This window comes from Rhizobium sp. SG741 (assembly GCF_012275435.1).
GTDB lineage: Bacteria > Pseudomonadota > Alphaproteobacteria > Rhizobiales > Rhizobiaceae > Rhizobium > Rhizobium lusitanum.
The window spans coordinates 393,908-447,192 of sequence record NZ_JAAZQP010000001.1 but is presented as its reverse complement, the minus strand read 5'-3'; the positions used below and the strand labels follow the sequence as shown (position 1 = coordinate 447,192).

The 53,285-nt window shown below is 57.4% G+C and carries 68 protein-coding genes (2 of these 68 running past the window's edge); 29 read left to right on the top strand and 39 right to left on the bottom strand.

Translation table 11 applies throughout. The features are described from left to right. On the top strand, positions 1–385 hold the final stretch of the coding sequence (gene ggt, locus FHT29_RS02340; RefSeq protein ID WP_168599095.1) for a gamma-glutamyltransferase. Its footprint begins 1,361 nt before the window's first position; 385 of the gene's 1,746 nt are visible here — the last part of the coding sequence; the start codon falls outside the window, past its left edge; it ends in the stop codon at positions 383–385. A gap of 368 nt (positions 386–753) precedes the next feature. After that, positions 754–2,208 carry an MFS transporter gene (locus FHT29_RS02335; RefSeq protein ID WP_037196552.1) on the top strand — a complete coding sequence of 485 codons (1,455 nt, stop codon included), beginning with the start codon at positions 754–756 and terminating at the stop codon, positions 2,206–2,208. 207 nt (positions 2,209–2,415) lie between these two features. Here the strand turns inward: FHT29_RS02335 and FHT29_RS02330 are convergent, their stop codons facing one another. After that, positions 2,416–2,625, bottom strand: coding sequence for a cold-shock protein (locus FHT29_RS02330; protein ID WP_034503699.1), 210 nt, complete (start codon positions 2,623–2,625; stop codon positions 2,416–2,418). Positions 2,626–3,136: 511 nt separating this feature from the next. Between FHT29_RS02330 and FHT29_RS02325 the strand changes: the two genes are divergently transcribed. After that, positions 3,137–3,388 carry a hypothetical protein gene (locus FHT29_RS02325; RefSeq protein WP_037196550.1) on the top strand — a complete coding sequence of 84 codons (252 nt, stop codon included), beginning with the start codon at positions 3,137–3,139 and terminating at the stop codon, positions 3,386–3,388. Positions 3,389–3,508: 120 nt separating this feature from the next. Next, a complete protein-coding gene (locus tag FHT29_RS02320; protein ID WP_047555404.1) occupies positions 3,509–5,062 on the top strand; it encodes a VOC family protein in 1,554 nt (517 codons plus the stop codon). Positions 5,063–5,104: 42 nt separating this feature from the next. Here the strand turns inward: FHT29_RS02320 and FHT29_RS02315 are convergent, their stop codons facing one another. Continuing rightward, positions 5,105–6,382, bottom strand: a complete 1,278-nt coding sequence (locus FHT29_RS02315; protein WP_047555403.1) for an L-fuconate dehydratase — start codon at positions 6,380–6,382, stop codon at positions 5,105–5,107. Between the two features lie 41 nt (positions 6,383–6,423). Beyond that, on the bottom strand, positions 6,424–7,584 hold the full coding sequence (locus FHT29_RS02310) for a CaiB/BaiF CoA-transferase family protein (RefSeq protein WP_047555402.1): 1,161 nt from the start codon (positions 7,582–7,584) through the stop codon (positions 6,424–6,426). A gap of 233 nt (positions 7,585–7,817) precedes the next feature. On the opposite strand from FHT29_RS02310, the gene FHT29_RS02305 reads away from it, so the two are divergent. Next, complete coding sequence (locus tag FHT29_RS02305) at positions 7,818–8,231, top strand: carboxymuconolactone decarboxylase family protein (RefSeq protein WP_047555401.1); 414 nt, start codon at positions 7,818–7,820, stop codon at positions 8,229–8,231. Positions 8,232–8,288: 57 nt separating this feature from the next. Here FHT29_RS02305 and FHT29_RS02300 read toward each other — a convergent pair whose 3' ends face one another. Continuing rightward, complete coding sequence (locus FHT29_RS02300; RefSeq protein WP_037196544.1) at positions 8,289–8,678, bottom strand: hypothetical protein; 390 nt, start codon at positions 8,676–8,678, stop codon at positions 8,289–8,291. Positions 8,679–9,017: 339 nt separating this feature from the next. Between FHT29_RS02300 and FHT29_RS02295 the strand changes: the two genes are divergently transcribed. The 4 genes from FHT29_RS02295 to FHT29_RS02280 all read left to right on the top strand — a co-directional run bounded on the left by FHT29_RS02295 (position 9,018) and on the right by FHT29_RS02280 (position 12,444). Continuing rightward, positions 9,018–9,521 (top strand): cupin domain-containing protein, encoded by a 504-nt coding sequence (locus FHT29_RS02295; RefSeq protein ID WP_047555400.1) that lies wholly within the window; start codon positions 9,018–9,020, stop codon positions 9,519–9,521. Between the two features lie 211 nt (positions 9,522–9,732). Then, positions 9,733–10,581: a MetQ/NlpA family lipoprotein gene (locus tag FHT29_RS02290; RefSeq protein WP_047555399.1), complete on the top strand. Its 849-nt coding sequence runs from the start codon at positions 9,733–9,735 to the stop codon at positions 10,579–10,581. A 131-nt stretch (positions 10,582–10,712) separates the two neighbouring features. After that, positions 10,713–11,798: a methionine ABC transporter ATP-binding protein gene (locus tag FHT29_RS02285; RefSeq protein WP_047555398.1), complete on the top strand. Its 1,086-nt coding sequence runs from the start codon at positions 10,713–10,715 to the stop codon at positions 11,796–11,798. Beyond that, on the top strand, positions 11,788–12,444 hold the full coding sequence (locus tag FHT29_RS02280) for a methionine ABC transporter permease (protein WP_047555397.1): 657 nt from the start codon (positions 11,788–11,790) through the stop codon (positions 12,442–12,444). Before FHT29_RS02285 ends, FHT29_RS02280 begins: the two co-directional genes overlap by 11 nt. Before the next feature lie 20 nt (positions 12,445–12,464). Here FHT29_RS02280 and FHT29_RS02275 read toward each other — a convergent pair whose 3' ends face one another. The 3 genes from FHT29_RS02275 to FHT29_RS02265 all read right to left on the bottom strand — a co-directional run bounded on the left by FHT29_RS02275 (position 12,465) and on the right by FHT29_RS02265 (position 15,438). Beyond that, positions 12,465–13,463 carry a prohibitin family protein gene (locus tag FHT29_RS02275; protein WP_037196538.1) on the bottom strand — a complete coding sequence of 333 codons (999 nt, stop codon included), beginning with the start codon at positions 13,461–13,463 and terminating at the stop codon, positions 12,465–12,467. Between the two features lie 191 nt (positions 13,464–13,654). Then, the gene (locus FHT29_RS02270; protein ID WP_047555452.1) at positions 13,655–14,686 is read right to left on the bottom strand and encodes a hydroxyacid dehydrogenase; all 1,032 of its coding nucleotides are present in this window, start codon (positions 14,684–14,686) and stop codon (positions 13,655–13,657) included. Between the two features lie 56 nt (positions 14,687–14,742). Next, positions 14,743–15,438: a DNA-3-methyladenine glycosylase I gene (locus FHT29_RS02265; RefSeq protein ID WP_047555396.1), complete on the bottom strand. Its 696-nt coding sequence runs from the start codon at positions 15,436–15,438 to the stop codon at positions 14,743–14,745. Between the two features lie 258 nt (positions 15,439–15,696). Here FHT29_RS02265 and FHT29_RS02260 point away from each other — a divergent pair, with 258 nt between their 5' ends. From FHT29_RS02260 to FHT29_RS02240, 5 genes are all read left to right on the top strand, one after another. Next, complete coding sequence (locus tag FHT29_RS02260; RefSeq protein WP_047555395.1) at positions 15,697–15,963, top strand: DUF982 domain-containing protein; 267 nt, start codon at positions 15,697–15,699, stop codon at positions 15,961–15,963. Between the two features lie 172 nt (positions 15,964–16,135). Continuing rightward, entirely contained in the window at positions 16,136–16,495 is a 360-nt protein-coding gene (locus tag FHT29_RS02255; RefSeq protein WP_080760475.1) for a DUF4189 domain-containing protein, read from the top strand. 233 nt (positions 16,496–16,728) lie between these two features. After that, on the top strand, positions 16,729–16,986 hold the full coding sequence (locus FHT29_RS02250) for a DUF982 domain-containing protein (protein WP_047555394.1): 258 nt from the start codon (positions 16,729–16,731) through the stop codon (positions 16,984–16,986). 299 nt (positions 16,987–17,285) lie between these two features. Next, complete coding sequence (locus FHT29_RS02245) at positions 17,286–17,540, top strand: DUF982 domain-containing protein (RefSeq protein ID WP_037196530.1); 255 nt, start codon at positions 17,286–17,288, stop codon at positions 17,538–17,540. 122 nt (positions 17,541–17,662) lie between these two features. Continuing rightward, the gene (locus tag FHT29_RS02240) at positions 17,663–17,914 is read left to right on the top strand and encodes a DUF6074 family protein (RefSeq protein ID WP_047555393.1); all 252 of its coding nucleotides are present in this window, start codon (positions 17,663–17,665) and stop codon (positions 17,912–17,914) included. A gap of 5 nt (positions 17,915–17,919) precedes the next feature. Here FHT29_RS02240 and FHT29_RS02235 read toward each other — a convergent pair whose 3' ends face one another. The 3 genes from FHT29_RS02235 to FHT29_RS02225 all read right to left on the bottom strand — a co-directional run bounded on the left by FHT29_RS02235 (position 17,920) and on the right by FHT29_RS02225 (position 19,735). Next, positions 17,920–18,246: a hypothetical protein gene (locus FHT29_RS02235; protein ID WP_047555392.1), complete on the bottom strand. Its 327-nt coding sequence runs from the start codon at positions 18,244–18,246 to the stop codon at positions 17,920–17,922. 592 nt (positions 18,247–18,838) lie between these two features. Further along, complete coding sequence (locus tag FHT29_RS02230) at positions 18,839–19,207, bottom strand: VOC family protein (RefSeq protein WP_047555391.1); 369 nt, start codon at positions 19,205–19,207, stop codon at positions 18,839–18,841. Positions 19,208–19,438: 231 nt separating this feature from the next. Continuing rightward, positions 19,439–19,735, bottom strand: a complete 297-nt coding sequence (locus tag FHT29_RS02225; protein ID WP_052211983.1) for a hypothetical protein — start codon at positions 19,733–19,735, stop codon at positions 19,439–19,441. A 273-nt stretch (positions 19,736–20,008) separates the two neighbouring features. Between FHT29_RS02225 and FHT29_RS02220 the strand changes: the two genes are divergently transcribed. Continuing rightward, positions 20,009–20,320, top strand: a complete 312-nt coding sequence (locus FHT29_RS02220; protein WP_047555390.1) for a hypothetical protein — start codon at positions 20,009–20,011, stop codon at positions 20,318–20,320. 521 nt (positions 20,321–20,841) lie between these two features. Next, the gene (locus tag FHT29_RS02215) at positions 20,842–21,678 is read left to right on the top strand and encodes a hypothetical protein (protein ID WP_131511952.1); all 837 of its coding nucleotides are present in this window, start codon (positions 20,842–20,844) and stop codon (positions 21,676–21,678) included. A gap of 278 nt (positions 21,679–21,956) precedes the next feature. Here FHT29_RS02215 and FHT29_RS02210 read toward each other — a convergent pair whose 3' ends face one another. Beyond that, on the bottom strand, positions 21,957–22,811 hold the full coding sequence (locus FHT29_RS02210) for a hypothetical protein (protein WP_168599094.1): 855 nt from the start codon (positions 22,809–22,811) through the stop codon (positions 21,957–21,959). Between the two features lie 158 nt (positions 22,812–22,969). Here FHT29_RS02210 and FHT29_RS02205 point away from each other — a divergent pair, with 158 nt between their 5' ends. After that, positions 22,970–23,176 (top strand): hypothetical protein, encoded by a 207-nt coding sequence (locus FHT29_RS02205; protein ID WP_168599093.1) that lies wholly within the window; start codon positions 22,970–22,972, stop codon positions 23,174–23,176. A gap of 62 nt (positions 23,177–23,238) precedes the next feature. Here the strand turns inward: FHT29_RS02205 and FHT29_RS02200 are convergent, their stop codons facing one another. Both FHT29_RS02200 and FHT29_RS34340 read right to left on the bottom strand, forming a co-directional pair. Then, positions 23,239–23,538 (bottom strand): hypothetical protein, encoded by a 300-nt coding sequence (locus FHT29_RS02200; protein WP_168599092.1) that lies wholly within the window; start codon positions 23,536–23,538, stop codon positions 23,239–23,241. Positions 23,539–23,689: 151 nt separating this feature from the next. Beyond that, entirely contained in the window at positions 23,690–23,962 is a 273-nt protein-coding gene (locus FHT29_RS34340; protein WP_168599091.1) for a phospholipase D-like domain-containing protein, read from the bottom strand. Between the two features lie 121 nt (positions 23,963–24,083). On the opposite strand from FHT29_RS34340, the gene FHT29_RS02190 reads away from it, so the two are divergent. Continuing rightward, positions 24,084–24,818: a hypothetical protein gene (locus FHT29_RS02190; protein ID WP_168599090.1), complete on the top strand. Its 735-nt coding sequence runs from the start codon at positions 24,084–24,086 to the stop codon at positions 24,816–24,818. A gap of 192 nt (positions 24,819–25,010) precedes the next feature. Here the strand turns inward: FHT29_RS02190 and FHT29_RS02185 are convergent, their stop codons facing one another. Next, positions 25,011–25,328 carry a phospholipase D-like domain-containing protein gene (locus tag FHT29_RS02185; protein ID WP_168599089.1) on the bottom strand — a complete coding sequence of 106 codons (318 nt, stop codon included), beginning with the start codon at positions 25,326–25,328 and terminating at the stop codon, positions 25,011–25,013. 249 nt (positions 25,329–25,577) lie between these two features. On the opposite strand from FHT29_RS02185, the gene FHT29_RS02180 reads away from it, so the two are divergent. The 5 genes from FHT29_RS02180 (at position 25,578) to FHT29_RS02160 (ending at position 28,970) form a co-directional block, all read left to right on the top strand. After that, positions 25,578–26,180 (top strand): hypothetical protein, encoded by a 603-nt coding sequence (locus FHT29_RS02180; RefSeq protein ID WP_168599088.1) that lies wholly within the window; start codon positions 25,578–25,580, stop codon positions 26,178–26,180. A 157-nt stretch (positions 26,181–26,337) separates the two neighbouring features. Continuing rightward, positions 26,338–26,655, top strand: a complete 318-nt coding sequence (locus FHT29_RS02175; protein WP_168599087.1) for a signal recognition particle — start codon at positions 26,338–26,340, stop codon at positions 26,653–26,655. Positions 26,656–26,826: 171 nt separating this feature from the next. Continuing rightward, a complete protein-coding gene (locus FHT29_RS02170) occupies positions 26,827–27,633 on the top strand; it encodes a hypothetical protein (RefSeq protein WP_168599086.1) in 807 nt (268 codons plus the stop codon). Beyond that, positions 27,626–27,805, top strand: a complete 180-nt coding sequence (locus FHT29_RS02165; RefSeq protein WP_168599085.1) for a hypothetical protein — start codon at positions 27,626–27,628, stop codon at positions 27,803–27,805. Before FHT29_RS02170 ends, FHT29_RS02165 begins: the two co-directional genes overlap by 8 nt. A 178-nt stretch (positions 27,806–27,983) precedes the next feature. Next, complete coding sequence (locus FHT29_RS02160) at positions 27,984–28,970, top strand: hypothetical protein (protein ID WP_168599084.1); 987 nt, start codon at positions 27,984–27,986, stop codon at positions 28,968–28,970. Between the two features lie 128 nt (positions 28,971–29,098). Here the strand turns inward: FHT29_RS02160 and FHT29_RS02155 are convergent, their stop codons facing one another. From FHT29_RS02155 to FHT29_RS02110, 10 genes are all read right to left on the bottom strand, one after another. Then, on the bottom strand, positions 29,099–29,470 hold the full coding sequence (locus tag FHT29_RS02155) for a DUF1515 family protein (RefSeq protein WP_168599083.1): 372 nt from the start codon (positions 29,468–29,470) through the stop codon (positions 29,099–29,101). Positions 29,471–29,559: 89 nt separating this feature from the next. Next, on the bottom strand, positions 29,560–29,817 hold the full coding sequence (locus FHT29_RS02150; protein WP_168599082.1) for a hypothetical protein: 258 nt from the start codon (positions 29,815–29,817) through the stop codon (positions 29,560–29,562). A 10-nt stretch (positions 29,818–29,827) separates the two neighbouring features. After that, complete coding sequence (locus tag FHT29_RS02145) at positions 29,828–30,163, bottom strand: cell wall anchor protein (RefSeq protein WP_168599081.1); 336 nt, start codon at positions 30,161–30,163, stop codon at positions 29,828–29,830. Between the two features lie 29 nt (positions 30,164–30,192). After that, entirely contained in the window at positions 30,193–30,684 is a 492-nt protein-coding gene (locus FHT29_RS02140; protein WP_210255352.1) for a TIGR02594 family protein, read from the bottom strand. A gap of 268 nt (positions 30,685–30,952) precedes the next feature. After that, positions 30,953–31,195 (bottom strand): hypothetical protein, encoded by a 243-nt coding sequence (locus FHT29_RS02135; protein ID WP_168599080.1) that lies wholly within the window; start codon positions 31,193–31,195, stop codon positions 30,953–30,955. 11 nt (positions 31,196–31,206) lie between these two features. Beyond that, positions 31,207–32,394, bottom strand: a complete 1,188-nt coding sequence (locus tag FHT29_RS02130; RefSeq protein WP_168599079.1) for a hypothetical protein — start codon at positions 32,392–32,394, stop codon at positions 31,207–31,209. Between the two features lie 16 nt (positions 32,395–32,410). After that, the gene (locus FHT29_RS02125; RefSeq protein ID WP_168599078.1) at positions 32,411–32,890 is read right to left on the bottom strand and encodes a hypothetical protein; all 480 of its coding nucleotides are present in this window, start codon (positions 32,888–32,890) and stop codon (positions 32,411–32,413) included. Then, a complete protein-coding gene (locus tag FHT29_RS02120) occupies positions 32,887–33,234 on the bottom strand; it encodes a hypothetical protein (protein WP_168599077.1) in 348 nt (115 codons plus the stop codon). The genes FHT29_RS02125 and FHT29_RS02120 overlap by 4 nt, the downstream gene beginning before the upstream one ends. 2 nt (positions 33,235–33,236) lie before the next feature. Further along, complete coding sequence (locus FHT29_RS02115) at positions 33,237–34,175, bottom strand: hypothetical protein (RefSeq protein ID WP_168599076.1); 939 nt, start codon at positions 34,173–34,175, stop codon at positions 33,237–33,239. A 70-nt stretch (positions 34,176–34,245) separates the two neighbouring features. After that, positions 34,246–34,833 (bottom strand): phage antirepressor N-terminal domain-containing protein, encoded by a 588-nt coding sequence (locus FHT29_RS02110; RefSeq protein ID WP_168599075.1) that lies wholly within the window; start codon positions 34,831–34,833, stop codon positions 34,246–34,248. 649 nt (positions 34,834–35,482) lie between these two features. Here FHT29_RS02110 and FHT29_RS02105 point away from each other — a divergent pair. After that, positions 35,483–35,719, top strand: coding sequence for a hypothetical protein (locus FHT29_RS02105; RefSeq protein WP_168599074.1), 237 nt, complete (start codon positions 35,483–35,485; stop codon positions 35,717–35,719). Here FHT29_RS02105 and FHT29_RS02100 read toward each other — a convergent pair. From FHT29_RS02100 to FHT29_RS34275, 13 genes are all read right to left on the bottom strand, one after another. Beyond that, positions 35,716–37,884 carry a hypothetical protein gene (locus FHT29_RS02100; protein ID WP_246702972.1) on the bottom strand — a complete coding sequence of 723 codons (2,169 nt, stop codon included), beginning with the start codon at positions 37,882–37,884 and terminating at the stop codon, positions 35,716–35,718. The genes FHT29_RS02105 and FHT29_RS02100 overlap by 4 nt on opposite strands. Then, positions 37,881–40,034, bottom strand: a complete 2,154-nt coding sequence (locus FHT29_RS02095; RefSeq protein ID WP_168599073.1) for a phage tail tip lysozyme — start codon at positions 40,032–40,034, stop codon at positions 37,881–37,883. The genes FHT29_RS02100 and FHT29_RS02095 overlap by 4 nt, the downstream gene beginning before the upstream one ends. Further along, positions 40,034–40,723 carry a hypothetical protein gene (locus FHT29_RS02090; protein ID WP_168599072.1) on the bottom strand — a complete coding sequence of 230 codons (690 nt, stop codon included), beginning with the start codon at positions 40,721–40,723 and terminating at the stop codon, positions 40,034–40,036. Before FHT29_RS02090 ends, FHT29_RS02095 begins: the two co-directional genes overlap by 1 nt. Continuing rightward, positions 40,723–40,884 (bottom strand): hypothetical protein, encoded by a 162-nt coding sequence (locus FHT29_RS02085; protein ID WP_168599071.1) that lies wholly within the window; start codon positions 40,882–40,884, stop codon positions 40,723–40,725. Before FHT29_RS02085 ends, FHT29_RS02090 begins: the two co-directional genes overlap by 1 nt. Next, entirely contained in the window at positions 40,884–42,308 is a 1,425-nt protein-coding gene (locus FHT29_RS02080; protein ID WP_168599070.1) for a hypothetical protein, read from the bottom strand. Before FHT29_RS02080 ends, FHT29_RS02085 begins: the two co-directional genes overlap by 1 nt. Then, a complete protein-coding gene (locus FHT29_RS02075; protein ID WP_168599069.1) occupies positions 42,308–42,649 on the bottom strand; it encodes a hypothetical protein in 342 nt (113 codons plus the stop codon). The genes FHT29_RS02080 and FHT29_RS02075 overlap by 1 nt, the downstream gene beginning before the upstream one ends. A gap of 21 nt (positions 42,650–42,670) precedes the next feature. Beyond that, a complete protein-coding gene (locus FHT29_RS02070) occupies positions 42,671–43,018 on the bottom strand; it encodes a hypothetical protein (RefSeq protein ID WP_168599068.1) in 348 nt (115 codons plus the stop codon). Between the two features lie 11 nt (positions 43,019–43,029). Next, on the bottom strand, positions 43,030–43,419 hold the full coding sequence (locus tag FHT29_RS02065; protein WP_168599067.1) for a hypothetical protein: 390 nt from the start codon (positions 43,417–43,419) through the stop codon (positions 43,030–43,032). 62 nt (positions 43,420–43,481) lie between these two features. After that, positions 43,482–44,642, bottom strand: a complete 1,161-nt coding sequence (locus FHT29_RS02060) for a DUF4043 family protein (protein ID WP_168599066.1) — start codon at positions 44,640–44,642, stop codon at positions 43,482–43,484. 41 nt (positions 44,643–44,683) lie between these two features. Next, entirely contained in the window at positions 44,684–45,559 is an 876-nt protein-coding gene (locus FHT29_RS02055) for a hypothetical protein (RefSeq protein WP_168599065.1), read from the bottom strand. 130 nt (positions 45,560–45,689) lie between these two features. After that, positions 45,690–47,642 carry a hypothetical protein gene (locus tag FHT29_RS02050; RefSeq protein WP_168599064.1) on the bottom strand — a complete coding sequence of 651 codons (1,953 nt, stop codon included), beginning with the start codon at positions 47,640–47,642 and terminating at the stop codon, positions 45,690–45,692. Further along, positions 47,642–49,135, bottom strand: coding sequence for a terminase family protein (locus FHT29_RS02045; RefSeq protein WP_168599063.1), 1,494 nt, complete (start codon positions 49,133–49,135; stop codon positions 47,642–47,644). Before FHT29_RS02045 ends, FHT29_RS02050 begins: the two co-directional genes overlap by 1 nt. Continuing rightward, positions 49,113–49,589 (bottom strand): terminase small subunit protein, encoded by a 477-nt coding sequence (locus FHT29_RS34275; protein ID WP_348644850.1) that lies wholly within the window; start codon positions 49,587–49,589, stop codon positions 49,113–49,115. The genes FHT29_RS02045 and FHT29_RS34275 overlap by 23 nt, the downstream gene beginning before the upstream one ends. 134 nt (positions 49,590–49,723) lie before the next feature. Between FHT29_RS34275 and FHT29_RS02035 the strand changes: the two genes are divergently transcribed. The 3 genes from FHT29_RS02035 to FHT29_RS02025 all read left to right on the top strand — a co-directional run bounded on the left by FHT29_RS02035 (position 49,724) and on the right by FHT29_RS02025 (position 50,905). Next, the gene (locus FHT29_RS02035) at positions 49,724–49,912 is read left to right on the top strand and encodes a DUF2158 domain-containing protein (RefSeq protein ID WP_168599062.1); all 189 of its coding nucleotides are present in this window, start codon (positions 49,724–49,726) and stop codon (positions 49,910–49,912) included. A 56-nt stretch (positions 49,913–49,968) separates the two neighbouring features. After that, positions 49,969–50,157, top strand: coding sequence for a hypothetical protein (locus FHT29_RS02030; RefSeq protein WP_168599061.1), 189 nt, complete (start codon positions 49,969–49,971; stop codon positions 50,155–50,157). Between the two features lie 295 nt (positions 50,158–50,452). Further along, entirely contained in the window at positions 50,453–50,905 is a 453-nt protein-coding gene (locus FHT29_RS02025) for a hypothetical protein (protein ID WP_168599060.1), read from the top strand. Between the two features lie 304 nt (positions 50,906–51,209). On the opposite strand, the gene FHT29_RS02020 is transcribed toward FHT29_RS02025, so the two are convergent. After that, positions 51,210–51,815 carry a hypothetical protein gene (locus FHT29_RS02020; RefSeq protein WP_168599059.1) on the bottom strand — a complete coding sequence of 202 codons (606 nt, stop codon included), beginning with the start codon at positions 51,813–51,815 and terminating at the stop codon, positions 51,210–51,212. 166 nt (positions 51,816–51,981) lie between these two features. Here FHT29_RS02020 and FHT29_RS02015 point away from each other — a divergent pair, with 166 nt between their 5' ends. Then, positions 51,982–52,230, top strand: a complete 249-nt coding sequence (locus FHT29_RS02015; RefSeq protein WP_168599058.1) for a DUF982 domain-containing protein — start codon at positions 51,982–51,984, stop codon at positions 52,228–52,230. Between the two features lie 84 nt (positions 52,231–52,314). After that, positions 52,315–52,566: a DUF982 domain-containing protein gene (locus FHT29_RS02010; protein WP_168599057.1), complete on the top strand. Its 252-nt coding sequence runs from the start codon at positions 52,315–52,317 to the stop codon at positions 52,564–52,566. Positions 52,567–52,622: 56 nt separating this feature from the next. Here FHT29_RS02010 and FHT29_RS02005 read toward each other — a convergent pair whose 3' ends face one another. After that, positions 52,623–53,285 carry the 3' portion of a hypothetical protein gene (locus FHT29_RS02005; RefSeq protein WP_168599056.1) on the bottom strand. The gene runs 231 nt beyond the window's last position, so the window shows 663 of its 894 coding nt (coding positions 232–894); its start codon lies off the right edge, out of view — the gene reads right to left on this strand; it ends in the stop codon at positions 52,623–52,625.

Below are 53,285 nucleotides of genomic sequence, written 5' to 3'. Positions count from 1 at the left end.
GATCATCGCCAAGGACGGCAAGCCCTTCATGGCGATCGGCAGCCCCGGCGGCTCGCGCATCATCACCATCACGCTCGAAGCGATCATCAACGTCATCGATTTCGGCATGAACATCCAGCAGGCGATCGACGCACCGCGCATCCATCATCAATGGCTGCCGGATAAGATCTATACCGAACCCTATGCGCTCTCACCCGATACGATGAAGCTGCTGGCCGGCATGGGCTACACGATTCAGGTCGGAGGCGACTGGCCGGTCTGGGGTCAGGCCGCAGGCATCCTGGTCGGCGGCAAGAGCCTCGGCGATATCGCCAAGGGCGGCGGCGCCCGCTACAACGGCGCCATGGACAGCCGCGCCGGCTCGGGCCTTGCCGAAGGCTACTGACCGCTTCCCCACGTGCCATCGCGACACTACAGGCCGGTGCCGTCATCTTTCAGCACCGGCATTTTTGCGCGCAACGTCTAAGACCGAAACGCCGACGCGCGCGCACCATCTTATGTGGTAAAATGAACCGTGAGCGCCACAACCACGGCATAATGCCTCATCTGTTCATCTGGAATTCATCCGTTGTTGCATTCCTGCCCGGCTGCGTCATTTTTTCCATTTCGATCAATAAGTTTTGCGATTTCTGATATAGAAATCGCGCGCGAGCGGGAGTATACAGGCGGCTATTCGAACCGGCCTTGGCGCCGCGACCAGACTTGCGGTTCTGTCTCCGGACCCCTCCGCACCATCGAGAGCGATCCCCGACAATGTCGGATCAGATATTCCAGGCCGCCCCCACCCGGCGGGCCGCACCGAATTTTCGTGTAGTAGCGCTTATCGTAGCAAGCGCGATGTTCATGGAGCAGCTTGACGCGACAGTGCTCGCAACAGCCCTTCCGACCATGGCAAGAGATTTCGGCGTCAGCGCGCCGGCCATGAGTATCTCGCTGACTTCATACCTTCTCAGCCTCGCGATCTTCATTCCCGCCAGCGGCGCCATCGCCGACCGTTTCGGGTCGCGCACCGTCTTCCGATCCGCCATTGCGGTCTTCGTTGTCGGCTCACTTCTCTGCGCGCAGGCGCCGAACCTGTTCTTCCTCGTCATCGCGCGGCTCCTCCAGGGTCTCGGCGGCGCCATGATGCTGCCTGTGGGACGTCTGGTGCTGATGCGCAGCGTCGCCCGCAAGGATATGGTGAACGCTATGTCCTGGCTGCTCATTCCGGCGCTCGTCGGTCCCATCCTCGGGCCTCCCGTCGGCGGCATGTTCGTTACCTATCTCGACTGGCGTTGGATCTTCTATATCAATGTGCCCATCGGCGTCATCGGCTTCATACTGGTGACGATGTTCATCGAAGATGTGAAAGGCCCGCGCAACGGCCGTTTCGACCTGTCTGGCTTCATTCTATCAGGCATTTCGCTCGGCTCGCTGCTGTTCGGCTTCGAGATGTCCAGCCGTGAGGGCGAAGGCTATATGGCCGTCTTCCTCATCTCGGTCGGCCTGCTCTTCGGCATCGCCTATCTTCGCCATGCCCGCAAGCATCCATCGCCGATCATGGATTTCTCGCTGATGAAGGTGCCGACCTTCCGCACATCGGTCATCGCCGGCTCGTTGACGCGCATCAGCCAGGGCGCCCATCCCTTCCTCATTCCGCTGATGCTGCAGCTCGGTTTTGGCCTTTCAGCCGCCGCAGCCGGCCAGATCGCCATCGCGACCGCGCTCGGCTCCATGGCCATGAAGCCGTTCCAGGTCCGCATCCTGCGCACGCTCGGCTTTCGTACCGCCCTCATCATCTTCGGTCTGATCGGCACGCTCGGCTACGGACTGTGCTCCATCTTCCAGCCGGACTGGCCGCTGCCTGTCATCTTCGTGATCTTGTTCTTCTGCGGCTTCTTCATGTCGTTCCAGTTCACGGCCTACAACACGATCGCCTATGACGAAATCGAGCGCGACCGGATGAGCATAGCGACCAGCTTCTATTCGACCTTCCAGCAGCTGATGCTTTCTCTCGGCATCTGCATCGCTGCCCTTGCCCTGCACGGCTCGACGCAGCTGCGCGGACATGCGAAAGCCGAAATGAGCGACTTCTCCGTCGCCTTCATCGTCGTCACAGCCATCGCGCTTCTTGCGGTCATCTGGAACGCCAGATTCTCGCGCACGGCCGGCTCGGAGATCAGCGGCCACCGTCGCAAATCGCCGGCGGATGGGCTCGGCGAACACTGAGTCGGCCATACCGCTCAACTGCAAAGACAAAATAAAAAGCGCCGATCATCGAGCGGCGCTATCGGTCTTGATAGACGGTCTTGTCTACCCTGCTCAACCGGAGCTGATTGCAGACAACAAAAAAGGCCGGGCTGGCCCGACCTCTTCCTTCATTGTCTCGACGATCGATGCCAGTAAATCCGTGGCCAAAGATCGGAAACAAATGGCTTACATGGCTTCCAGCTGATCAGCCGACATCTTGCCCGAACGCTTGTCCTTGACAAGCTCGTAGGAAATCTTCTGGCCGTCGCGGAGAGTGCTCATTCCAGCGCGTTCAACGGCTGAAATATGCACGAAAACGTCCGTCGCGCCATCATCGGGCTGAATGAAACCAAAACCCTTGGCAGCATTGAACCACTTTACAGTACCTGTGCTCATAACGATGACCTTTCAATCGCTCATATAATAGTCCCTATCCAGGGAATAACTGGATGGCAGTACACCGATTTTGAGAGGAAGCTCGTCAGTATTGCGCGGAACGCGTCGCAGCAAAGTTCATTCACCAATATCGATGCCGGTGCTTATATCCGATATGCATATTCCTCACAAGCAGAAACACCTAAAATATCGAAACAGCCAGATATCTCATCAAAAACCGGCCCGGATGGAGGAAAATCCAGACACAATTTTGGATTGAAAAAACGAAGGTTTTTCAATTGATTTCCCGCTATTTCCATTATCTTTCGCCAGGCTTCATTGGGTATTTTTCGTCAAGTTGCAGCTTGTGATAGAGCTTCCATCGACTGTTTCCGCCAAGGGTCGCGGAATTATATCGCTTATTCGGCGCATCATCTGCTACAGGATGAAATCATAAGTCCTGCAAGCGCGGTCGATCACCGCGCAGTATTTGCAACCAACGCCAACGCCGACACGAACCATGGAGGCCGATATGGCGCCACCCAACAAAGACAATCTATTCGGCTCCAAGAAACAGGCAGCTCCGGCCAAGGCCAATCAGCTCGATTCCACCGTCAAGGAAATCCTCGCCAGCGAACAGGCGATGCGCGCGCGGAAAACGGCTCGCCTGCGTGAGCTTCGCCTCGAGAAGGAGGCATCGCAACCGCCGCCGGAGCCAAAGACGAAGGCCAAGCGGAAGACGGCAAAAGCATCCGAAGCGGCCAAATCCGAATCCGAAAAATAACATAGCCCGATAGACGTCATTGCGCATTTCGTGAACACACCCTCCACGTCCCGCGCATTGAACAGACGGCAGCTTGTGCCCTAGATTGCGACCAATCTCACAATCGAGTCTGGAGCAACCATGGTCGCCGGCATCCACCACGTCACGCTGATCACCCGCAAGGTACAAGCGAATGTCGATTTCTACGTCGGCTTCCTTGGCATGCGCCTCGTCAAGCGCACGGGCGGCTTCGAGGATGCCACCCAGCTTCATCTGCTCTATGGCGACGCGAAGGGTTCACCCGGTTCGCTGGTGACCTTCCTCGTCTGGGAGGACGGCTCGCCGGGCCGCGCCGGCGTCGGCCAGGTCGGCGAGATTTCGCTTGGCATCGACCCCATGAGTATCGGTTTCTGGCTGACGCGTGCCTTGAGCGCCGGCCTGAAGCCGGAAGGCCCTTTCGAGGAATTCGGCGAACCGGTCCTGCGGCTGAAGGATCCCGACGGCATCATCGTCAAGCTGGTCGGCACCAACGCCTTGCAGGCGGCCGCCCCCTGGACGAACGATACTATCCCGCAGGAGCACGCCATTCGCCGCATTCGCGGGGCGACGCTGTTCAGCGAAACGCCGGACGAGACGCGGGAGCTTCTGGTCAACCATTTCGACTATCGGCCGCAGGCAACCAATGGCGCCATCAGCCGGCTCGTGTCGGAACCCGGCGATATCATCGACATCAGGGATGCGCGCGGCTTCTGGGCGAGTGCACCGGGCACGGGCACGGTCGACCACGTCGCCTTTCGCGCTGCCGACGATGCCGAGCTTCAATCCGTGCGGACAGCATTACAGGCCGTCAATTCCTGGCCGACCGCGATGCATGACCGCAAGTATTTCCGCTCGCTCTATGTTCGCGAACCCGGCCGCATCCTCTTCGAACTGGCAACGGATGCACCGGGCATGCTGGTCGATGAGGATGAGACAACGCTCGGCACGCGCCTCTTTTCGCCTGACGACAAGCCTGAGCGACAGGCCGAGCTGGAGGTGATCCTGCCGCAGTTCTCCATGCCCGGCGAACCGCGCGTCATCTATCGCGACCTGCCCTTCATCCATCGCTTCTTCACGCCGCAGCAGCCGAACGGCAATATCTTCGTCCTGTTGCACGGCTCCGGCGCCAACGAGACGGCGATGTTGCCGATTGCCCATAAGATCGATGCCCATGCGACGCTGCTCGGCGTGCGCGGCCGGGCGCTCGAAGAAGGCGCGCCGCGCTGGTTTCGCCGGAACGGGCCCATGTCCTTCGATCAGGCCGATATCGTCAGCGAAGCGGAGGCCTTCGCCGCTTTCATCGACGGCGCGGTCCATGCCTATGGCCTCGATCCGGAGCGCATGGTCTATATCGGCTATTCGAACGGCGCCAACCTGCTCGGCGCCATGCTGTCACTGCACCCGCAACTCATTCGCCGCGCGGTGCTGCTACGGTCCATGGCGGTGCTGACCGATCCGCCGGCGGTGGATATGTCGACCGCCGACGTGCTTGTTATCGCAGGCGAGAAGGATCTGTACGGCCCATACACCCAGCCCCTTGCGGAGCGCCTGCAGAACGGCCGCGCAAAGGTCGACCTTGCGACCGTTCCTGCTGGTCACGAGCTTGACGATGCCGATGTGCCGGCCATTCAGCGCTGGCTGAAGCAGTCCGTGTGACCCCTTCCCCCCAAAAGGGGAGAAGGTACTTGAGGCAGATGATCAACCCTTGAAGGTGTATTCGGTGATCGACTCCGGCTTCATCTCGATCGAGAAGCCCGGCAGGCTTGGCGGCATGTAAGCGGCATCGCGGATGATGCAGGGGTCGATGAAGTGCTCGTGCAGATGGTCGACATATTCGATAACGCGGCCGTCCTTGGTGCCGGACACGGCGATGTAGTCGATCATCGACAGATGCTGCACATATTCGCAGAGCCCAACGCCGCCGGCATGCGGCCAGACCGGCAATCCATACTTGGCGGCAATCAGCAGCACGGCCAGAACTTCGTTGAGACCGCCCATGCGGCAGGAATCGATCTGCACGATATCGATCGCGCCTTCGGCGATGAACTGCTTGAACATGATGCGGTTCTGGCACATTTCACCTGTGGCCACCTTCACCGGGCCGATCGCCTCGCGGATCTTGCGATGGCCGGCGACGTCGTCCGGGCTGGTCGGCTCTTCGATGAAGAACGGCTTTGCAAAGGCAAGCTTGCGCACCCAGTCGATCGCCTGACCGACTTCCCAGACCTGATTGGCATCGATCATCAGGTAGCGATCGGGACCGATCACCTCGCGGGCGATGGTAAGGCGGCGGATATCGTCTTCGAGATCGCGGCCGACCTTCATCTTCACATGATTGAAACCGGCATCGATAGCCTCCTGGCAGAGGCGGCGCAGCTTGGCATCGTCATAGCCGAGCCAGCCGGCCGAGGTCGTGTAGCAGGCATAGCCCTCGCGCTCGAGCGTGGCGATACGATCCGCCTTGCCGGCTTCCGCCTTCTTCAGAATGGCGACCGCTTCGTCGCGGTTGAGCACGTCAGTCAGATAGCGATAGTCGACGATATCGGCGATGTGCTCCGCATCCATCTCCGCGACCAGGCGCCAGACCGGCTTGCCTGCCTCCTTGGCGAGCAGATCCCAGACGGCATTGACGACCGCGCCGGTAGCAAGGTGCATCGCACCCTTTTCGGGGCCGATCCAGCGCAGCTGGCTGTCGCTGGTCAGATGCCGCCAGTACTTGCCGGGGTTTTCCAGCACCGTCGCAAGCTCGGTGCCTACAACCAGATGCCGCATCGCCTCGATCGCCATGCAGCAGATGTCGTTGCCGCGCCCGATGGTGAAGGTCAGGCCGTGGCCCGCAAGGCCCGGCCTGTCGGTCTCGAGAATGACATAGGCCGCCGAATAATCCGGATCCGGATTCATCGCATCGGAGCCGTCGAGGCTCTGCGATGTCGGGAAGCGCAAATCGAAAACGCGAAGATTGGTGATGCGCGTCATTGGAAAACTCCTTCTAAATCCATCGGCCGCCTCTCGAAACCTCAACCGAGGTCGAACTCCTCCCAGAGCGCCGCATTATGCTCGCCAACGTGCGGGGCCGCACGCTCGAATTTCGGTCGCTGCCCGTCGATGCGGATAGGCGAGCGGGTGGTGCTGAGGCTAACCCCGTCTTCGCGTCCGATCGTCTGTAGCATGTCGAGAACGCGAAAACCCTCGCTGCCGAGCAGCTCCAGCCAGTTCAGCACCCGGGCGCACCAGATGTCGGCAGGCTCCAGGATGGCAAGCCATTCGTCGACGCTGCGGGTCGCAATGCGCGCCGCGATAATCGCCTTGATATCGTCGCGCGAGGTGAACCAGCTTTTCGGGTCGTCTCGATAAGGCGCCAGTTCCTCGATGCCGAGCAGATCGGCAAGCTTCGGGATCGGCGTCATGGCGATGGCAAGGTAGCCATCGGCCGCCGGGTAGACGCCATAGGGCGCGGAAAGATAGGCATGGGCGCTGCGAACATGCGAACGCTCCGGCAGCTTGTTGCCGCTGTTCATGTGCACGCTCAGTACTTCCACCTGCAGGTCGATCAGCGCTTCCAGCAGGCTGGTCTCGACCAGGCCGCCCTCGCCTGTCACGCCGCGCCGAACCAGCGCCGCCAGAATGCCCTGAGCCGCTGCCGCACCGGCCAGCATGTCGCCGATCGCCAGACCGAAGGGCACCGGCCCCTGCCCTTCGTCGCCATTCAGCCACATGACACCGGAGCGTGACTGCGCCAGGAGATCCTGACCCGGCCGCGATACCCACGGGCCTTCTTCGCCGTAGCCGCTGATCGAGCAGTAGACGAGGCGCGGATTGAGCTTGCTGGCGGCCTCGTAATCCAGCCCCAGCCGCTCGATCACGCCCGGGCGGAAATTCTGCACGAGAACGTCGGCCTTGGAGACGAGCTTGCGCAGCGCGCTCATATCGCGTTCGTTCTTCAGGTCGACCGCGAGGCTTTCCTTGGAACGGTTGATGGCATGGAAAATGGTGGAATCGCCGCTCTCGGCATCGCTGAGATAGAGCCCGCGAGAGAGATCGCCACCATCGGGTCGTTCGATCTTGATGACCCTGGCGCCGAGATCCATCAGCCTGAGGGTGCAGTAAGGCCCGGACAGGAACTGGCTCATATCGACGACCACCAACCCGGCCAGCGGCAAGTCCTTCTTCAGCGCCATCAGTATTTCTGCTCCCCCGCCATCATCTCGGCCAAAAGCGCTTCTCCACCTCGGCGAACACTCTCGCCGCCGATTCCCGCGTCAGCCTCAATCTTCTTATGTAAATAGTATTTTCACATATGGATGACATTTGCAAACAAAAAGAGGGAGGATATTCGCCGGCCATCCCGCCAAGACCACAGGAAAATGCGATATGGTTCGACAAGATCAGGATTGCTGAAAGGAGATTGAGGATGGCGACGGTCAAATTGCTCGATGATGCGGAGGCGGAAGCGATCCCGGCGGTGAAGGCGGTGTTCGACGATATCCGTGCGGTCCGAAAGTCCGATTTCGTCAATAATTTCTGGCGCGGCCTCGCCAAGGATCCAGCCTTGCTGAAGCGTACCTGGGAAGGCCTGAAGGCGGTCATGATGGCGGAGGGCGCGCTCGATCCGCTGGTGCGCGAGATGATCTACATCGCTGTCTCGACAGCCAATGGCTGCACCTACTGCGTCCATTCCCACACCGCAGCCGCCAGGGCAAAGGGCATGACGGATGCTCAACATGGGGAACTGCTGGCTGTCATCGGCCTTGCCGGACAGACGAACCACCTGGTCACCGCAATGCAGATTCCCGTCGATCCAGAGTTCGACGTCGGTCATCCCTGACAATGAAAAAGGCCCGCCAGCATTGCGCCGGCGGGCCTTCGATCATTGATCGCGTTTCTAGCGGTCAGACTTTTCCGTAGCCTGAGCTTCTACGGCAATAGCAGCGACGCTGATGCCGTTGTTCACGGCCAGCAGCCTTTTGCGAACCAGAACGCCCATGACGCGGGCGGCGGTCGAAAAGGTCATCGTGTCAAGCGGACCTTCGCCCTCCCAGGGCTTGGTCAACCGTTCGGTCACAGCCGAAACGATGTTGTTGGGCACGATGTCGGTGCATTCGCGCATGGCTTCGAAAACGACGCTGATGGGGATGATCCGCCCCTCGAACGTCACAATCGGTTCGGTTACTTCGCTGTCCCATTCCTCGAAGGCATAAAGTCCTTCGCGAAAAAGCTGCTGCAACGTAATGGGGGCATGACCCTCATGAAGGGGCGGCAAGGCATTCGACATGTCTGTCTCCTTTCAATTGGAAGTCCGGCGCATGATATGAAAGTGATCGGTCTCCTTCAGAGACCAGGCGCTGCTTCTTGAGTTTGGCGCGCCCCGAACGCAGTCTATGGGGCAAGCGGCGCGGCAAACCATGTCGTGACCGGCGCAACGCGGGACACACACAAAATGTTCCCACCGGTCATTTAACTTGATCAAGTCTATAGATTAATCTCGACTTGAAAAGCCTCTTTGATAATTTTCTGCAATTCTCTTTATTTTTGAAGGACTTCGCGTAGAGTAAAACGACACCTCATAGTCGGGAGGCGCGCGAATCCCTTCCAAAACGGTGAAAGGAAGACCATGTGCGGCAATCATGAAAATGAGCATGACCATGGGCACGATCACGCTCACCAAACGATCGACTGGCGGGAAAATGGGGTTAAAATCATCCCTGGCAATGCCCTAGACCCGAATACGGCGCAGACGCCGGGCATGAATCGTGCAACCGCGATCAATCACGCCCGCGCCGGCGCGGAAAAGATCTGGGCCGGCACTGTGACGATCCACGCCAACGCCAAGACGGGCGCCCATCATCACGGCGATCTCGAAAGCATTATCTACGTCGTCAAGGGCAAGGCGCGGATGCGCTGGGGCGACAATCTGGAATTCGTCGCCGAAGCCGGCCCGGGCGATTTCATCTTCGTGCCGCCCTACGTGCCGCATCAGGAAATCAATGCCAGCCGCGACGAGACGCTGGAATGCGTGCTGGTCCGCTCCGGACAGGAGCCTGTCGTCGTCAATCTCGATATCGAGCCGGTGGAAAAGCCGGAAAATGTCCTTTGGAAGGACCCGATCCATCGCTAGCTTGCATAAGCTTTGGGCAATTGCCTATTTTGCCACATAAATAATCTATGATATTTGCAGAAAATTAGTTTCCGCTTTGCACTGCACTGAAAAGAGTTTTTCAGAAGTGCGTCGCACAACGCATGATCCTGCTTCGCGACGCGAACACGCGTCTGAGATGATTAAGCCGTCAACGAGATAATGATCTCGATCATCTGGAACAGGATTTCCCATGACTGAAAAGCTTTCTAGAGGCTTCGACGCGCTGCGCCTTTCCCGTCGCGCCGGCCTTGCCGCCATCTTTGCTTCCGCTGTCGCCGCTTTCGGCTTGATGACAACCGCTACCCCGTCTTTCGCTGCCGACAAGACGATCAAGGTCGGCATCATGAGCGGTGAAGACGAAGATGTTTGGCGGGTGGTGACCACGGAAGCCGCCAAGAAGGGGCTGAAGATCGAGACCGTCGTCTTCAACGACTATACCCAGCCGAACGAAGCGCTTGAACGCGGCGAGGTCGACGCCAACGCCTTCCAGCATCAGCCCTATCTCGACAACCAGGTCAAGCAGCACGGCTACCATATCGTCCGCGTCGGCTATACCGGTGTCTGGCCGATCGGCCTCTACACCAAGAAGTACAAGGCGGTGGCCGATCTTCCGAAAGGCGCGGTCATCGGCGTGCCGAACGATCCTTCCAACGAGGGCCGCGCGTTGCGCGTGCTGCAGAACCAAGGCGTGATCAGGCTCAAGGACGGCACCGGCATTCTCGCCACGACAGCCGACATCGCTGAGAACCCGAAAAATGTCGAGATCAAGGAACTGGACGCCGGCATCGTCGGCCGCTCGATTGACGACCTCGACGCTGCTGTCGTCAACACCGACTGGGCGCTAAAAAGCGGCCTAACGCCGAAGGATCGCATCGCGCAGGAGCCGATCGATGGCAACCCCTACCGCAATTTCATCGCCGTCAAACAGGGCAGCGAGAATGAAGCTTGGGTGAAGACGCTGGTGGCAGCCTACCAGAATGACACCGTCAAGGCTGAGTTCGACAAGGTCTACAAGGGAACGGGCCTCAGCGCCTATTGATAACCGGACCGCGCGGGGGACAGCGCTGAGCGGCAGGGCGGCCGGGGCATCTTGCCCGGGCCGCCTTTGGCGTTTTCCGCGCAGCCTCAACCCGCGCCGCACCCAAAAAGAAGATCGGGAAGCAGACAGACATGAACTCCTTCACCCCTGTCACGTCAATCAACGGCCATCCGCCGCCCCATCCATCGACCGGCGAAGAAATCATCCGTCTCGTCGATGTCCGCCGTCGGTTTGGCGCGACACCTGCGCTGGACGGCGTTTCGCTGACGGCGCGTCGTGGCGAGATCGTCGGCATCATCGGCCGCAGCGGCGCCGGCAAGTCGACGCTGATTCGTTGCCTGAACGGGCTGGAACGCGCCGATAGTGGCGAGATTTATATCGAAGGTCGCGATATCGCAGGCCTTTCGGAGAAGGAACTGCAGCCGCTGCGCCGCCGCATCGGCATGGTCTTCCAGCACTTCAATCTGCTTTCCGCCAAGACGGTCGAGGAAAATATCGCCCTGCCGTTGAAGATCGAGGGCGTCGCCAAGGCCGAACGGCTGCAGCGGGCGCGCGACCTGCTTGAACTCGTCGGCCTTGCCGACAAGGCAAAGGCCTATCCGGCTGCCCTTTCCGGCGGCCAGAAACAGCGTGTCGGCATTGCCCGCGCTCTCGCCGCACGCCCGGCGCTTCTTCTGTCGGACGAAGCGACATCGGCGCTCGATCCGGAAACGACGCGGTCGATCCTTGCACTGCTCAAGGATATCAATCGCAAGCTCGGGCTCACCATTCTGCTGATCACCCATGAGATGGAAGTGGTGCGCTCGATTGCCGATCGCGTTGCCGTTATCGATGCGGGCCGGATCGTCGAGGAAGGTTCCGTATGGACTGTCTTCGCCAATCCCGAAACGGACATCACCGCTAGCCTGCTCGGCGGCATCCGCCCGCAGCTTCCTGAACACATCGCCGCCCGCCTGTCGCCGACATCAGGGGTCGAGGCCATCCTCAGCGTCGACCTCGCCGGTCCGGCGGCACAAGGAGCGCTCTTCGCCGAGCTTTCCGCAGCGCTACCGCGCTCTTTCCGGCTGGTCCACGGCGGCATCGACCACATCCAGAACCAGCCCGTCGCCCGTTTCTTCATCGCGGTGCCGACGCGTGATGCAGCCTTGCCGGCGCAGGTCAGCGATTTTCTGAAAGCCCGCTCCGCCCGGGTGGAGGTTTTAGGCTATGACAACTGATGTAATCCTCAGCCTGCTTTGGCGCTCCTTCTGGGAGACCGTATGGATGACGACAGCGTCCGGCGTGCTCTCTCTCATCATCGGCCTGCCGCTCGGTCTCGCCCTCGTCGTGACAAGCCGCGGTGGCATTGCCGAGCAACTCGCCGTCAACGGCGTCCTTGCGGCATTGGTCAATGGCTTCCGCGCCGTGCCTTTCGTGATCCTGCTCATCGCGTTGATTCCGCTGACGCGGCTGATCGTCGGCACCGCACTCGGCACCACGGCGGCGATCGTGCCGCTCACCATCGCGGCAATCCCCTATTATGCCCGTATCGCCGAGGTATCCCTGCGGGAAGTCGATCGCGGCCTCATCGACGCGGTGCGTGCCATGGGCGGCAATCGCTGGACCATCATCCGCGAGGTGCTGGTGCCGGAAGCCATGCCCGGCATCGTCGCAGGCTTCACCGTGACGCTGGTGACGCTGATCGGTGCCTCCGCCATGGCGGGCACGATCGGCGGCGGCGGGCTTGGCGATCTTGCCATCCGCTATGGCTACCAGCGCTTCGAAACGGGCGTGATGGTCGCCGTCGTCGTCGTGCTGATCATCCTCGTCTGCGGCATGCAATGGTTGGGCGACCGGCTGGCCGCCAGGCTCGATCGTCGCTAGGACCTTAGCCAGCCCTCCCGCTATTCATGCTCCGCCGCCGGTGCGGCGGGGTTCTGGCGCGCGTCGAGATTGAGCATCGGCACCGCGCCATTTGGGAGCATGGTGGTGGGCAGTTGCCCGTTCCATTTTTCCGCTTGGGTCAGGAAGATCAGGTTGGGGTTATCGCGCAATGCATCGCCGCGGGCCTTGATCGCCTTGGCTTCCGCATCGCCGCGAAGCTGGATCGCCTCGGCATCAGCTTCCGCCTGCAGCCTCACGGAATCGGCCTGTGCCTGCGCATCGGCACGGCGGGCATCAGCCGCCGCCTGCGCCTGCGTCACAGTGATCTGCGCCTGCACCTTCTCGCGCTCGGCATTCTGCCGCAGCTTCTGCACCTCGACTTCAGCGAGCATGCGCTGCTCGATGCTGTTCTCATAAGCGTCGGAGAAATCGATATTCTCGACCTGGACGCTATCGATCTGCACCGGCCCCTGGATACCGGCCTCGATCGCCGCCTGTACATCCGTGTTGAACTGCGCCCGGTTCTGAATGACGGAGGCGGCGGTGAATTTGCCGAAAACCGTCTTCACGTCCTGCGGCGCACGCCGGGCAATCAGCCGCGATTCCAGATTGCCGATCGAACCGAACTCCGAATAGACATGCTCCACCGCATCCGCAGGCACATGCCAGGAGATCGTCACGCGCATGTCGGCGGGCTGCTGATCTTGCGAATAGGCCTGCATCTGCGGATGCTCATTGTTTTCGCAGCTGGCCCCATTCTGACAGGTCCAATAGGTCACCTGCTGCGTCACCGGGATTTTGACGACAGTCTCGATCCAGGGCAGCTTGAAATGCAAGCCCGGTTCGGCCGTACCGACCATGGCGCCGGTGCGCAGGATGACGCCGCGCTCGCCCTGATCGATCGTGTACCATGAACTGAAGACGAGCATCAGCACGGCGATAATGGCAACGATGCCGATAAACGCCGTTGCACGGCCTTTGCTCGCCATGGATGCTATGTCGATTTCCCGGTTTGCCATCGATATCCTCACCATTCCCCAGAGCATTCAAGCGTTTCGCGGAATCGCTTGAATGCTCTAAGTTATTGTTTCCACGCAATTCTGGACAGAAAACCGCTGCGCGCTTTTCGGAGAATTGCTCCAGTAGCCGAGACATAGATGAGTCGAACCGAAAATGCACTCGTAGGTATACTACGAGCCAAGGGGCTCCGTTAGTTCCGCGTCACCGGTTTCGAGCGCATGCGCGATACCGTTTCCCGCTCCGCGCGCTTGCAGCGCATCGGCGGCAGACCGCGATCCATCAGATCCATGTCCTCCAGCACCATGTCGCCCATTTTCTTGAAGGCGCTGTCGAGTGCTCCGGCGCGATGGGCCGAGCGGAGGAATCCCTTGAGGCCTCGCACCGGATGATCCTTGCCGAGCGGCTCCTCGGGATAGACGTCGCTCGCCGCCACGATATGGCCGGAGGAGACCGCGGCCATCAGCGCATCGAAATCGACGACGTCGGCCCGGCTGAGCAGGATGAAGGCTGCACCCTTGCGCATACGCGCGAAAGCCTCGGCACCGAGAAATCCCTTGTTCTCGCTGGTGACGGAGGCCACCACGAAAATGAAATCGCTGCCCGACAGCACCTCGTCAAGGCTAGCAGGCTGCACACCGTTTTCCCTGAGGATCGAAGGCGGCATCCAGGGATCGAACACTTTGATATTCGCCCGGAAGCCCGTCAGCACCCGGTTCAGTGCCTTGCCGAGCTCGCCGAACCCAACAATGCCGATATCGCTGCCCGAAAGCAGCCGGGCGCTGGCATTGCCGTCTCCGCCCCAGAGCTCCCTGCCCTCGCGGAAATCCAGATCGGCATCGATGATGCCCCGCGCCAGGCTCAGCGCGAATCCGAGCCCGATCTCGGCGACCGGCTCTGCAAAGACCAGACCCGTGGTGACGACATGGATGCCACGCTCGAAAAGCACATCGTACGGCATGTTGTTGATAAGGTTGCTTTCGACATTCAGGATGCAGCGCAGCTGCGGCATGCGCTCCAGCGTCTCCTTCGACAACGGCGGCTGGCCGATGATGTAGCGCGCTTCTGCCAGCACCTCGTCGCCCAATGCGGCGATTTCATTCGGATCCGCCTCGACGAGGCGGTATTTCGAGTGAAGCAGGGATAGCGCGTCCTTGGTGAAAATGAGTTCAAGCGAGCGCGGCTCCGGCGCGCTGATGGCCAAAGGCCTGCTGTCGGTCGTCATCTTAATCTTTCCCTGTTTCAGCGTGCGATCCAATATTATTCGATGGATCAAATCAATCAGGCTTCGTCCTCTTCTCCCGGCATTCCGACGGAGAAGGCGCAGATGCGTGAGAGATGGGTGAGCGGCAGGCCCGTCTCGGCGTGCCAGGCATTGAACTGATCCTGGATCAGCCGCAGGTCCTTCTTCGTCGGCTTGCCTTCCGAGATCGGCAGGCCGGAAAGGCGCAGGCAGACGAGCACATCATGGCTCATGACGAAGCTGTCGCGGCCGATCGCCCGCAGGAAATATTGGCCGCTCATGCCGCCGAGCCGTTCTGCCCGTTTGTCGAGCAGGCCGAGCAGGCCGATGTGATCCTCAATCGGCCAATCGGCAAAAAACTGGCCGGCGCTGCCATGCTCATCGGCAAGCTGCCGGATGAATTGGGCATTCGCCCGCACCGACATGATCTTGGCGCCGTTGCGGACAATACGCGTGTCGGACGTCAGATCATGCCAGTAATCATCAGGCGCGAGATTGAGAAAGGCAGGATCGAAACCGGAGAAGGCCGCTTCAAAACCCGGCCACTTGGAATCGATGACGTTGCGGACGAAACCGGCATAGAAGACATAGCGCGTCATCTCCGACAAAAGCCGAACGTCCGGCTGCACGCGCAGGACATCGACATCAGGCAATTTCGGCATCAGCGTCTTCAGCGCGGCGGCCCCACCCTTGCGCTTTTCGGCCCGCTCCTCAATCTCCGCAAAGCTTCCCATGGCTGTCTTCCTCCGGCTGCGCTGCACGCCAAGTCATTTATGATCCCGTCGCTCTGCGCAAGGGTCTTCGGCGCCTCGGGTATCGGTCAGACGCACCGCATCGTGACGCGCGACTCCAAAGTTGATCGCGCTACGGCTTGAATCAACCGGGCGATGATTGAAACAACGGTGACCTGCACCAGTTACGTCCCGAAATTAACTTGAGATTTTGCGCGCCGTGGCATTAACCTCTGCGGCGTCGGATCGGAGCTTCGCACCATGAGCATTAAAGACTGGAATTATCCCATCATGGTCATCTGCAAGCGTACCGGGAAGGTCTATACCGTCGGGACCACGAAGGATGCATTGGACATGCTGCTGAACGCCTGGCCCGTGGCGGAAGGCAAGGCGTTTTTGATGGCCCTGCAGATCTGTGCCGATGTCGAGAGCGGCCACGGGCACCCGCTGGAAGCCCGAAACAGCTTCATGGCCGCAGCAATGGAAGCCGGTGTTCCGATCGAGACCACCATGGTCCAACAGCACTGACCGCGCTCAATAGGTCCCACCCGAAGACAATTGCTGCGCATTCCGGCAAGATCAGATAACCCGCTTCCGGCCAAATCCACCCAAAAATGGAGCCTCAACCCGCCTTGTCTTGGTGGGGGCGCAATATATACCGAGGTTGACCTAAGTTATCTGGGTTTTCGGGGATTTAATCATGAAGAAGAACATTCGCGCGGCCCTGGCCGCAGCATTGATTTCGTGCGCCTTCGCATCATCCGCACTCGCTTTTGGCGCAATCGCCGTCGACGACCAGCAGGGCCTTTCTGCAGGGGAAGCCGGCTATGGCCTGGGCTGGGGCTCCAGCCGCGCGGAAGCCGAGCATAATGCCATCAAAGAGTGCCGTTCGGCGGGCAATGACTCCTGCAAGTCGGCCGTGTGGTTCGAACAATGCGGCGCCTATGTCGGCGATCGCGTCAACTACGGCATTGGCTACGGCAGCAGCAAGCGCGAAGCCGAGCGCATGGCGCTGGACAACTGCCCGCATTGCAAGATCGTCGTATCCGACTGCCAGTGATCCGCCGACCTTTCGATCGGCCGCTTGCAAGGTGATTTGAAACGTCCCGCCGCCAGTAGTTCAGCACTTGCGGCGGGCTCGACGAGATCAGTGCTCCACATAAGCTCTTCGGCGCCCGGTATTTTCTATAGGCTGGGCTGCCGCGTCATTCCGACAAGACAATCAATTTTCAAGAAATTGCGAAACTTTTTCCCCTCGCGGGAGTTTCGATGCCAATGTCGGAGCATCATTGAATGAACATGATCATTATGACCAGCGGCGTTCGCTGGAGCGAACCTGTGTACCTGCGCATCGGCTACGGCATGCCGGAGAGAATAAGAAGCCCGAAGGATGCCCTCAACCATCTTCTGTTCCGCTGGCCGACCGTCCGAGGGGAAAAGTATAGTACGGCAAGGCATATTTGCTCGGCGGCGGAAGGAAACTCACTTCTTCACAACGAAGCCAGGATGGCATTTGTTGAAGCCTGCGTCGAAGCTGACGTGTTGGACTAAGCCCGTCGGCATCGATTTTACAGCATCGGGCGCCGCCAAAGGCGCGGCGCTGACCGGTCTGAACCTGTTCGCAAACGCACATTCCGAGAGGTCGACGGCGACAGCCGTCGGACATCCAAACATGGCTTATTCGGACAATAGGCGTGGCAGGTGCTGTTGAAGCAAGCTGCCGGCTCGATCGCGCCCCCTGGCAACAGGCTGACAGAAGCAACCTCGAAGACACCAGGCAAGATGACGTTCGACGCGGAACGCTTTTTGCAATGGTTACCGAAGCATATACGTTTCGGAGGTAGTGCGTTTTGAAACGAAACACTTTACGACCATTCCCGGCCGTAACACTCGTACTCGGAGAGACCGGCGGATATCGCCGCGTCAATTCGGTACATCAAGTCGCCGAGTTGCTACTGGAGCATTGGCCGGTCGAAAGCGGCGAAGAATATGTGACTGCGGTGCGCATTTGCCTCGAGGCGATGCTGGGCGCCGTTCCTCCGGAGGCCGCACGGGACGCCTTGATCAGGGCCGCCCGGGAGGCGGGCCTATCCGTGATGCAGTGAACTCATCCGGTCATTTCGGAACCAGGTGGGATCTCCGAAGGGGCAATTCATTCTTTGTGAACCAGTGCGGGCGAAGGTGCCAACAAAGGCAGGCGATTCGCCTTGCCGATGACGGAGATAATATGTCGCTTTTAGCATTCCCAGCCGACAGACGCGCCAGTGATATCAGGCGGTGCGCCAGTGCCCTGCAGCAGCTTCACGGAGAGGAAGCAAATCGCTTCTGGCGCTCGGAAATGGCGGGCTTTGCCGCCACCCTGAAACGGCAGGGAATGGATGAAGACGAGATATCGCGCCAAGCTGGGCTTTTCATGCATGCGGTTCTGATGGAACTGCAGTTGGCCTTTGCGACGGACGAAATGAACGCGTCCGCCTGAGGAGGCTACTTCGGCAGCCGGCAGAACACGATCGATCGGTCGCCGCTCGATGGCGACCTGATCTGCACGGTCCAGTCTGCGCCGGGAAAATGAAATCCCTTCGACGCAACAACGCCCGTAATCTGCGTGCAAGCCTTCCGAGCATCGATGGTCGTCAAGTCGATCGTCGCCGTCACGGAGTATTTCCGGCTGGAAACCTGGCACGGCGCGGTGAACAGGCCAGTATTATCTATCATCTTGCAGACCCGGAACGCGTTGTTCACGGCATCGTCAGCAGCCAATACAGAATTGGCGACCACCAGAGCAGTGGCCGCCGCCAAAAACATCCTCATTCAACACCCCGTTCCCCTGTGGCGGCACGGTGCCAGAGCGCGTTTCGTCTTGCAAGATATCTAGCATGAATTATCCATGGCCGTTTACAAATGCGGGTGATAAGCGGATCTTCTCGCGCCATTCAGTCCGTTTACCGATCATCTAGCGAACAGCGCTCAGGGCTTGCGATCGTTTCTTCCGGACGCAAAGAACTTCGCCCGGCTTGCATTCACGCATCAACAAAAAGAGCCGCAGAAGCGACCCCTTGTCCGACAATGATTTCATATCGTCTTGTCGTCTTGCTTGCCGAACTGCCTATGCGATCATCGAAAGCACAACGACCCCCAGGATGCTTAAGCCGCCGAAAACAGGCAAAAGTTTCACCATGATATGCCGAGCAAGTCTCTTCTCTTTTGAGGTCATGACCAGATCCTCGCAAATTCCGTGACGCTTGAGCGCAAAGACGCGCAAGAAGTTTCACTTCCATCGTAGTTTCCTAATCTAAGATGTCGCTGAAAGTATGGCGAGCTGATGGTGGTTATCGTGAGGTCGACGGCGCACCCGTTTGGATACCGCGCCACCGGCAACTGCTCTTGACCCGAACCTATCTGACTACTGCGGTTCGCCAATCTCCACAGCGTGCCCATCAGGATCATAAAACCGGAACACGCGCTGTCCCCAGTCTTGTCGCTCGACGGAATGGATCAGCTCAACATGCGGTGCAATTCTTTCGAACGCTGCATCCACATCCTCGTGTTCGAAATAGAGAAGCATGTTTCCGCGCCCGTATGGGCTGGACGTTTCAATAGTTTTCTTCCAGACCGTTTGCTCAAGTGACTTCCCGTCATGAATGGCGAAGCCGGTCTCGAAGAGAATGAAGTGCCCGAAATCGCTCAGGATTTTGAGACCCAGCAGGTCGCAATAAAATGCCTTCGAGCGAGCTATGTCGCTGACGAAGGGGATTGGATTGACGAAACGCATTGAGGATGCCAGCTCCTTTGAGGAAATCTGGAGAAGGGTAAGGAAATTCCGATGATTGCCAACCAGTCAATTGGTGATTGTGTTTGGACTTCGATAGCAGGCACCGGTGGGAACGCTAGGCGTGACACAGGGCAAAGCTCGGGTTGGAGGCGGCCCGGTCATCCTGACAACCCGATCGGCATGACTGCTGATCGGGCTTTTACTTTTCGAGAATGAGATTATCTCGTTCTCTTAGTCCGTCAGCTTGCCGATCAAAAGCCCGGCAAAGAGACCAAGCAGGGCCGTAACCATAAGAATGGAACTTGTCGCCGTTGGATTGTCCTTGGCAGCCTGAACTACATTTCTGCCTTCGGTCCGCGCCTGGTCCGCAACGTTGGAAACCCTCGTCTTCGCCGACGACAGCGCTTCGTCAGCGCGTTCGGAAGCAATGTCAATCCTGCTGGCCAAATCCGCTGAAAGCTTGGCAATCTGATTTCGAAGCTCTTCGATCTGCGCATTGATGTCTTTGTCTAGCGTGATGTCGGCCATTAGATCCTCCTGATAGTGGCGTAAAGTCGCCTGTCAGGAACGGCGATGGCTCGCTTTGGTTCCCTGCCCATTCTGACGAGCGGAATAGGATCATCCTCGCCAGATTCATCGCACCTATAGATATTCGGCCGCCCTTGGCGTGGAAAGGTTCATATCCTCACTGGAGGATATCCCCTGCCAGCCCTTCAGCTTCGCCGGTCTCCGGTGAGGCGAAGACGATCCCCGGCATCTCTGGCCTCATATCAGCCGGATCATTCGGGAACTCGACCCCGAATGGCGCTTCTTCGAGAACAAGCGGGCCTGTTCAGCGCGGCAGAGATCGGCGCATCTCACCAGCGTCGGCCGCTCTTCATTGTGGCCCACGCCGACAAAGTTCCTCTACTGTACGAAGATCGAATTGGTACTGGTGAACAATTGTTTCCGGATGAAGGACGACGCGGCAGCTGCGGGGTCACAGTTCGGGATCGGCAAGGCTGCGAGGGTTTGGACGCATCTTTAGATGCTCATGCAGGCATGCGGGGCGACACCGACGAAGCCCTTCAGCTTCCCATCTTCCTACCCGCTCCATCTGAGTTTGAACGCTAGGCCCCGATCCTCGCCCGGAGACCTGACCTTCAACCCGAACTTTTCTGATTGGATAATGGGATGGCCGATCGGGTGGACCGATCCGATGCAGCAGGTAACGGGGTGGTCAGTCTGGCTGCGGCGTATGCGTGGAGAACTCTCACAGATGCCCACTTTGAAGGATATTTAAACAGCGTTTGAACTCCCCTCGACGGCTGCGCCGAGCTGTGCGACCCTAGGTCGATGGTATATGGGCTGAGTATTGACGATGAAGATTCCTAAGAGGATGACCGTTCACGAACTCCATCTAACACTGAAAGCTCTCGAGGCGCTTCAGCACTTTGAGAAAGTGTTGGGACCAAGTGACACGAGACGCCAACTGATCGCCTCGTACCGAGCCCGGTTAGAAGCATTTGGGGTGCTTCCCTATGGTCCGGCCCAACAGCCAATTGAGGATGATGACATTTAGGCGCCCGCCAACTTGCCGGCGTTCTAACATGCAAATGGGATATCGCCCTATGGTAAACACGGATGCCTAAACCGTGAAAAAGCATCGACCAATGAACCGGCCAATTCGACGGCGGACGCCGAGGAAAGAAAACATCGCCGCAATCATCGTCGACATGCAGGCGAAGGAGGTGATGTACTTCACCAAAGACATACTAACGAACCAAATCTATCAGATGGGCCCGCGCATCGCGGCATCGTTCGATGCACTGGCCAGGGGCACTGTTGTTGAATGCAGTGAAATCATATCCAGCGCTCAGGCAATCTTGTTTCAGCATTCGTCGAAAGTCGAGGATCAGGGCTCGGAGGCTACCTGTGGGCGTCTACTGCACAATGCGGTTCACTCCTATGTCGCTGCGATCGAAGTCGCACGCAAGGGATATCCAAGGGAGCTCGGGGTGCTAATGCGCCTTATCGTGGAGTCAATCGCGACGGCTCTGGCGATCGCAATCGATGGCGGCCACGCGCTCAAAAAGTTCCACGAGGGCAAGCTCGCAACGACAAAATGCATTGGCATCGCAAAGAAGGCCGTACCTTTCATTGGCAATTTGAATGGTCTGCTCAGCAACAATTTCGTTCATATCAGCGCGCAACAGGACCCAGTTGATGGGGCAATGCTCTACACTAAGGGAGACCAGCGCCTCGATTTCGTGATCACGATGATGAAGCTGATGGCTATGTTACTCGATATTGTAACAGAGGTCATTTTTGCCACAGATATTGAGCGCCATCGCTATTGGAAAAGGCAGGGCGAAGGCTGGATATTCGAACCAAATAAAGAGACGTCGGAGTGGATGGAGAAATTTGCGCCAGAAGCCAAGGCGGAGGCTTCCGGCGAGCGCGCCACGGTCCCAGCTTTTGCTGCAAGTTGATATCAGGCAAAGTCAGAAATTCCGGAAGCCCGTGTCAAAATTCCGGAAAGTCGCGTCCGGCTACATCTACAATTCCCCTAAGATATTGATATTATACGGGGAATTTTGGTAGCGGAGGTCCGTTCTGATCACGACAGCCGACAGCATGAACGGACAGAGATCAGCCTAGGAACATGGCAGATCGCGTTGAAGCGCGCTATTCGACAATATCTTGAAAAGACGAAGGAAACTGCCGCAGCGAATGATCTCGCTGCGGCTGGATTGCACCAAGAGCGATCTTAGGCGGCTCGCGTGAGCGGCTGCCTCCGCTTCTTACACTTCCTGAACCAGGTAATCGCGAGCGCCCTCCAGAACGGGATTTTGTGGGTGACAGCCAGAAGTTTCGCCTCTTCCTCAGCGGTCGTCAGAAGTTCTACAATTGCGTCGGTGAGATCTTCGTCAGTGATCTTGTCACAATATTCGTGGTCTGAAAGCAACAGCTCCACCGCCTTGATTTGCGGCGCTGTCAACGGTCCGCGCTCAGCGTTAGCTAGCACCTCCAGAATCTCCCGCGATCGCTGCGCGCCACGGCGGCTAATCAACCCTTCGATCTGCTTGATGGCGATCGTCTGCCGGCAGCCATCGCCCGTATATGCGTTCGTGGTCTTGAGCACCTTGATATTCGCTCGATGGCAAACAAGCTCCAGCGTTTGTGCATCTTCATCCGCTGCAGCCAGTGCAGCTTGGTGCATCTGCAGATTGGTGACACCCAATCGATCGGTATTTTGACCGATGAATGCTTTGGCCTGAGAGATGGTATCCTCGGCCTCCACGATCATCACCGGAATGACGTCAACATGCGGATTGGACGCCGCTGCAATTGCCGTGTGCTGCCCGTCAAGCACCTTCAGCATCGTTCTTCCCTCATGCTCAGAATAAGCGCAAATCGGCGGCTTGAATTTCGTCCAATCAAATCCCTCGATAATGCGCCTGATTTGCCGTGATCCTTTCTCGCTAATGTTCCGCTGATAGGCAGGATCAACAAACAAATCGGTTGGCTTCACCAACTCGAAAATAGGCATTCCGGTCGATGGAGAATTTGGGGTGAGGCCGGCGATGCTCACCGGGGCTATCGGTCTTACGTTGTTTTGCATCGGTCTCTCTCGGTTGAACGCCAGATCGGCGTTTCAAACTAAGAGCCGGCGGGGTTCACATCACAACGAGACCTAGCCAAAGAGTTTCGCAATATCTAACATCCACAGGCCGGTGATCAGTTGTGGGGCAAACGGTGGAAAACGGAGACGCATCACAAATGTCAGGCACCTGGTATATCGAAAGTTACTCAGAAGCTGGTCTAGCGGCTGAAGGCTCCGAACAGCACGAAACTTACGAAGCGGCATTTGCTGCCGTGAAAAGAATTCGCAAAGCCGGAAAAATCGCACGATTCATGGCGCCCGCCGGTGCAACATCGGAGCAGATAGATTCCTTTCGTACCCTTGGGATGGTGCAGCGGATTTGAGACCCGCAGGTAACTGCCATTAATCTGGAAAAGAGCCGGGCGGCAGCACTGCCGGCGCTTCCCTAATTGGGGAACTGTCTGCGGCAATCCAGCTCTTCAAGCAGACCGATAAGGGATTCCACCCAGTACCACGGCATATTTTGCAGTATCATGCCGGACCTTTCTACGACCTCGTACGACTTGGCGTCGAGGATCGCGAAGGTGCCGTCTTCATCTTCGTGGATGACATATCGCTCCAACATACGACGAATGTATGCCAGACGCTCAACATTGGGCAAGCCAAAAGTGTTGACTGCGGGGATGAGGGGAATTTTCGCAAGAGACATTTTGGCAAGGTGAGCGCGCTTTGAAAAGGCTGACATTTATGGGTCTTTCAGGTTACTTTCAGCTTCCCCTTGTAGGGCACCGATCGTGCGGAACTGGCGCCCCCAATCGAAGTTTCGCACAGGGAGGTCCTTCATCGGCCTTTTCAGCTCTGCCTCAACGCCACGGAGGCAGAGCTGTTCACCTCAGCTATCTGCCCAAAGAACGAGTTTTGGCTTCGCCATTGAAGCTCCTCGACACCTTCAATCGATTATCCCCATTTGCCAGATACTCGCGGGCGATCTCGGCACTCTCCGTGAAGGTGACATTCCCCGCATTCCGTTTCTGTGCCGCGGCAGTGTAATTGTATGACCCACCGATCGTCAGATGCTCGTCGATCACGATGATCTTGGTGCGCGCGATGGCCGGTTCGAAATGGATCCATACCGGGATGCCGGCACTGATGGCATCTTTTGGGTCCACTCCTAATCATAGCCCAAAATTGGGCCGCCGGCGCTTACTTGAAGGCTGCAGATTTCCTCTCTACGAACGGCGCTCGCAGCATTGCAACCAACTGCGCCCTCTACGAGCGAGCACTTTTCAGATGTCTAAAACTGTTTTTGGGATCATAGCGGAAGAGGGTCCCCTGGAGGCACAGGCAACACTATTGTGCGAAAGCGTTCGACAGTTTGGCGGCAGCTACAGCTCCTCGCGACTTGTCGTAATTTCGCCCAGATCAGACCGGCGACCAACTCAACGTACAATTAGGTCACTGGAAGCACTTCGCGCAGAAATTCTCTTTCTGGACATAGAAAGCGCAGTTCCTGAATATGGTTCAAGCTTTCGAATACACGCCGCGGCAACGTTGGAAGCGAATTGCTCGGAAGAGCAGCTTGTTTTTCTAGATAGCGATATCTTTTTTTGTGGAGAGCCTTCGCTCGGGCTTGGCGATGCACATGCTGCGGCTAGACCAGTCGATCTCAAAGGGATGTGCACTACGGGAGTCGAGGACACTAACGATGCATACTGGCAAAACCTTTGCAAGATATGCTCCGTTGAATACGAAAGTCTTCCATATATCACGACCACAGTAGATAAATTGCCAGTGAAGGCCAGCTACAACGGTGGCTTTGTTGTGGTTCGCCCTGCCGCGTCAATATTTCAACGAACAGAAGAGTTTTTTGTAAAATCTGTCAAAAGCAATTTGAGACCCTACGCTGATCGCGGGCTGCAGATTCAAGCCGGGCACGGATTGGTTGCCGGAGTCGGTGCGGAATATTGGGGAAGCTCTCAGGCATGTCTTTCTCTGGCAATTTGGGGGGCGGCCTCCAATGCATAGAGTTACCTAGATCACATAACTTGCCAATCCATATCGAGAGCTATCTGTCGGATGAAATAGTGGCCGAGGTCGATCCAATCGCCATCCATTACCACCACATATTTCATCTTGATAAAGCAAAAAATCCAGTCTTTCGTTTAAATCTATCAAAAGAAGTCTTAACTTGGCTTCAAATGAGATTACCTATTTAGCTTAACCTGCATTTGGAATAGCGACGGCTTCGAGCAGCGTGGCGCCCGAATATTTTCGCTCGTTCGTCTTGTCGAGGATAGCCAGCACCTCAACGCCCCTGCCCGCGGCTCGCTGTAAAGCATGGATGATGGGAAGCGACGTGAAGCCGTAGGCCTGAACGCGGACGGAAGATTTCGCCCTATCGATCGCCTCCACGATCCGGCCCTCGCATTGTGCGGCCGGCGTGAAGCAGACAGATACCTGAGCCGTGACAGGCTGACCGGCAAAGACCGGGCTAGCGAACATCAGGGCGACAATGGTCGTGGCAGCTATTCTCATCTCTTTCCCGTAGCATTTTGAGGAGTGCTTGACTCTTCCCCGAAATGAGAACATTTATAGAACAAACGAGGCTGGGCACGGTCTAAGTTTACCGACAATTTGACAAAGAGGACCGTCCGCGATCGGCGGCAAGAAATCCAGAATCAAGGAAAATACCCAACTAAGTCAGGATAGCCAATCGTCGGCTAGATTCTTCTAATAAAAGCTGCCTTTAATACCCTCCATCAGTAGGTCATGTTGGAGGGTCGCATGTCTGACGAAGCTTACTTTAAGCTTGTGTACCAAACTATGGTAGAATTTGACAAACAATATACCCAATTCTTCGACGCTGTCGTTTATTTGAGAGATGAATATCCTGACGAGCCCGAAATTCAAGCCATATGCCGCCAGTTTTCGAATCCATACTGGATTGATATCTGGAATATTAAAGATAGAGCGTATGACACGTTAGATATTGAACAGGACGCCCATTCGCAGTTGTCGAAACTCGAACCGATTATCGAAGAGTTTTACTTCGTGGCCAGGCCTCATTTGGAGGAGATAATCGACCAAATAGTTGCCGAAATCGATCGTCGCAAAGGTGAGGAATCGATCGTCGTGTCAGGTGGACGAGATGGAAATCTCGTTAGGAAATCTGCGGTTACTAAATCATCGACAGCGACGCAATACAGCACGGCATCGTTCAAAGTCGTCGACGACTACGACAAGTGCATGGACAAGTACTATGGTCAAAGAATGGCGTTTCATTGCCGCGTCGCCTATCTCCTCGAAATGCTCAAATTGGTCACCGCAGCTCTCGGCCAAGTTACCAAACTCGTGGACGTCAATTTTCAAAAGCCTGACCACCAGTGACGGGAACGACCAACCATCGGTGCTTATGGTGCTGCAGCTTCTTCACCGACTTCAGAGCCGTGGACACCGACGTTCGCGAACTCTAGGCGAAATCTCGCCCATCTACATTCGCGCGACCTTTGATAGTCATTGTGGCGCAGTTTTGGAGACAGCATCGATGAGAACAACTGTTTTGGCGATCACGGCTGCGATATTTTTTCCGGGCAGTTTATATGCCGAGGATAGCATGACGGTTGCGACGCAGCTCGGGGCACTCCTCGCGGCCGAATCCGCCTGTGGTATGACCTACGATAAGGAAGCGATATCGGGTTACATCGAAAAAAATGTTGCCGATGATGATTTGAGTTTTGCGAGCATCCTGCCGATGATGGTCAAAGGACAGGGGATCCAAATTGACCAGATGACAGAGAGTTCAAAGATGGCCTTCTGTACTCAGCAGCGACGTGTAGCGAAGAAACTTGGCTTTGCAAAGTAAACGCGCTTTTCGGTGAAGGCATCGAACTGTGTACGACTTCCTCATATGCAACGATTTGTATTTTCTATTTTGTGTTGACTAAATAGTAGAATCGACACAACCTCGGAACACATATGTCGAAAGAGGGACGGCATCGTGACAGTATGCGTCTGCGTAAAAGTGAATGAATGCATGGTTTTCGCTGCCGATAGTGCAACGAGCTTTGACGCAGGCGGCGCAACGGACGGGAACGGCGATCCAATCCAGCAAGTCTATAGATACGGCAACAAGCTGTTTCAACTTCACCGTGAATATCCGATTATGGCTATGACGGCCGGATTAGGTAATTTCGGGCAAGCTTCGATTGCTATGCTTGCAAAACAATTTCGACAGATGATTGGATCGAAAGGAACATCCCCGCTCGGAGTTGATTATACCATGCAGGATGTCGTGGGTCTGGCACACCAGTTCTTCCTGAAGGAAGAATTTAAAAAGGTGGTTGACCCGAGCGGTGCCGTATTTGAGCTCTGGATTGGCGGCTACTCCTCAGGTGAAATGTACCCTGAGTTGTGGAGGCTTGCTGTATTCAATGGTATTGTACAGGAGCCTACGCAGGCTGCAGAGAAAGACGAAGTTGGGATATACTGCGGCGGCCAACGCGATCCGATTTTACGGTTGCTTCAGGGTTTTGGTTGGAAATTAGAGCATGTTTTGCAGGAACATGGTGTCACTCCCGAAAAGTTTCCGAAGCTCTATGAGTCGGTTAGGCCCGCATTGATGTTGCCTCTTGCGTCGCCCGTTATGCCAATTCAGGACGCCATTGATCTAACCGAGTTTCTGGCTGACATGACAAAAAAGGTATTTCGTTTTCGCGCCGTACCAGAATATGTCTCAGGAGACATAGACGTCGCAACTGTAACGAAATATGAGAACTTTCGCTGGATAAAAAGAAAGCACTACTATCCGCCCGCACTCAACCAACAGGTGATCCATGTCTGATCAAATTCGCAAGGAAAAGGAAATCGTTGGTAAAAAAGAGGATTCGGCGTTCAAGCTTTCTCGGGAAACCGAGCAGAAGATCATCCGCGAGTTCCGGTCGCCGTTCCCAGATAAGCGGAACGAGCAAGAGGATGGGATTCTCACCGCAAACGCGTGCTCCCGTCTAAATTAACGCCTTCGCCATCTTCGTGCAGTACTAGGCGATGCTGGCGCTCGCCGGTCTGTCAGCTACATTTAAGCAAGCGCCGGTGAAGCTGCATCATGCGAACACGCGCGCGCCCCAGTCGGCGCAGCCTCCGGCGCCGAGCCACCTGCTGTTCAAATGGATTAATTGACTAGTAGTCGCATGCATGAGAAAATTTCGCCCCTTGGGGGTTGTACTCATGCAAAGACGTTGGAAGATCGTCTTGATTGCTACAACAGCATTACTCGTGCTCGTTGGGATCATTGGTGGCGGCGTCTGGTTTCTCAGACCCAAATCGCCGCCGGCCTTAACTGACTTCGCTGAAGACCGAATGGTTACCACGTCAGATGCTTCCCCAGTTGCTGCACCACCGATCCATTCCAGGGGTATAAGCTTATCTCCATCTCCCAATTACACCGTCAATGCCGCTGCTGAGGGCAAAATCAGTCGGCCCGTACAATCTGATAGTGTTCAAACGCCGGATAACGTCACACCGTCATCTGCAGGAAATCCAGCAGCCGGCGATGCCACTAACGCAACTACCGCGAAGGATCCTTTGGAAGACGCCATTGCACACGCCAGTTTAAAATCAAGAGCCGACATCCACATGGAGACCGATATGCGACTGTACAAGTCCTATCTGGTCACCTTCGCAATCCAAGCAGAGAAGCAAGATGGTTCGACGATGGGGCTGGACAATTTGGGCCGCAAGTTGCCGGCGTCATCCATCATGAACACCACCATTCAATCGTCTCGCGAAGTTTCTGCTTCATTGGTGACAGGCGATTTGGAATACGTTGCTCAGGACGCAGGATGGAAAACTTTGGTTAGCACTGCGCCGTCGATCTGGACATGGACAGTCACGGCTAAGACGCCAGGCGAAAAAACGGTGCTCTTCAACTTGGAGCAACGAATTAAGATCGGCGAAAAAACAATTGAGGTTCCGGTAGAACAATTCCCATTCATCGTGAAAGTTCGAGCCAGCTTTGTGGGCCAGGTTGCTGCAATGTTTTCTACAGTTCAAAGCGCGGCCGTAGCAATCGCGGCGATGCTCGGTACGCTGGGGACGATAGGAACGGCCTGCTACACGGCTTGGAGAATGGTCCGCTGGCGTACTCGAAAAGCGAATTCGCGACCCCATCTCCAGCCCTAAGCCGTTAGTCTAGCCTCGGTGGCGCAATTCGATCGGCCGCACTTAACCCATCGCAACATTGTCTCAAAGATCAGATCAGCAATCCACATTGCGCAGACGCCGACGACAAAGGCAGCCCCGCATTCAATCTATTTGCCAAGAACAACGAGCGCGATACGTTTTAGCGCATCAGCAAATGACACCCCGAGCGCTATGCCGGCAATGCCGATCATGCCCAGCGCACCCAGCCCCATCAGCTTCCATCGCTTTACATCGTCCGTGACGGGCTTCATTTCAGAAATGTCTTCCTGGACTGTTACGATGGTCGTTTCCAATTTTCCAATGCGATCGATCGTCTCGTCCATTCGGCGATGGACCCTCGAGCGACTTTCCTCGGACTTGTCATCCGATCGCCTCATCATGTCCTCGAGGCGACGGTTGGCCTCCTGCAATGAACGCATCCCGGCGACAAGCTCCCCGAGCTGCTTATGGACTGCGGCGTCGATTTCTGGGGCCGTCATGAATAGTCTCTCATATTGATGCTGCGCCAGCGAGATCGGTCACGCCAGCGTGGTTGCCGTGATGATGAAGCAAATAAGAAGGCCAGGATTCAGGGCCCCTTGTCGACGGGCGGCTGAGGCTTGATGAGGCCGCCAAATCCGTCGCGGACGACGTTGATCAGTGTTTTTGACACTGCGAGCACGGTGATCGCAACGGTCGTATAGGTCGGGCTGATCCACGACTGCGAGCATTCGAGCGCGCCGGTCGCCAAGGTTGTGCAGCCTGTGGCGATCAAGAACGCCGTGATGGCTGCCAGAGCTGCGATCAGGACATTGAGGACATTGTGGATAGTGTTCGTGTTGAGCATTGCAGTTCCTTTACTGAGCGGCCTTGGCCTGCTGGAGGGCGGAAGAAACGATCGCGTAGGCCTGCGCAACGAGCACAAGAGCATTGACGGCAGTCGTATGGGAGGGATCGGTGCAGATCGTTTCGACGCCGGAATAGGCCGCAGTTTCCTTGGCGACCGTCGTCGACTTGATCTTGCCGGTGGCAGCGACGGCCGAGAAAGCCACGTGGGCGATTTCAAGCGCAGAGCAGACCTTCGGAAGATTCTGCTCGATCGCTGTGTCGACCTGGTTTGTCGTCTGGCATGCGGAGAGAGAAACAGCGGACAGCACAAGGCTAGCCGCCATCGCGAGATGGAGGATGCGCATAGGAATGGTCCTTTAGTTGTTGGAGAGGATCAGGCTTCGTCAGTTGAAACGACGCCATTGGAATTCACGACAGGCAATGCTCCAGCCGGTAAAAGCTCACTGGATGGCCAACGATAGGAAGTAATGCGCGTTGTTGCGAACGGCTTGATGTTCACGGCATCCGACTGATTACCGCCGAGAACCATGATGTTGCCCTGCTGATCCTTGCCTACGACCAAGCCGACGTGGCCGCCGCCGGCACGCTTGAACGTGACAACGCAGCCGACTACAGGGGCTTTAAGCGAAACACCCCAATTCTGATATGAAAGCGCCAGTCCGGACCGGGTGGATTTGATCCCGACGCTTTCGAAGACGAAGCCTACGAATCCGGCACACCATGGGGTAGCATCATCTCGGAACGGCAGTCCCAGCTTCGCCCACATCCGGACGATTTCAGGGTTATTACCAGATCCCACGACCTCATGGAGGCCAATGTATTTGCGCGCGAAAGCGAGCCACCGGGGCTCGGTAGCTTGGATCATGATTTTTCTCCGAAATGAAAAAGGCGGCTCCGAAGAACCGCCTAAGTGGGATTGCTGCTCACCCTCGGGCAAGGCACCAGTGGATTTGAACTACGACTAAAGCGGTAGGCCAGCAAATTTCTTGAGCTAAGGAAGGCTTCCATCGCTTTCAGTTCGTGAAAGCTGTGGTTCGAGGCTTTGCGTAAAATTGGAGCGGCGCCGATCCGAAGGATCGCATTGGATCATCTCTGATTTTCAGGAATGTTGGCCCTCAGAACGCCAGATGAGCCTATTGCTTAGGAAGTTCTGTTTTTTTGTCTTGATCACTCTTCAGATCGGCGATCTGCTTTTGGAGGTCGGCAATTTGCGCCTGCAAGGCGATAATCTGCTGTTGCGACTGCCCCAGAGCCGTGAGCGCCTGGCCTACCTGGACGTTGCAACTCGCCACGATTTCCTGTTGGGACGGCCCCTGTTGGGCAAAAGCCGAGCAGGCACCAAGGCTGATTGCAGTCGCAAGGAGAAACTTTTTCATCGATCGATCCTTTACGGGCACACGTTGATCACGCCGGAATTGCTGTAGAGCGATCCGGACACAAGGCCTGAGCAACTGGTCGGCCATGCGCTGACAATGGTGTTCTTTCCGCCAAGCACAACATAGGCGCCGGTGCCAGGTACAAGTTGCAGATTTGTCGCCGGGCTGGTCTGAATGCTGAACGCGCCAGTGCTCAGCGTTTGCAGGACCCCATAGTAACTACCGGATTGAACGATCAGATTCTCATTCGCCGATGAGTTGGTCGACGCATTGACGAACTTCGCCCCGGCTGCTCCGACGACCGTTTGGTTCAGTGTCATATAGGGATAGGTTTGCGCTAGCTGCAGAGTTGTGTTCGGAACCTGCAAATTGAGAGTGCCGAGGCTATCAGTGAACATTTTGCCGAGCTGCGGATTTCCACTGCTGTCCAAAGCGGTCAAATTAATCGGCTGCGAATTGGAGGTTGGTGTGCTCGCCACAGCACCAAGGGAAATACCAATCGCTGCATCGCCATGGTTCGAAGCGAATGCGGTCTTCCATTGCGCCATGCCAGGCGTATGCGACGTCAAATAAGCCGATAGCGAACCGGTATTTTGAATGGTCGCATTGAGAATGGAGACCACGCCCGCAGCATCACCAGCCGGCGCGGCGCCGGACTTCGAATAGACGTTTGTGTCGAATTCGGCCGTGTACATGATCCGGAAATCAAGGCCAGTTGTCCCCGTGCACGATGTGCCGGCGCAGTTTACCGTGCTGGAATTGATCCCTTCGGCAAATCCGTTCGTCGCGCCGATGGCGCCGAGCGAATAGATCGCGACCGTTGATTTGTTCGTATTGTAGCTGACGCCATAGAATGCTCCGCAGGCATCGGGCCATGTTGCCACACCGCTGTAGCTACCTGCAGGTGTCGCCAGAGCGCACGTCATGGCCGAAGTGGAGGCGCTTTGCTGCCCCACCTCGAACGTCGGATCGACAGGTCCCACCTGCACTCGAAATATGTCCTTGGTCGTGTTGAGACCACTAGACGTATAAGGCGCCGTGATCTGCCCGAGCTGCCCGACGGATGTTTGAGGCGTACCAAGGCGCATCGTGGTGCCGGCGAAATTGTTGAACGTCGGAGATGGGTATTGCTGAGCGGCAGCGGGTAAAGACAATGACAACGCAAGCGCCATCCCCGTCAAAAGGTGGAGAATCTTCATTGGAATATCCTTATCATTAACTTTGGCTGATAACGCCACCGTTGTTCCACCAGATCCCAGAAGAGGCTGGCAGCGTTGTTGGAAGTCCGTCGACGAGCATTCCAAAGAACGTTGACGCGTCGGTCGCGTTCAAGATGCTGCGCATGAAGGCAGAGACCGTGAAACTTGCCGCCTCACCAACACCTGTAAAATAGATGACCTGATCGGCGCCCGGGTTGACCGCGTCGATGGCTGCCAAGGGAGGGCCGATAATGGCGTCTTGGATGTTGTTGATGATGTTGGTGAACGAAACCGACTGGTAATTGTCGATATCGGAGTCCCACGCGAGGAAAAATGTCTTGTCGGGATTGGTAACGGACGGCACCTGCACCAGATTGCCATAGTCCGACGAGACAATAAGATCTACGCCGTCGCGGGTTGCTGAAATGCCATTGGTAGCCGTTATCCGAGCTGGATATCGCGGCACGACGCGAAGGCGCAAACTGGTTTGGCTCATGTTCTGACAATCCCGTCGATGATGGGCAGCGAGCCAACAAGCTCCTGCTCAGTGATATCGTCTCGCGTGATGGTAATGCCGGTCTCGTAGGTGCCGGGGGCCAAACGGCGCATTTCATCGGCCGTGAAATGCCATTGGATGATGCCACCGGTGATCAGCTCGATATGACCATCTTCAGTCGTAGCCGAAAGAATCCGACAGCGCGGTTCGCGCGCCCGAACCTCCAAATGAACGGAAAGGCCATCCAGATCGGTGAGAACTTCGTTCGTATCGTCGTCGACGAGCTCGATCGTGCCGAACCAATCGGCGCGGTTCGACACCGGAGCAAACTTTGCTTCATACATCGTCAAAGCCTTATGTAGATGGTGAGAGCCCGAGAGGGCTGGATATTGTTATGCGCCGCTCCACCGCCGATCGCACCCATGGTGATGCCCGTATAGGCATTCTGAACCTTGAGGCCGCTAGGGTCCGGGCCGCCCTGTGAAAAGCCGCCAAAGTTACCTGGCGTGATCGGGAACGGCTGCGCTCTGTTGCCCCAATCATGGATATGCCCAGGATCTGAGAGCGGATGCGCATGGTTGGGCATTTCGCCGACGGACAAGGTATGCGCAGCCTCGCCTCCGGCCCAGCCAAGGCCGGCTCCCGGGATAATATTGGCCGCAATATTGCCCATGACATCGGTGCCAACGATCGCTCTGCCCCGCCAATCTGGAAGCGTCATCTGTTTGTTGGCATTCCAATCCGCCAGAGCATTCGCGCCGCGGCCGCCCACTACCGTCAGGTTAGGATCGGCATTCCAGAGCCAGGAGAACAGGGCTTGAGCGTCAGAATTTGCGCGCTCCGACGCTCCGGAGATGGCATTGCCGATCGTGCGCGCGTTAGCGCGGACGAAGCCTGTTCGAGTCCCAGACCCATAGCCCATGATCATGTCGCCGGTGATCAGCACGGAACTGGGATCGACTGGCGTATCGCCGCCACCGCCGCCTCCCGTCGAAGGGCCGATGATCGGCAGCCCGTCGACGTCATAGATGATGACGCCCTGCGCGCTCGTCAGGCGCTCTCGATAGAAACCATCCGCTTCATCGAAGAACACCGGCGGGAAATAGCCATTTCCATCCGTCTGCACGGGGTTCGGATGCGCGTTGATCGACCCGAGCGAATACGACTTGTAGACGGTGATAGGCGTCGACGTCCCACCCTTATAGAAATACGCCCGGGCACCGATGAACGGCTTGCCATTGGCGTCATGGATCTGGGTATTCGACTGGTTCCAGAAACCGGCCATTCGTTTCTCCATAGAAAAAGGCGGCTCCAGAGAACCGCCTGATTGTTATTCAGAACGAAAAAGTAGCGGATCAGGCCGCGTGAGACTCCGGCGCAGCCTTGACCGCACTGTAATCAAGGAGATTGAGCTGCCGGGGGTCGTGCAACATTGCTGGCACGACAGGAAGACCGAGGCGAAACCAGAGCTGTGCTGCCGCCTGCGTTCCGAACACCTGACGGCTTTCATTCACAAGCCGTAGCTTGACGCTTTCATTCTCCTGCGCGTCATCGATACTCTCGCCATCCTTAACGGCGGAAAGCGTGGCATCCTTCGTGGAAAAATGCTTCGCGAGGACGGCATAGCATTCCCGCTTGTACAGAATGACCTTTTCACGGACCTCCTCATTGCTGATGCGAGAGGTGTCAATTGTGAACAGCCATCCGTTCACCAGCTCAAGCTTGAGGCAAATGGCCTCCTGATCGCCGCCACGACCGAAAGGTGTGGCCATGATGGCCATACCTTCAAACAGGATCTGATCACGTTTCACGCGCTTCAACTGCGCGGACCAGTCCATCCCCATACCTTCGACGATCGGCTTAAGTGCAACAAAAATGCCGTCGTTATTCTCAAAACCGTAGAGATCATCCCCACGGAAGTTGACAGTTACGATATTGCCCATGTTATGGGACTCCGTGTTATCTGGCTGCGCTAACAGTCAGAGGACCTATGGAATGGGGCGGTCGGCAGCATGGGGGTCCAATCCAGTGCCTTCCGCCCCGCCGTGTTTAGCGCCACGGCCATTCGCCGCTAAGCGAATCTTCTATTCTGTGACAGAATTCAGTGTCCGGGTGCAATATCTAAAGGACACTAATCTTGTTCATTCACATGCTTCAGTGGCAGTCGTTCCACAAAATTCCACAAGCCCACAGGACTAAGTCGTGTTCCGTATCCGTTCGCGCAGCCGGTCCATTTTGGCTCCGCTAAAAAACGCGCCCCGAAGAACCGCCTTTGCTAACTCGCCTTTAACGAGAAAAATACTATCCATGTTCTCGCCTTTAACGGAGAGCAGCCATGAAGATTTTGGTAATTGCGCTTTGCACCCTAGCTTTCAGCATTTCCGCCGCAGAGGCTCGGTATCGCGACACTCGTCCGCACAACGGCTGGGCCACCGGCCATTGCAAACGGGCGAGCTGCTACGCGAAACATCGTGGCGGCACCTACCATTACCCATATCATTACGGTCACCGCAGACGATAAAGGGCCATAAGCGTCGCCAAGGGGAGCACATGGCCTGTTTTCATCTCGCGCCGTTCGTGTAATGTGCGGGCATGCAAACCATCGACCACGATCCACAAGAGCCGAAGATTGACCGGACGCCAGGCCCGTGGCGCTGGGTGTTTCCGATCATTTTGGCGGTGATCGGCGTCAATCTGTTCACGGGGCAATTGAGTTGGCCATCGTTCCTTGGCGGCGTGGGCGCGGGTGGCGTTTTGGCGGCTTGGGCGATCGAGGTCACTGGCAACAAGGTTCCCGAGTCCTGGAAACAGAAGCGGCCAAGAATTTAGTTCCCGACAGCTCGTCCGGGTCCCGTCGAAATGAGATTGTTCAGAATCGCTGTTGCCAATCCGCGTTTCGCGGTATCGGACGTCACCTTGCTTGATGCAACGGTCAGCAGGTTGCGAGCAGACTGAGGATCTGTTTCCATTAGACCACGCCCAATGCGCTCGATGACGCGCGGCGGCATGCCCTTCCCTTCGTTCAGAACTCGCACTGCAGCCTGCACCGCAGCAGTCTTGAGGTTTCCGCTGAAGAGATTAGTCAGCACGGCCGGATCGAAGTTCGCGATGTCCGACATGTCCGCTAGATTATCCGCAGTGCGTGAGCCCCCGATCGCCTGATTCATCGTTTCGAACATGCGTTGCTCTCGCGTCACCCTGTTTACTAGCTGATCGCCCATCCCGGGAGCGGCAAACGACGGAAACTCGCTCTCATACTTCGGCGTCATAAGCATCCGCGCCTTGTTCGTGGTCGGCGACGAAGCAGCAGCTTCAACGCGGGTCACTAGCGGATCGGCATAGCCGGCGCGAAATGCCTGCTGCTGATCGGGAGTCATCGCGTTGAAACCAGCGATGTTGTCGGCGGCGCGAGTTCGACCGGAAGCGGCCGCGGTACCGGCATCGACGGCATCTATTACGCCGCTGCGCTCGGCATAGTTGGCCGCGGCCTGCCGGTAAGAAGGCGATGCATCCGCAAGCGCGTTGTTGATCTGGCGCTGGACCTGCCCGAGTGCATTCGCACGCCAGTTTGCTCCCTGGTTCGTGGCGCGCTGGATCATATCGTCGACGTCCATCTTGGCACGGAACAAGGTGTTGAAGTCCGTAACCTGTGAATTCCCATCAGAAAGCATGTTCCGGACCCGGGCAAGCGCGCCCTCGATTGTATCGTAACCGATGTGGTCGCGAGGGTTTACGACCTGATTGGCGCCGGGAGAAAGAGTTTGGTCGATCGTATCGAGAACCGGCGACACATTGACGGCACCGGCATCACGACGCGCAGCGCCATAGAGCAGGTTGGCTTCAGCATCGCGTGCCCCGGTCAACGCTCCCGCACGCTGGGCGGCCGTATCTGGAGCGGCGAAACCCTCGGCGATGGCGTTCGAAAGCCGTTCGCCCTGCCCTGCCTGGCGGGTCAGGAGCTGGTTAACGACTTCCTGGCGGGCATCGTTCGGCGTACGAGCCACAGAAGAGAGCATTCGTTGGCCTGCATTTCCAATGGCGTCGGCGACGGCGTACCCTTGCTGTCCATCGTCGATCGCTGACTGAATCGAATTCGCCACATCGTCGGCCGTCACGCCAGCCCGCTGCATCGCGGCCCCGAGAGCGCGGTTTGCCGCGGGCGTAGGATTCAGGCGGGAAGTGATCGGTGCCAAAAGCGAACGAAGGAACGAGCCCGCGCCGGCGGTGACGTACGGAGCCACGGCGCCCGTGCCCAGCCCTACCAGTCCACCAATACCCCCGCTTTGCAGACGATTGAGAAATCCACCCTCTCCGCTTCCGAATCCCTGTGCCGCTCCCAGCGCCCCACCCTCGCCGGCGCCTGCAGCCGCGACGCGTCCAAGGCTCGCCCCACGATTGACGGCATTCGCTGTGAGAGAAAGACCGCTCTTTGCCAGCCCAGCGCCGCCAACGACACCGCCGGTGATCTGGCCAGCAAGACGATAGCCGCCGCGATTCTGCTCGTCTGACGCATTGACGGCACGTTCTGCCGCAAGCGCTTTGTCGTAGTCGGCGTTCTTGGTGTCCGATGCAAATGGTGCATCGAGCGTACGAGCGACCGTGCCCAAAGGGTTCCAAGAGCCGGCATAGAGGCCGGAGCTATAATAGTCATCCGGCTTCGTCTGGAGCGAGAGCGGGCCGCTCTTCATCTGCGCCGCGATTTCATCTGCAAGGCCGAGCGAGAGCGTATCTGCTGCACCGCGGCCGAAGGCGTCTACGCGGCCGGCAAGACTGTCGCGCGTGTCCGCCGGCGCTCCGCTGATCAGGCGTCCGACACCAGTGTCGGTTTTGCCGGGAATGACAGCGCTATTGTCCTGCTGAGGGGCCGGTGTCGAGCCCTGACCGCCGAGCGTCTTGGCGATTTCTTCGACTGTTGCCTGCTGCTGATCCGGTGGCAGCTTCTCAAAGCTGTCGTCCACAGTGATCCTCTGGCCACCGATGTTCAGAACGCTCATTTTTCAATGCTCCACTTCACACCGGAGGAAGTCGTGTTGCCAGCAGGCGCCGCAGACGGAGCGGAATAGTCTTCACCGTACATCTGCTTGTAGGCACCTGAGAGCCGCATTTTCGCGCCGGCAACATACTCGCGGATCTTGCCGAGCTGCGTGCGCAAGTCGTCTTCGCTTTGCGCCTGATTGAGCGACGCAAGGTTGTTCTGCAACAGCTCGTTTTCCTTGTCGGAGATGGCGCCGAGCGCGCCGCCTGTCTTCGATGCATCGCGCATGGCTTGCAAGACACTGAAACCGATCTGCGATTTGAGCGTGTTCAAGCGTGCCTGGACACTGGCGCCTTTGCCGCCTGGAACGTTCGGCAGGATGCCAGACCATCCGGTAACGCGGCCAAGGTCATGATCAGTCGCCAGATCGTTGGCGGCCGCATCCAAGCGATCGAGGCTAGAAAGTGTGCTCCCGAGCGACGAGCCGGCCGCTACCTTACCGGCTGCCTGTTCGCCGGTGTCCGTTCCTAACTTTTTCTGATACGCCTCGCCCTGCACATCCTTGGGAATTTCCTGAGATGTGCCATTCGTCGTATCCTTGATCAACCATGACGTCCCGAGGTCGATCTTCTCGAAACGGTTCTCCGGCTTGAAGTCGGCCGGCAACGGCACCTTGTTGGCGGATCCGTCCTTGCCAGGTTGGAAGAATGCCGGATTTCCGTTGCTGTCGTAGCCCTTGATGAGCGTGCCGTAGAAGTTGTCAGGGTTCGATCCGGCACCGGAAGGCGGCGTGATCCACTGCCCACTGCCGGCGTCATAGAAGGCGCCCTTCCCGTTGCTGAGAAGTTCCTTCTTCGAGCTGGCAAACTTGCCGAGGCTCTGAACTTCGCCGGTGGACTGGTTCGCCCGGGCAAGAGTACCGTCGTCGAGCTTCACGAAGGACCAGGGCTGTGCCGTCTTGCCTGTCAAAACCTGCTGCCATAGCTGCAAGCCAACCTCCCGGGTGTAGGGATTGCGCACCATGGCGGCGATCTGATCGTTTGCGACGTTCTGCCGGGTTGCCGGCTGAGCAGCGGCGATCACATCTGGGCCAACGTTCAGCGCCGGAGCGGTTGTGGCGGGTACCGTGGCAGACGGCACCGGGGGATTGACCGGGCCGCTTCCTGCGGCGAGCGGCGTCTGGCGATAGGCCGTCGTTACGGTCGGGTCGACATACCCGGACTGTGGGGCTTGGCTAGGGCCGAGCGCGGCATTCAACTGGGCAGGCGTCGCCGTGGCAGGATTAAAATTGGCTGCGGTCGTTGCTGCCTGCGGAGCTGGGTTGCTGGCGCGCATCTCCGCCCCTGCTCTCGGCATCGGCAGACCGATTGACGGATCAAGACTCGCAACCTGTGTCGGACCGGCTGGCGCTGCTGCCTGCGGCTGCGCATTGGCGAATTGCTGGGCATAGTAATTCTGCGTCAAAGCAGCGCGCTTTGCAGCTTCACCGCCCGGTTGATCATACCCGGCAAACTTCCAAGCGTTCGCCATGATGCTTGCAGCTTCCTGCGGGCTCTTGGCGGCGTTCAGGCGCTGGATGAGCGTCGGATCTTCCTGAAGGAAGAATTTCGCCTGCAGTTCCGGGCTGATGTTGGACGCATCGGCGCCCTGCGACTGCGCAAAGTTCCGCAGATTGGCAAGCCGCTCATTGCGCCAGGACAAAATGCCGCCGGCGGTGCCTGCCTGACCGCTCTGCGACGGATCGGCCCAGGCAGCATTCACCTTCGAAGGGTCCCAAGAGCTTTCGGCGCGTCCGGTCGCGGCAACTGCTGCCAGACCATAAGGGTTCGTCAGGCCACCGCTGCGCACCGTGCCGATGAATTGGTTCTGGATTTCGTTCGGCGTGCCGGTGGCGACGCTTCCCTGCACCGGCGCCGGGTTGGTGGCCGCGACCTGCTGTTGAGCCGCAGGCGCGGGAATGCGGTTGCCGCCGAACAAGCGACCGAGAAAGCCGGGTTGCTGCTGGGGTGCGGGCGTGCCGGTGATGGCGGGAATGACGTTCTGCTCGAATGCCTTGTTCTGAGCGGCGGTATCGATCGCGCTGCCAAGGGAGTTCGTCAGGGTATCGAGCCACGAGGTATTTGCGGCCGGGAGCTGGGTAATCGGAACGCGGAGACTTGCGATCGCCATCAGAACAGACCTCCCGTAAGTGCCTTGGTACCGAGGCTGATGCCTCCCCCGACGAGCTTGCCGAGGAATGAATTGCTGTTCTGCGCTTGCTGCTCTTTGACGGCTGCCAGATCGTTGTTGAGGCCCATTTGACCTTGAGTGACGGAGCTCGTGAGCCCGAGGCGATCATCAGCAGTCCCCTGATACAGGGCTGCCTTGTTTCCAAGCACGCCGGATGCACCGTTGGCCGCAGTAAGGCCTTGACCGGATAGGCCGTTGAGCCGATCAAGCCAGCTTCCATATTCCTGATTGGCAAGCCCGGTGCCAAATTGCGAAAGCGCCGTCAGCGTGTTGCCCGAATTGAGCATGCCGGCCGCCGATGCGCCGCGAAGCGCTGCCTGCGTGCCCTGGTCGAGCGAGAATTGATAGCCAGGGCCGGCTTGGAAGGCGCCGGTTGCCGCTGCATTCCCATCTGCGCCGTTCAGGCCGAGCGCGTCGGAATACATGTTCGTAGCACTCTTGCCTGCAGCCAGATACGGATCGTAATTGCTTGAGGCTTGATCGAGAGCGGCTGCAGACTTCTGCTCGCCGGTGTCAATAATGCTATTGCCTGCGTTCTGGAAGTTGTTGAGCAAAACGCCGTTCTGCCCGATCGCAGCTTTTGTCGCTTTCCCAATGTTGCTGCCGGTCAGAGCGTCGAGAAATCCCATTATAAACCTCCGGCCGCTAGGCGCTTTTCAACTTCGCGAATGTGTTGGTCGAGCGCCTTCAGGTACTGATACCAGTTCTGATTGACGCGGCCTGTCTGCGGGTCTGCAATCCGCTCGGTTGGCACCGGCAGTTGCGGCAGTGGTGAGAGTGTGGAAGCCATCAGTTCGAAACCGGCGTCGCCTGCTGCAAGCCGCCCAAGATCGACACATAGACAGGGTCGGAAACGTCGATGCGCCAGACGCGGCCATATCGGCTCGACATACCGGCGCGATTGATGACGACGGGCGTTCTATGAGTTGCCAGACGACCAATCGGACGCTGCAGCGGCGTTCCAAACGAGTTGCCGCCGTCATCCGACCACGAAATCATGCAAACCGGATCCGTCTCGATCGGCTCATCACCGGCAACGAGGCCCTGTCCAACGATCATATCGAAGTCGGCTCGTGGGATGGCGATCCGATCGGGAAAATTCGCCGTGGGAAGGGAAATTGCGCTCAAGACGAGCGGCTTGCTGCCTTCCTTGGCATAGTTCGGGTCGAGCTTCCAAACGTCCCCTGTCGTACGGTCTCCGATCACCCATCCATTGAATGCCTTGACCGAACAGACGCCACGCCAATGGTCATTGAGATAGCTGGCGCGCTCATGCCAGAAGCCGGTTGCAAGCTCATAGGTCCACGAGAACGTCGGGCCGGTCACTGTTGCCCACATATGGCCCGAGGTGACTGCTACGGTGACATCGATCGTCGACTTGTCCGCGACGGCCTCGATCAAGCGATCCAGATCCGAGCCGGAAATCTTAGTGGGCTGGTAGCCACCATCGAGGCGATAGACACCATTGTCGTCACCGACGAAAATCAGGCTCGAGAAACCGTCTTCATTGCCTGCGACGGCGTAGGTATCGGCCAAGCCCTTCGAAAACACGGCGGCGCGCGAGAACGGCGTACCGGTGGCGTTACCGGCGTTCTGCCAGAACTCCATTCCAGATGGCCCGAAAAGCACAAGCTGCTCGCCGAAACCGAAGGCGTTCAGCAATCCACCGGGATGGCTTTCGGCCTTGCCAAAATCGAGTGCGTTGACAGCGGTATCATTGAGTGCCGAAACGAAATAACGGCCGTCGCGGATCGGGAAGATGAAATAGCCATCGATGAACGTCACGCTGATCGGCTGCGGCAGGTCACCATCCGCATATGCTAGCGGCGGAGCATCCCGCGTGACGATGAAGGCGCCGTTCTCGGTAACGCAGACAATATCCGGTATCGGGGCTTTGTTATTCCGCGCAAACGTCACGCGCTTTGTGCCGCTCAGAGCGCCGATATCGGTCACGACGAAGGCGCCAGAGACGAAATTAACCCGCGTCAGTTGATCGGCCTGAGCGACGAACAGATCGCCGTTATAGAAGTGGAAGCCGCGGCAACTGTTATGCGCCGTGGTCGCAACTGGCGAAAGACCTGGGGCGCGGCGGCGAGCGAAGCTGTTGCGTGATCCCTGCTCGAGCGGCTCGGCATAGCAGTTGATCAGACGGCCGGAACCTTCGCCCGGGCGCGCACCTGGCTCCGTGCTGGTCGGGAAGATGATGTCAGCCATCAGAAATATTCCACCGGCAGGACTGAGCCGCGAACATATGTCGAGTTGCGAAGCTGGCGCAAAGTGCTTTCGGCTGCCAGATTGGACGCCTCGTTGCGCGGCTGCCCGAAGGTAGGAGCGGCCTCGTTCGCAAGGATCGTCGCAAGCGGATTGATGAACTTGTCCTCAAACTCGTTGGGATCGTTCGCGCCATAAATCTCGCGATCGTTAAGCTCCTCGAGCTTTCCGTCGATGATGCCGTCGATATCCTGGACATTCTCAGGCGCTGGGCTCTGTCCTATGCCGCCGTCAGCCTGCAGAAGCTTGAGCGTGGCAAGAATCAGGTCTTGTCTCGTCTTCATCTCGCCACGCTCCGTTTCAGATCAGGATGCGATGTATTCGGCCTTGTCCTCATCGGACAGAGCGTTGAATGCGTCGGCCTCTTCCTTTGACAGCGCCACGTGATTAAGCAGCGCGCTGCCCTGCATGATGGCGAATGTACCGTCTTCCTGCTCAATGGCGATCAGCGGCTCTTCATTCTGAGGAGCTTGCGGGATCGCCCTCGGGGGTGCCTTTCCGTCATCCAGAACCTGGAAGAACGGGTTGCCCCGAAGAATCGTCAAAACCGCTTCATCGGTGACATCGGTTGCGCGCCGAGCGCTGAATTTGTGGTTCAGCGTCTCGGTATCGTCGGGGGTGCCGGCTTCCGGCAGATATTTGACCTTTACCATCGTCGCGCCCCTCAGTTGGCCGGGATGTAGGCAAGGACGAGCTCAGCGTCGCCGGTTGTCGCTGCCGTACCGCTGTTGTCGACGGCGAACACGATATCCGTGTCGACCGTGACCTTATGGCCGACCGCAACGGCCATCGGCGCGAAGCCCAGTGCTGCCAAGGATACGTTTAGGCCGTACTTGGATGCGTTGCTGGCATCGCCGATCTGGACGCGATTGTTGGTGCCGGCATTGAAAACCGTCTGCACGTCAACGCCCGAGAGAGGCGCCAGGATGATGGCACCAGCCGGAATCTTGAATTTCCACGTCAGAACGCCATCTGAAAACTGGATGCGCTTGCGGTAGTACTGGACATTCTGAAAGCCGGCGTCACGCGCCGTGGTGTTGGCATTGAGAGGCATCGTCGTGCCCTTTCATGAGTGAGGGAAGGGAAATGGGCGACAAAAGCCGCCCTAGCCGTTCATCAAGAGTCCTGCGCGGCGCTGCTGAACTTGGTGACGACGCCCCACTGCTTCAGTGCCGTGCCGTCCATCGGATGCTTCTTGAACATCTTCGCTGCGCCGTAGGCCATCTCGGTGCCGACGCCCTGAATGAAGCCGTAATCATCTTCCTTGCGGAAGGTTGGCTTTGCCATCTGGCCCCAACCAAGGACTGCCGCCTGTTGACCACAGAGAAAGCCGGGTTCAATGCGAGTGTTGGAGTTGCCGGCCGTCTGAAGTGAGGTCCAAACCTGCGTAACGTACAGGGTGATTTCCGGCACCTTCCGGATGATGATGCCATCATAGAGAAGGTCGCCGTCGACAAAGAGCGGGTTCTTGTCGATGCCATTGCCTTCGCGGGCGCGAGCATTCGTGTTCGCCGTCTTGATGTCGGCGTCATTCTGCAGGTCACGGAACTCATTCGAACCGCAGAAATAGACGTACCATTGATAGCCGTCCGCAGTTTTGTACGGCCGGATTGCCGGCACCGCGTTTTCAGCCATGCGCTTCGCCAAGGTGAGCGACGCCGCGCTGGACTTGCCGGCTGCCGTGGTGATGTTGGCCAGCGCCGTGGCGTGGGTGGCATTGTAGTTCGCAATCGCATTGCCGTAGAGGATGCGGTCGCTGTTATCCTGGTTCCAGGTATTGCGCTGGGCAGCCGTCGCGGCCTCGTAGCTGATGCCGTTGACGGTGTTGCCGTCGTCGGAACCGAGTCCCACGGGAGCGATTTCCGCGGGAAGAGCCATGAAGGCAGCAATCAGGTCGTCGCGCTGACGCTCCTTGCCCCAGTCCGAGAGTAGCGGCTTCGCTTCGCCAAACAGATCGGCCGAGTCCTTCTGGATCTCGTTCTTCTTCATGGTGACGGCATTGCGCGCCCAATCGATCCACAGACGCATGCCGTAGTTATCGATCTTGTCTTCATTGCCAACGAGCGTACCCGAGCCGCGTCCTTTGCCGCGAAGCTTGGTGACCATCGGGATGTTCATCTGCTCGCCGCCGTTCTTCAGCTCCTGGCGGATGCGGATGATAGCGGTTAGATCCGCGCCCATATAGGGAGAGAACAGGTTTTCGCGAACGAACTCGCGGTTGATTTCCTTGGTGTACTGGACAAGTTTATTGTTGTCCTGAACCGTAGAGACGGCCATGGGATGATCCTTTCAAGACGGGCGCGGCGCCTCGCAGGGCGTTACCGCTTGCCGCTGGTTGCGTGGCTGAATAGCGCGCTGTCGCTCATGTCGTTGTCCGCAGCGGTGTTGCCACCGGACGGAAGGCGACTGAGAGACGGCGGAAGGCTTGTGACGGGCTGGGCCGAAGTCGAACTGGATGCTGCACCAGAGCGGACGCGTTCGAGGATCTTCGCCTGTTCGGCGGGGTCAGCGAGACGCCTTTCAAGTTCAGCTTGAACGAATGCATCCGGGTCGTCTCCAACCCGAGCAATCGCTTGCTGCTGCTTGTGCCACTTCACCAGATTGTCGAAGGGATTGCCGCCGGCGGAAGTAATCTGCTGATGCAGAACCTTCCCTTCCGGAGTGCCGAACAGCTTTTCTGCCGCTGCCTTGGCCGCTTGCACGGCATCAGGCGTGTGCACAGCTGCAGCTTTCGATTCCCACAGCTCTTCACGCATTTCCTGCATCTGCTGCTGGAACGGCGTGAGCTGATTTTGCAGATAGGCGTCGGGATCATCCCAAAGGGCGATCGGGCGCTCTTCCTGCTGTGGCTGCGACGCTGGTCGCTGCCGCGCAATGACCATCCCGCGAAGTTCCGCGATTTCGCGGCGAAGAGCTTCGGCGTCTGCCTCTGCTGCCTGCCGCTTTTCGCGTTCAGCCTTCACGGCGCCGACTGGAACATTGCCGGGATTCGGCTGCTGTTCGGTCGGCGCCGCGGCGGTTGGCTGCTCGACAACAGGAGCCGGCGTTTCTTCCGGCGTCTTGGTGGCGAAGCGACCATGATCGTCGCGGGCTACGGCTGTCTGTTCAGTTACTGGTGCTGGTGCATCTGCTGTGATCTCAGGCGCCGGAGCGCTATCGGACAACAGCTCATTCAATTCCGAGTTTACGGCCATTGTAGTCTCCAATTCGTGGGAGTTTTCACGGATCGCCCTTGAGCCTGGCGGCGGCTATCGCCCATGAAGTCGGCGGCACTCTGCTGAATGCGGATCAGCGCCCGATGATCGCCCTTTAGGATGGCGGCTCCTATGTGAGGTTGGCTTGAGCCTGCTGACGCGTCCGTGCGGCTTCATTCGCCGCTTGCATTGGCTTCAATTCTGCCTCGACATTCGATTTTCGCGCGTCAGCGAGCGTTTTCGCCGTCTGCGCGTTGGTATTGCGGATCTCGGCGACGCTACGGACGACATCAAGGTCATTCGGAGCATCCGGCTGCGTCGGGTTGTTCGCCTCAGACATGGCCTTGGCGGCCTGTGCATGCTTCAACTGCGCACCGGCCTGCGTCTGTTGCAATTCAGCTTGCGCCTGGGCAACAGCGAGAGGGTTAGGCTGTGCGGCCTGCTGCTTGGCTTCCTGAAGAATGGCAAGCGCCCGCTGTTTGATCGACCCTTGCAACGGAGAAAGCTCGATCAGAAGCTCTGGCGGAACCGCAATCCCCTTCTGCGCCATGATGGACAGGGTATCGTATGCGTCGCCCTGCATGTTGACGCTGTCCGGACCTTCGTCGAGGATGATGTCGACATCGAGCGAGCCAAGAGCGTTCACGATGGCCGGCTGACCGGTCCGCGGATCGATTGACAACTGATTGACGGCAAAGAACTGGGCAACCTTGTCATCATCAGTGACGCGGATCCAGCGCTCGCCGGTCCAATGCTGCTGAACGGCGCACCAGATCGCTCGATAGACGCGGATCTTCCAGCCACGATTCGATGAAAGGTAAGGCCCAAGCTCGGCAACGCCGGCACGCTGCTGCAACTGAATTGCGCGCCCTGACATATCCTGTACGCCCTGCCCCATCAGCGCCGGGTTGAAACCGTAGTTCTCAATCTCGTTCTTGGCGTCCTCAAGGAATGCCATCTGGCCTTGCAACTCTTGGCCGCGGGCCGCGTCATCGAAGACTGGTGGGGTGGCACCGGGCGCGACCTCGATTACTCCATCGGGTCGCGCAGCCTCGCGTCGTGTCTGCTCAATATCGTCGACGGCGCCCTTCTCGACGATGATGCGCCGAGAGTTGAGCGTATGAAGCCCCTTGGAGCGCCGAGCATTCACCTCGTCCTGGCTGGACTTCATGTTGCGGATGAAGCCGTACCGATCACCGTCCTGATCGATCGCCGCCGACCACATGATGTATTTGCAGATCGTCTTGTTCTTCTCGTTCCGAAGATAAGACGGACCCTCGGCCAGGATCATGGAGCCCGTATAGATGCACCAGAACCATTCGCCGTTTTTGATGTACCAATGGTCGACGATGCGGATACGCTTCGATGTCTCGCCGTTCGCAAACCATTTGCTGTCGCTGTCCGGATTGCTGGTCAGCTCGGAGCCGTTTTCCAACGAGGCGCTGATTTCAGCGGCTTTGTCGGGAAACATCTCGATCGCGGCTTCTTCGTCAGCCCACTTCCCAACCCCCATGTAACGGGCATCGGAGAAGTCCGGCTTCAGAGAGCGCGGATCGTAAAAGAACGAAGCCGCATCAACCGTCTCGATCCCGATCTCGGCGTCACCCCGATCTCCACGCTCGATGATAATCTCGACGCCGGCAAGGCCGTCGACAGCGCCATCCTGGCCGCTCAGGAGCGCTTTGGTCTGCCAATCCTGTTCATCGCAGACATACCGGAGCACAGCGGTCGCAACTTCGGCGCCCTCTTCGTGCTTCGGCGTTCGCGGGAATCCTCGCGGGTCCTGCTTCTGCTGCTCGAGAAGCCCAACGAGGCTGTTGATCTTGCGGCCGATGCGATTGTACGTGACGACAGGCTGCTTGCGCTTATTGAGAACCTTGATTTGATCAGCCGTATACTGGGCACCGTGATAGTAGCGTCGCGCGTTCTGCTGCTCTTTGATTTCCTCGTTCTTCAAGCCGATGTAGTCGAGATACGCCTTCTTCAGCTTCGCGTGATTGGCGGACGACTGGGCAGGCGGAAGCGTCGAGGCGGTCGGCCCCTGCGACGGGGACGAACCAGCCGAATAGCCTGTTTGATTCATCAGTAGGTTATCCAATCCCCGGCATCAGCGTTGTCGGAACGCGATTTGTAATCCTGGCGCGGCTTATCTTGTTCGGATGTCTTCGTCGGTACAAATGGTCGGGACATGCAGCCGTAGCGGGCTTCATCGGCCACGTGGTCCTCTGCATCGGTGTCCAAGTCTTCCGGCCTGTCAGGGTCATGCTGCAGCAGTGGCACCGTGCGAATGAAATCCTTGCAAGTCGAGAAGACGAACAGTGTTGGCCGCTCGCCGTCACCTTTCAGCCTGGCACGCATCTGGTCCCAGCCGCCCATGGCGCCGCGCTGAGCGACGCGAGCATTGTCAGCCGGCTTGAACATCACCTTGAAATTCGTCTCCCGCATCATGCGGCTGGCGATTGATGGACCGCCGTCTTCGGCGAAGGCAGCGGGATCGAGAACGCCATAGGACAACTTCTCCGTCGGCGGCTGGGTCATCTTCTTGGTCTGCGGATCAAAGCGGGCACCCTCGCGCTCCGCAATCCCGCGCGCCACCTCCTCGGCCGTCAGCTTCAAACCAACGTTTGCTTCACCTGCCTTGCAGCCATACCATTCGCGATAACGGACAATCGCACCACGCGGGATGACGCCGGATTCGGTCGGATAGTCATCGCTGGCGATTGCCCACCAACCAACGGAGAACGGCCTGGCAGAGCCCCAGTCCATCGATCGAAAACGCGTCCAGTCACCCGGAAGAACGAACGGTCGCACAATATGCCTGCGCGTGTCCCAGCAATCGAAGAACGCACCCTCGATCGCGTTCCAGTCGCCAGAGAGCCAAGCCTTAACGAGTTGGTCAGAGCCGACGAGATACAGGTTGTTGATGTAATCCGGGTCATTCTCAAGCAGGAGCTTGTTGTCTTCGATCCGGCTCGGGATGAAGACGTAACGGTGCTCCTTGCCGTTTGGAAGCTTGCGCGCCAGCAGCTTCATGCCGTTTGGCGCAGGGTCGATATATCGTTGCTTGATCCAGTGCTGCCCAGCACCGCCGGGATTGCCAGTCAGGATCAATTGCGTCGGAACGCCTTTCGCGGAACGCAGGACACCGAACATTCGATCGATCGGCTTCGGGTCGGGGTAAAGACCCGCTTCCTCGACGCAGGCATCGGTTACGTTTTGGCCTTGATACTTGTCGGCGTCCTGAACGCGCTCAAGCGGTCGAAAACGAAGACGGCCGCCTCCAGGAAACACCCACGTCTTTTTCTGCTCGTTCCAATCGGCGCCGATCTTGCCGTATATCTCCTTGCTCCGCTCGATCGCATCGTCGAGCATCGGTAGCTCACGCCGGCAGAAGATCGCATTGAAGGCAGACCGGTACGTCGCGGCCTTGATGGCATACTTGCCAAGAACGCCATCAGTCTTTCCGCCACCACGCGCGCCGCCAAAGAACACCTCTCGGAACGGGCAATCGACAAGTGCGGTTTGTGGGCCAGCCTGAGGAGCCCACGCCGTCCTACTTATCGTCGTCTGATCCATGCTCTTTCAGCCAATCGGCCTCTGTCATGGGCTTGGCATTGATGACGAAGTTGACCTTGCTGTTCAGATCGATATCGAGCTTGTCGCCATAGACCTTCGGGCGAAGCTTGCCGGCCATCCATTTGCGAGCGTCAATCTGCAGGCGGCGATGCTCGATCATATCCGCCTTAGTCATTTCGATGACGTTGCCGTCCTTGTCGACCTTCGTCTTCTCGCCCGTGATCGGCGTATTGGCGATGTCGAGGATCTCGTCAAAGAGAGCGTCAGCCTGGGCTTCACGAGCGCGCGCGTACATGTCGCGAAAGCTATCGTGTGCACCCAACCACCTGAAAACCGTTGCCCGATGCGGCATGTCCTCGGCGAGGCATATCGATTTGAGGCTCTCCCCACCTGCGAGGCGCTCACAAATCCCATCCGCTATCTCTTTTGTGAACTCCGATGGTCTGCCTGTCATTTTACGCATAATATTCTCGCAAAAATATTCAGTAGTCCTCGACTCTTTTGATACTTAGTCGCAAACTATGGTTGTTTCTCTGCGTAATAAGTTTAACGCAAGGTTTCATCACCGAATGAACTAGGGAGCGAAAGATGGAATTCGAAAAGGGCGATGTAGTGCAGCTCAAATCAGGCGGTCCAAAGATGACGATTAGCGATATCGGCAAGTACAACTATGCAGACTATGACAGCGCCAACTGCGATTGGTTTATTGCCGACAAATCACCATGGAAAAAGGAAAGCGCTATTTTCCCGCTTCATTCACTCAAGAAGGCTGAGTAGACATCTGGATTCCGAGCGTATGCAGGACTTGCATGGATTAACCTTGGGAGGGTTTCGTGATCAGCAACAATGTGCCTCACAACGATTTCAAAGAAGGCTTCATCGTAGGATATCAGCTGCTTAAAGGTACTGCCGTCGGCATACCTGGGATACCAGGGGTGCCGGGAGTGCCCGGCAATACGACAGCCTTCCTGATGGGAATCAAGGCTGGCATTAAAGCTGCCGGTGGAACGCTCACGAAGTAGAATCCTCTGAACTACTCAATGCCACATATCAATAGCGCAAAATCAAGCGAGGAATTCCCACCATGGAAAAAGGCTCAGATGCTTACAAGATCGAGTTTCTACTCGGGCAAGTCCACGGGCTGAGTGGCTTCGTTCAAGCACTTGCAGTTGAACGCCCCGATCCACGCCAACTTTCCATAAGCGCCTAGGAATTCCCAAGTCGGTCTGGCGAAGATCGAAATAGCGCCGATCTCGTTGCTTTGCGACCAAAGGTGCGGTGACTGAAAGAAGTATTATTCACGCAGGAGTTACAAAAATGGGTCTGAAAGACGAAATAATCTCTATCGTATCCAAAGCAGACGAAGAACGAGACAACCAAAAGAATGCAGCCCAACAAGCTATGGAAACGATAAAAAGGAAAGACAGGGAAGACGCCACAGCGGCCTTAGAACACCTGCTGAGCGACGAAAGTATAAAGAAGATAATCAAAACTCACGCCGCAAAGGGTGGAAAGAGGGTTGCAATGATATCCGCTAAAAATGGAATGACTGCACTATACGACTCGCCTGCCATCCCATCGTCTCGACAGACTATACTGGATATCACATTCGCCGCCAAACCAATGGAAGCAGCACAGGCGTTTAAGGATGAGTTCATCCAATCGCGCGTCCGAGAGTTGGCTAAAGAGGGACTTAAGTTCGAAAGCAGATTCGATATGCAAGAGCAGGTGCTGGTTATAGCAATTGACTACAGCAAAGCCGTGTCCTGATCTATTTGACAAGCATGGCTATTACCGACCGTGTCGGTGCGAAAGTGTCCAATGTCGAAGGCTCTCATCTGTGGACCGCCTGGCTATGCCATCCGCCGAAGGGCGGGAAGATCATCAGGCGCCGGCCACGCATGCAAATCCGATGTTATCGATTTGCCGCGCCTGGTCACCCGGTGTTCGAATTCCCGATCGGGAAGGATCGATTCCGGCTCTGCCGTTCGGCCCGCTCCAAGAGCTGCCGGCGGCTTTAACTCACAAGTCTGCTGGATCGGAAAAATCGGTGAGCGTTCTACGCAAATCACCACTATCCTTTTTCTATACCGAAGACGGGTTCCGAGTAAATAGCCTGAGACGCCTGATTTCTAAGCTTTCCGGTATTTTCATATCCAAAGTGAACTGCGAGGGCGGTCATGCCCTGCTTTAACATTTCTATATAGGCTCGCTGAAGGTTCTTGCTCTGGGTAAGTTCGGTTATGGCCCTGCCCTCTCCCGCGACCCTCACCATGATGTCATAGCCGATCCCAAGCACGCGCCGGCAATCGGCTAGATCGATACCCGCCTGGATTTGGCGATCGGAAAGAGCGGATCTCGGGCCGCCGCCATCTACGGGCTCGCGGCTATAATCAAATGATCCGGTCCCTGCGCCACCGAGCGCTTCCCATATAACGCGGAACCGCTCTGCTGCCTTCACCTGAGCTGGGTTAATGAGTTTACGCCGCTCAAGCGTAACCAGCGCGCTTTCCCGCAAGTTCACGGCGCTCAAGATCCGTTTCGGGTTCCAGCTCTCGCCATCATGCGCTGTGTTATGGAGCGGGTTGTCTACCTCGTGCAGAACCAAATCTGTCTGGCGGTGCCCGATGCCTGCCAAGGTAACTTTGCTCAGCTTTGCCTTGCGTCCTCGTACCGCCATTTCAATGCCCTCGATTAGTGGATTTATCTGCGACTATGAGCTGTCGCGGCAGTTGCGAAACGGAGCCGAATATCCGTCCAAGAAGATGGCTTCGGATTAATAAAGTTAAATGCGCTCGCCTCGATAAAGGCCCAAGAAAGGCTCTGCCGTATTGGAGTCCTCGACCATGAACATCATGCCGCGCTTCTCTCCAGTCCGCGTTGTTCGCAACTCTACTGGCGAAATCAAAACCGTAGGAAGCGCCGACGACGCCTGGAAGACGCTTCTTGACGATTGGCCGGCCGACGAGGGCAACTGCTTCATGTCCGCGCTGCTGATCTGCATGGAAGTGCAACTCGGCGAGCGCTCGCCCGAGGAAGCTCGTGTAGCTTTCATAGATGCCGCGGTAGAAGCAGGCGTTCCCTTGCTGTCGTGACCTGGCATCTGGTTCGATCCCACCAACCACCGGAACCTTCAAGGCTCCGGCAAGTTGACTCTTCATATTCACAGGAGACGTCCAATGGCCCAATGGTGGAACAAGCCCGTAATCGTCGAGACCCGCAAGACTGGCGACAGATTGGTGATCTCGAATAGCGAACGAGCTGCTGAGTACATGCTCAACGAATGGCCGACCCTTGAAGATGGTCAAGCATACAAGGCCGCCCAGAAGGCACTCCAGCAATCCCACGATGGCAAGCTTGAGGCCGAAAAGGCTAAAGAGGCTTTCCTCGCAGCTCTCGCAGAAGGCGAAATATTTGTCTTTGATGAGTGAAATCGCACTAACACACTGATGCGCGTAAGAAAATGGAAGCGAAGGTATAATTTCGCTCATGCTGCTTGCTCCCATTCGCGCCAGCCGGCGCCGTCTTGAGGCTCGAGGAGATTGTCGGGAACCTTGCAACCGGGCTGCCCGGGCGCTGGACCCCACTGAGCCGTCATCCACTTTGCCTCGCGGCGTCCATAGCGCAGGCGTTTGATCCAAGTCTCTTCGCCGACCATTTGCAGGGCCTGCGGCGGCGCTGGCGCAAAGCTCTCGAAGCGTCGCTTGGAGATGAACCGGCATGCGTGCTGCACTTCGAGGTTTGGTTTTTGTTTGAGCAACGATTTGTAGCCGGGCACGGCGTTGAGGCATGCCGATCGCTCTTCGATGTCGAGCTTCTTCCATGCATCAAATGCTTCCTTTTTGCCCATGCCCTTGTGAGTAGGATAAGCCTTCCAGAAAGCTTCAAACTCCTCTGGGTAAGAAAACCGATTCTTGCTTTTCGGCGTTTCGTCCGAATTTTCGGACAAAGATTCTTTTCCTTCCTTTCCTTTCCCTTCCCCTGAGCACGCGTCATCGACGCGTGGTTCACGCGTGATTGACGCGTCAAATTGTTCAATATTTTCAGGCGGCGGAGGTAAATCGCTGGCGCGTTCGCGGTTGTTTATGACTTGATGTCGATGCCACGAAGGAATGAACCCAAAATCACGGTTTCCTGACGTGTATTTGAC

Coding starts and splice junctions, on each gene's coding strand:
- FHT29_RS02300 (WP_037196544.1), bottom strand. CDS start 8,678: ATGTCGAATGCCTTGCCGCCCCTTCATGAGGGTCATGCCCCCATTACG.
- FHT29_RS02220 (WP_047555390.1), top strand. CDS start 20,009: ATGGCGCTTCTTCGAGAACAAGCGGGCCTGTTCAGCGCGGCAGAGATC.
- FHT29_RS02085 (WP_168599071.1), bottom strand. CDS start 40,884: ATGGCTTCCACACTCTCACCACTGCCGCAACTGCCGGTGCCAACCGAG.
- FHT29_RS02305 (WP_047555401.1), top strand. CDS start 7,818: ATGGCGACGGTCAAATTGCTCGATGATGCGGAGGCGGAAGCGATCCCG.
- FHT29_RS02100 (WP_246702972.1), bottom strand. CDS start 37,884: ATGAGCGTTCTGAACATCGGTGGCCAGAGGATCACTGTGGACGACAGC.
- FHT29_RS02025 (WP_168599060.1), top strand. CDS start 50,453: ATGGGTCTGAAAGACGAAATAATCTCTATCGTATCCAAAGCAGACGAA.
- FHT29_RS02035 (WP_168599062.1), top strand. CDS start 49,724: ATGGAATTCGAAAAGGGCGATGTAGTGCAGCTCAAATCAGGCGGTCCA.
- FHT29_RS02250 (WP_047555394.1), top strand. CDS start 16,729: ATGAACATGATCATTATGACCAGCGGCGTTCGCTGGAGCGAACCTGTG.
- FHT29_RS02140 (WP_210255352.1), bottom strand. CDS start 30,684: ATGATCCAAGCTACCGAGCCCCGGTGGCTCGCTTTCGCGCGCAAATAC.
- FHT29_RS02135 (WP_168599080.1), bottom strand. CDS start 31,195: ATGAAAAAGTTTCTCCTTGCGACTGCAATCAGCCTTGGTGCCTGCTCG.
- FHT29_RS02325 (WP_037196550.1), top strand. CDS start 3,137: ATGGCGCCACCCAACAAAGACAATCTATTCGGCTCCAAGAAACAGGCA.
- FHT29_RS02270 (WP_047555452.1), bottom strand. CDS start 14,686: ATGACGACCGACAGCAGGCCTTTGGCCATCAGCGCGCCGGAGCCGCGC.
- FHT29_RS02070 (WP_168599068.1), bottom strand. CDS start 43,018: ATGGTAAAGGTCAAATATCTGCCGGAAGCCGGCACCCCCGACGATACC.
- FHT29_RS02255 (WP_080760475.1), top strand. CDS start 16,136: ATGAAGAAGAACATTCGCGCGGCCCTGGCCGCAGCATTGATTTCGTGC.
- FHT29_RS02080 (WP_168599070.1), bottom strand. CDS start 42,308: ATGGCTGACATCATCTTCCCGACCAGCACGGAGCCAGGTGCGCGCCCG.
- FHT29_RS02235 (WP_047555392.1), bottom strand. CDS start 18,246: ATGAGGATGTTTTTGGCGGCGGCCACTGCTCTGGTGGTCGCCAATTCT.
- FHT29_RS02130 (WP_168599079.1), bottom strand. CDS start 32,394: ATGAAGATTCTCCACCTTTTGACGGGGATGGCGCTTGCGTTGTCATTG.
- FHT29_RS02310 (WP_047555402.1), bottom strand. CDS start 7,584: ATGGCGCTGAAGAAGGACTTGCCGCTGGCCGGGTTGGTGGTCGTCGAT.
- FHT29_RS02155 (WP_168599083.1), bottom strand. CDS start 29,470: ATGACGGCCCCAGAAATCGACGCCGCAGTCCATAAGCAGCTCGGGGAG.
- FHT29_RS02145 (WP_168599081.1), bottom strand. CDS start 30,163: ATGCGCATCCTCCATCTCGCGATGGCGGCTAGCCTTGTGCTGTCCGCT.
- FHT29_RS02295 (WP_047555400.1), top strand. CDS start 9,018: ATGTGCGGCAATCATGAAAATGAGCATGACCATGGGCACGATCACGCT.
- FHT29_RS02090 (WP_168599072.1), bottom strand. CDS start 40,723: ATGGGATTTCTCGACGCTCTGACCGGCAGCAACATTGGGAAAGCGACA.
- FHT29_RS02120 (WP_168599077.1), bottom strand. CDS start 33,234: ATGTATGAAGCAAAGTTTGCTCCGGTGTCGAACCGCGCCGATTGGTTC.
- FHT29_RS02315 (WP_047555403.1), bottom strand. CDS start 6,382: ATGACGCGCATCACCAATCTTCGCGTTTTCGATTTGCGCTTCCCGACA.
- FHT29_RS02150 (WP_168599082.1), bottom strand. CDS start 29,817: ATGCTCAACACGAACACTATCCACAATGTCCTCAATGTCCTGATCGCA.
- FHT29_RS02180 (WP_168599088.1), top strand. CDS start 25,578: ATGTCTGACGAAGCTTACTTTAAGCTTGTGTACCAAACTATGGTAGAA.
- FHT29_RS02240 (WP_047555393.1), top strand. CDS start 17,663: ATGTCGCTTTTAGCATTCCCAGCCGACAGACGCGCCAGTGATATCAGG.
- FHT29_RS02010 (WP_168599057.1), top strand. CDS start 52,315: ATGGCCCAATGGTGGAACAAGCCCGTAATCGTCGAGACCCGCAAGACT.
- FHT29_RS34275 (WP_348644850.1), bottom strand. CDS start 49,589: ATGACAGGCAGACCATCGGAGTTCACAAAAGAGATAGCGGATGGGATT.
- FHT29_RS02160 (WP_168599084.1), top strand. CDS start 27,984: ATGAGAAAATTTCGCCCCTTGGGGGTTGTACTCATGCAAAGACGTTGG.
- FHT29_RS02105 (WP_168599074.1), top strand. CDS start 35,483: ATGCAAACCATCGACCACGATCCACAAGAGCCGAAGATTGACCGGACG.
- FHT29_RS02060 (WP_168599066.1), bottom strand. CDS start 44,642: ATGGCCGTCTCTACGGTTCAGGACAACAATAAACTTGTCCAGTACACC.
- FHT29_RS02110 (WP_168599075.1), bottom strand. CDS start 34,833: ATGGGCAATATCGTAACTGTCAACTTCCGTGGGGATGATCTCTACGGT.
- FHT29_RS02265 (WP_047555396.1), bottom strand. CDS start 15,438: ATGGGAAGCTTTGCGGAGATTGAGGAGCGGGCCGAAAAGCGCAAGGGT.
- FHT29_RS02185 (WP_168599089.1), bottom strand. CDS start 25,328: ATGAGAATAGCTGCCACGACCATTGTCGCCCTGATGTTCGCTAGCCCG.
- FHT29_RS02165 (WP_168599085.1), top strand. CDS start 27,626: ATGTCTGATCAAATTCGCAAGGAAAAGGAAATCGTTGGTAAAAAAGAG.
- FHT29_RS02175 (WP_168599087.1), top strand. CDS start 26,338: ATGAGAACAACTGTTTTGGCGATCACGGCTGCGATATTTTTTCCGGGC.
- FHT29_RS02280 (WP_047555397.1), top strand. CDS start 11,788: ATGACAACTGATGTAATCCTCAGCCTGCTTTGGCGCTCCTTCTGGGAG.
- FHT29_RS02200 (WP_168599092.1), bottom strand. CDS start 23,538: ATGTCAGCCTTTTCAAAGCGCGCTCACCTTGCCAAAATGTCTCTTGCG.
- FHT29_RS02115 (WP_168599076.1), bottom strand. CDS start 34,175: ATGGCCGGTTTCTGGAACCAGTCGAATACCCAGATCCATGACGCCAAT.
- FHT29_RS02260 (WP_047555395.1), top strand. CDS start 15,697: ATGAGCATTAAAGACTGGAATTATCCCATCATGGTCATCTGCAAGCGT.
- FHT29_RS02205 (WP_168599093.1), top strand. CDS start 22,970: ATGTCAGGCACCTGGTATATCGAAAGTTACTCAGAAGCTGGTCTAGCG.
- FHT29_RS02055 (WP_168599065.1), bottom strand. CDS start 45,559: ATGGCCGTAAACTCGGAATTGAATGAGCTGTTGTCCGATAGCGCTCCG.
- FHT29_RS02075 (WP_168599069.1), bottom strand. CDS start 42,649: ATGAAGACGAGACAAGACCTGATTCTTGCCACGCTCAAGCTTCTGCAG.
- FHT29_RS02210 (WP_168599094.1), bottom strand. CDS start 22,811: ATGCAAAACAACGTAAGACCGATAGCCCCGGTGAGCATCGCCGGCCTC.
- FHT29_RS02290 (WP_047555399.1), top strand. CDS start 9,733: ATGACTGAAAAGCTTTCTAGAGGCTTCGACGCGCTGCGCCTTTCCCGT.
- FHT29_RS02335 (WP_037196552.1), top strand. CDS start 754: ATGTCGGATCAGATATTCCAGGCCGCCCCCACCCGGCGGGCCGCACCG.
- FHT29_RS02020 (WP_168599059.1), bottom strand. CDS start 51,815: ATGGCGGTACGAGGACGCAAGGCAAAGCTGAGCAAAGTTACCTTGGCA.
- FHT29_RS02330 (WP_034503699.1), bottom strand. CDS start 2,625: ATGAGCACAGGTACTGTAAAGTGGTTCAATGCTGCCAAGGGTTTTGGT.
- FHT29_RS02125 (WP_168599078.1), bottom strand. CDS start 32,890: ATGAGCCAAACCAGTTTGCGCCTTCGCGTCGTGCCGCGATATCCAGCT.
- FHT29_RS02225 (WP_052211983.1), bottom strand. CDS start 19,735: ATGGCCGACATCACGCTAGACAAAGACATCAATGCGCAGATCGAAGAG.
- FHT29_RS02320 (WP_047555404.1), top strand. CDS start 3,509: ATGGTCGCCGGCATCCACCACGTCACGCTGATCACCCGCAAGGTACAA.
- FHT29_RS02095 (WP_168599073.1), bottom strand. CDS start 40,034: ATGGCGATCGCAAGTCTCCGCGTTCCGATTACCCAGCTCCCGGCCGCA.
- FHT29_RS02050 (WP_168599064.1), bottom strand. CDS start 47,642: ATGAATCAAACAGGCTATTCGGCTGGTTCGTCCCCGTCGCAGGGGCCG.
- FHT29_RS02285 (WP_047555398.1), top strand. CDS start 10,713: ATGAACTCCTTCACCCCTGTCACGTCAATCAACGGCCATCCGCCGCCC.
- FHT29_RS02015 (WP_168599058.1), top strand. CDS start 51,982: ATGAACATCATGCCGCGCTTCTCTCCAGTCCGCGTTGTTCGCAACTCT.
- FHT29_RS02045 (WP_168599063.1), bottom strand. CDS start 49,135: ATGGATCAGACGACGATAAGTAGGACGGCGTGGGCTCCTCAGGCTGGC.
- FHT29_RS02065 (WP_168599067.1), bottom strand. CDS start 43,419: ATGCCTCTCAATGCCAACACCACGGCGCGTGACGCCGGCTTTCAGAAT.
- FHT29_RS02275 (WP_037196538.1), bottom strand. CDS start 13,463: ATGGCAAACCGGGAAATCGACATAGCATCCATGGCGAGCAAAGGCCGT.
- FHT29_RS02170 (WP_168599086.1), top strand. CDS start 26,827: ATGGTTTTCGCTGCCGATAGTGCAACGAGCTTTGACGCAGGCGGCGCA.
- FHT29_RS02190 (WP_168599090.1), top strand. CDS start 24,084: ATGTCTAAAACTGTTTTTGGGATCATAGCGGAAGAGGGTCCCCTGGAG.
- FHT29_RS02230 (WP_047555391.1), bottom strand. CDS start 19,207: ATGCGTTTCGTCAATCCAATCCCCTTCGTCAGCGACATAGCTCGCTCG.